General features: G+C 69.1%; 49 protein-coding genes and 2 tRNA genes (1 of these 51 cut by a window edge). 36 read left to right on the forward strand and 15 right to left on the reverse strand.

Annotated elements, in window-relative coordinates; genetic code table 11:
* The 7 genes from DDF67_RS24945 to DDF67_RS24975 all read right to left on the reverse strand — a co-directional run.
* Positions 1–13, reverse strand: the 5' portion of a protein-coding gene (locus DDF67_RS24945; RefSeq protein WP_109455423.1) for a TonB-dependent receptor. Its footprint begins 2171 nt before the window's first position; 13 of the gene's 2184 nt are visible here — the first part of the coding sequence; its start codon is at positions 11–13; the stop codon falls past the left edge of the window.
* Positions 14–145: 132 nt separating this feature from the next.
* Complete coding sequence (locus tag DDF67_RS24950) at positions 146–1171, reverse strand: ABC transporter substrate-binding protein (protein ID WP_109455424.1); 1026 nt, start codon at positions 1169–1171, stop codon at positions 146–148.
* A complete protein-coding gene (locus DDF67_RS24955; protein ID WP_109455425.1) occupies positions 1171–2013 on the reverse strand; it encodes a class II aldolase/adducin family protein in 843 nt (280 codons plus the stop codon). The genes DDF67_RS24950 and DDF67_RS24955 overlap by 1 nt, the downstream gene beginning before the upstream one ends.
* Positions 2014–2030: 17 nt before the next feature.
* On the reverse strand, positions 2031–2981 hold the full coding sequence (locus DDF67_RS24960; RefSeq protein ID WP_109455426.1) for a D-isomer specific 2-hydroxyacid dehydrogenase family protein: 951 nt from the start codon (positions 2979–2981) through the stop codon (positions 2031–2033).
* Complete coding sequence (locus DDF67_RS24965) at positions 2978–4153, reverse strand: acyl-CoA dehydrogenase family protein (RefSeq protein ID WP_109455427.1); 1176 nt, start codon at positions 4151–4153, stop codon at positions 2978–2980. The genes DDF67_RS24960 and DDF67_RS24965 overlap by 4 nt, the downstream gene beginning before the upstream one ends.
* On the reverse strand, positions 4150–4968 hold the full coding sequence (locus DDF67_RS24970; RefSeq protein ID WP_408608634.1) for an ABC transporter ATP-binding protein: 819 nt from the start codon (positions 4966–4968) through the stop codon (positions 4150–4152). Before DDF67_RS24970 ends, DDF67_RS24965 begins: the two co-directional genes overlap by 4 nt.
* Positions 4965–5690: an ABC transporter permease gene (locus DDF67_RS24975; protein ID WP_233247767.1), complete on the reverse strand. Its 726-nt coding sequence runs from the start codon at positions 5688–5690 to the stop codon at positions 4965–4967. The genes DDF67_RS24970 and DDF67_RS24975 overlap by 4 nt, the downstream gene beginning before the upstream one ends.
* Before the next feature lie 223 nt (positions 5691–5913).
* Between DDF67_RS24975 and DDF67_RS24980 the strand changes: the two genes are divergently transcribed.
* A complete protein-coding gene (locus DDF67_RS24980; RefSeq protein WP_109455430.1) occupies positions 5914–6750 on the forward strand; it encodes a LysR substrate-binding domain-containing protein in 837 nt (278 codons plus the stop codon).
* Here the strand turns inward: DDF67_RS24980 and DDF67_RS24985 are convergent.
* A complete protein-coding gene (locus tag DDF67_RS24985; RefSeq protein WP_109455431.1) occupies positions 6747–8108 on the reverse strand; it encodes an FAD/NAD(P)-binding protein in 1362 nt (453 codons plus the stop codon). The two genes, DDF67_RS24980 and DDF67_RS24985, sit on opposite strands and share 4 nt — an antisense overlap.
* A 253-nt stretch (positions 8109–8361) precedes the next feature.
* Between DDF67_RS24985 and DDF67_RS24990 the strand changes: the two genes are divergently transcribed.
* From DDF67_RS24990 to DDF67_RS25020, 7 genes are all read left to right on the forward strand, one after another.
* Positions 8362–9207 (forward strand): TauD/TfdA dioxygenase family protein, encoded by an 846-nt coding sequence (locus tag DDF67_RS24990; RefSeq protein ID WP_109455432.1) that lies wholly within the window; start codon positions 8362–8364, stop codon positions 9205–9207.
* Between the two features lie 98 nt (positions 9208–9305).
* On the forward strand, positions 9306–11921 hold the full coding sequence (locus DDF67_RS24995; protein ID WP_109455433.1) for a TonB-dependent receptor plug domain-containing protein: 2616 nt from the start codon (positions 9306–9308) through the stop codon (positions 11919–11921).
* A 13-nt stretch (positions 11922–11934) separates the two neighbouring features.
* Positions 11935–12873, forward strand: a complete 939-nt coding sequence (locus tag DDF67_RS25000; protein WP_109455434.1) for an ABC transporter substrate-binding protein — start codon at positions 11935–11937, stop codon at positions 12871–12873.
* On the forward strand, positions 12873–14465 hold the full coding sequence (locus DDF67_RS25005) for an FAD-dependent oxidoreductase (protein WP_109455435.1): 1593 nt from the start codon (positions 12873–12875) through the stop codon (positions 14463–14465). The genes DDF67_RS25000 and DDF67_RS25005 overlap by 1 nt, the downstream gene beginning before the upstream one ends.
* Positions 14462–14854: a 4Fe-4S dicluster domain-containing protein gene (locus tag DDF67_RS25010; RefSeq protein WP_109455436.1), complete on the forward strand. Its 393-nt coding sequence runs from the start codon at positions 14462–14464 to the stop codon at positions 14852–14854. The genes DDF67_RS25005 and DDF67_RS25010 overlap by 4 nt, the downstream gene beginning before the upstream one ends.
* Positions 14854–15531: a peroxiredoxin-like family protein gene (locus DDF67_RS25015; protein ID WP_109455437.1), complete on the forward strand. Its 678-nt coding sequence runs from the start codon at positions 14854–14856 to the stop codon at positions 15529–15531. Before DDF67_RS25010 ends, DDF67_RS25015 begins: the two co-directional genes overlap by 1 nt.
* 162 nt (positions 15532–15693) lie before the next feature.
* Positions 15694–16590: a TauD/TfdA dioxygenase family protein gene (locus DDF67_RS25020; RefSeq protein ID WP_109455438.1), complete on the forward strand. Its 897-nt coding sequence runs from the start codon at positions 15694–15696 to the stop codon at positions 16588–16590.
* Positions 16591–16699: 109 nt separating this feature from the next.
* On the opposite strand, the gene DDF67_RS25025 is transcribed toward DDF67_RS25020, so the two are convergent.
* Positions 16700–17266, reverse strand: coding sequence for a hypothetical protein (locus tag DDF67_RS25025; RefSeq protein WP_146198096.1), 567 nt, complete (start codon positions 17264–17266; stop codon positions 16700–16702).
* Between the two features lie 348 nt (positions 17267–17614).
* On the opposite strand from DDF67_RS25025, the gene DDF67_RS25030 reads away from it, so the two are divergent.
* The 14 genes from DDF67_RS25030 (at position 17615) to gspN (ending at position 32085) form a co-directional block, all read left to right on the forward strand.
* The gene (locus DDF67_RS25030; RefSeq protein ID WP_233247768.1) at positions 17615–19051 is read left to right on the forward strand and encodes a hypothetical protein; all 1437 of its coding nucleotides are present in this window, start codon (positions 17615–17617) and stop codon (positions 19049–19051) included.
* Positions 19006–21780 carry a TonB-dependent receptor domain-containing protein gene (locus DDF67_RS25035; protein WP_233247769.1) on the forward strand — a complete coding sequence of 925 codons (2775 nt, stop codon included), beginning with the start codon at positions 19006–19008 and terminating at the stop codon, positions 21778–21780. The genes DDF67_RS25030 and DDF67_RS25035 overlap by 46 nt, the downstream gene beginning before the upstream one ends.
* A 97-nt stretch (positions 21781–21877) precedes the next feature.
* Positions 21878–22327 carry a type II secretion system protein N gene (locus tag DDF67_RS25040; protein ID WP_109455441.1) on the forward strand — a complete coding sequence of 150 codons (450 nt, stop codon included), beginning with the start codon at positions 21878–21880 and terminating at the stop codon, positions 22325–22327.
* Positions 22324–24360, forward strand: coding sequence for a type II secretion system secretin GspD (gspD, locus tag DDF67_RS25045; RefSeq protein WP_109455442.1), 2037 nt, complete (start codon positions 22324–22326; stop codon positions 24358–24360). Before DDF67_RS25040 ends, gspD begins: the two co-directional genes overlap by 4 nt.
* Positions 24357–25817: a type II secretion system ATPase GspE gene (gene gspE, locus DDF67_RS25050; RefSeq protein WP_109455443.1), complete on the forward strand. Its 1461-nt coding sequence runs from the start codon at positions 24357–24359 to the stop codon at positions 25815–25817. Before gspD ends, gspE begins: the two co-directional genes overlap by 4 nt.
* On the forward strand, positions 25804–27015 hold the full coding sequence (gene gspF, locus DDF67_RS25055) for a type II secretion system inner membrane protein GspF (RefSeq protein ID WP_109455444.1): 1212 nt from the start codon (positions 25804–25806) through the stop codon (positions 27013–27015). The genes gspE and gspF overlap by 14 nt, the downstream gene beginning before the upstream one ends.
* A gap of 12 nt (positions 27016–27027) precedes the next feature.
* The gene (gene gspG / locus DDF67_RS25060; RefSeq protein ID WP_109455445.1) at positions 27028–27474 is read left to right on the forward strand and encodes a type II secretion system major pseudopilin GspG; all 447 of its coding nucleotides are present in this window, start codon (positions 27028–27030) and stop codon (positions 27472–27474) included.
* Positions 27389–27934 carry a GspH/FimT family pseudopilin gene (locus DDF67_RS25065; RefSeq protein ID WP_109455446.1) on the forward strand — a complete coding sequence of 182 codons (546 nt, stop codon included), beginning with the start codon at positions 27389–27391 and terminating at the stop codon, positions 27932–27934. The genes gspG and DDF67_RS25065 overlap by 86 nt, the downstream gene beginning before the upstream one ends.
* Positions 27915–28286: a type II secretion system minor pseudopilin GspI gene (gspI, locus tag DDF67_RS25070; protein ID WP_109455447.1), complete on the forward strand. Its 372-nt coding sequence runs from the start codon at positions 27915–27917 to the stop codon at positions 28284–28286. Before DDF67_RS25065 ends, gspI begins: the two co-directional genes overlap by 20 nt.
* On the forward strand, positions 28283–28873 hold the full coding sequence (gene gspJ / locus DDF67_RS25075; protein WP_109455448.1) for a type II secretion system minor pseudopilin GspJ: 591 nt from the start codon (positions 28283–28285) through the stop codon (positions 28871–28873). Before gspI ends, gspJ begins: the two co-directional genes overlap by 4 nt.
* Positions 28870–29844 carry a type II secretion system minor pseudopilin GspK gene (gspK, locus tag DDF67_RS25080; RefSeq protein WP_109455449.1) on the forward strand — a complete coding sequence of 325 codons (975 nt, stop codon included), beginning with the start codon at positions 28870–28872 and terminating at the stop codon, positions 29842–29844. The genes gspJ and gspK overlap by 4 nt, the downstream gene beginning before the upstream one ends.
* Positions 29841–30917, forward strand: coding sequence for a type II secretion system protein GspL (gspL, locus tag DDF67_RS25085; RefSeq protein WP_233247771.1), 1077 nt, complete (start codon positions 29841–29843; stop codon positions 30915–30917). Before gspK ends, gspL begins: the two co-directional genes overlap by 4 nt.
* Entirely contained in the window at positions 30914–31378 is a 465-nt protein-coding gene (locus DDF67_RS25090; RefSeq protein ID WP_233247772.1) for a type II secretion system protein M, read from the forward strand. The genes gspL and DDF67_RS25090 overlap by 4 nt, the downstream gene beginning before the upstream one ends.
* Positions 31375–32085, forward strand: coding sequence for a type II secretion system protein N (gene gspN / locus DDF67_RS25095; RefSeq protein ID WP_109455450.1), 711 nt, complete (start codon positions 31375–31377; stop codon positions 32083–32085). The genes DDF67_RS25090 and gspN overlap by 4 nt, the downstream gene beginning before the upstream one ends.
* Here gspN and DDF67_RS25100 read toward each other — a convergent pair.
* The 3 genes from DDF67_RS25100 to gph form a co-directional block, all read right to left on the reverse strand.
* A complete protein-coding gene (locus tag DDF67_RS25100; protein WP_109455451.1) occupies positions 32056–32820 on the reverse strand; it encodes a prepilin peptidase in 765 nt (254 codons plus the stop codon). The genes gspN and DDF67_RS25100 overlap by 30 nt on opposite strands.
* A 43-nt stretch (positions 32821–32863) precedes the next feature.
* Positions 32864–32938 (reverse strand) — tRNA-Val (locus tag DDF67_RS25105).
* Between the two features lie 50 nt (positions 32939–32988).
* Complete coding sequence (gene gph / locus DDF67_RS25110; protein WP_109455452.1) at positions 32989–33702, reverse strand: phosphoglycolate phosphatase; 714 nt, start codon at positions 33700–33702, stop codon at positions 32989–32991.
* 65 nt (positions 33703–33767) lie between these two features.
* Here gph and glmU point away from each other — a divergent pair, with 65 nt between their 5' ends.
* The 9 genes from glmU (at position 33768) to DDF67_RS25155 (ending at position 43763) form a co-directional block, all read left to right on the forward strand.
* Positions 33768–35150: a bifunctional UDP-N-acetylglucosamine diphosphorylase/glucosamine-1-phosphate N-acetyltransferase GlmU gene (glmU, locus tag DDF67_RS25115; protein ID WP_109455482.1), complete on the forward strand. Its 1383-nt coding sequence runs from the start codon at positions 33768–33770 to the stop codon at positions 35148–35150.
* The gene (rpiA, locus tag DDF67_RS25120; RefSeq protein WP_109455453.1) at positions 35147–35827 is read left to right on the forward strand and encodes a ribose-5-phosphate isomerase RpiA; all 681 of its coding nucleotides are present in this window, start codon (positions 35147–35149) and stop codon (positions 35825–35827) included. Before glmU ends, rpiA begins: the two co-directional genes overlap by 4 nt.
* A gap of 51 nt (positions 35828–35878) precedes the next feature.
* A complete protein-coding gene (gor, locus tag DDF67_RS25125) occupies positions 35879–37276 on the forward strand; it encodes a glutathione-disulfide reductase (RefSeq protein WP_109455483.1) in 1398 nt (465 codons plus the stop codon).
* Complete coding sequence (locus tag DDF67_RS25130; protein ID WP_109455454.1) at positions 37273–38520, forward strand: O-antigen ligase family protein; 1248 nt, start codon at positions 37273–37275, stop codon at positions 38518–38520. Before gor ends, DDF67_RS25130 begins: the two co-directional genes overlap by 4 nt.
* Before the next feature lie 83 nt (positions 38521–38603).
* On the forward strand, positions 38604–39983 hold the full coding sequence (locus tag DDF67_RS25135) for a class II 3-deoxy-7-phosphoheptulonate synthase (protein WP_109455455.1): 1380 nt from the start codon (positions 38604–38606) through the stop codon (positions 39981–39983).
* Positions 39984–40183: 200 nt separating this feature from the next.
* The gene (locus tag DDF67_RS25140; protein WP_109455456.1) at positions 40184–41974 is read left to right on the forward strand and encodes a long-chain-acyl-CoA synthetase; all 1791 of its coding nucleotides are present in this window, start codon (positions 40184–40186) and stop codon (positions 41972–41974) included.
* Positions 41975–42045: 71 nt separating this feature from the next.
* Positions 42046–42792 (forward strand): alpha/beta hydrolase, encoded by a 747-nt coding sequence (locus DDF67_RS25145; RefSeq protein WP_233247773.1) that lies wholly within the window; start codon positions 42046–42048, stop codon positions 42790–42792.
* Positions 42793–42939: 147 nt separating this feature from the next.
* Positions 42940–43296 (forward strand): aspartate 1-decarboxylase, encoded by a 357-nt coding sequence (panD, locus tag DDF67_RS25150; protein WP_058347267.1) that lies wholly within the window; start codon positions 42940–42942, stop codon positions 43294–43296.
* Positions 43296–43763, forward strand: coding sequence for a hypothetical protein (locus DDF67_RS25155; protein WP_109455458.1), 468 nt, complete (start codon positions 43296–43298; stop codon positions 43761–43763). Before panD ends, DDF67_RS25155 begins: the two co-directional genes overlap by 1 nt.
* Positions 43764–43824: 61 nt before the next feature.
* Here DDF67_RS25155 and DDF67_RS25160 read toward each other — a convergent pair whose 3' ends face one another.
* A complete protein-coding gene (locus DDF67_RS25160; RefSeq protein WP_109455459.1) occupies positions 43825–44565 on the reverse strand; it encodes an SIMPL domain-containing protein in 741 nt (246 codons plus the stop codon).
* Between the two features lie 160 nt (positions 44566–44725).
* Here DDF67_RS25160 and DDF67_RS25165 point away from each other — a divergent pair.
* Positions 44726–44801, forward strand: a tRNA-Ile gene (locus DDF67_RS25165).
* A gap of 7 nt (positions 44802–44808) precedes the next feature.
* Here the strand turns inward: DDF67_RS25165 and DDF67_RS25170 are convergent.
* Together DDF67_RS25170 and DDF67_RS26310 are read right to left on the reverse strand one after the other, a co-directional pair.
* A complete protein-coding gene (locus DDF67_RS25170) occupies positions 44809–45003 on the reverse strand; it encodes a DUF3606 domain-containing protein (protein ID WP_109455484.1) in 195 nt (64 codons plus the stop codon).
* Between the two features lie 533 nt (positions 45004–45536).
* Positions 45537–45662 (reverse strand): hypothetical protein, encoded by a 126-nt coding sequence (locus tag DDF67_RS26310; protein WP_269845479.1) that lies wholly within the window; start codon positions 45660–45662, stop codon positions 45537–45539.
* Positions 45663–45666: 4 nt separating this feature from the next.
* Between DDF67_RS26310 and DDF67_RS25175 the strand changes: the two genes are divergently transcribed.
* The 4 genes from DDF67_RS25175 to DDF67_RS25190 form a co-directional block, all read left to right on the forward strand.
* Entirely contained in the window at positions 45667–46113 is a 447-nt protein-coding gene (locus DDF67_RS25175; RefSeq protein WP_269845480.1) for a Csu type fimbrial protein, read from the forward strand.
* 1 nt (position 46114) lies between these two features.
* Positions 46115–46822, forward strand: a complete 708-nt coding sequence (locus tag DDF67_RS25180; RefSeq protein WP_109455461.1) for a fimbrial biogenesis chaperone — start codon at positions 46115–46117, stop codon at positions 46820–46822.
* A complete protein-coding gene (locus tag DDF67_RS25185; RefSeq protein WP_109455462.1) occupies positions 46800–47336 on the forward strand; it encodes a hypothetical protein in 537 nt (178 codons plus the stop codon). Before DDF67_RS25180 ends, DDF67_RS25185 begins: the two co-directional genes overlap by 23 nt.
* Before the next feature lie 45 nt (positions 47337–47381).
* A partial coding sequence (locus DDF67_RS25190; RefSeq protein ID WP_109455485.1) for a leucine zipper domain-containing protein occupies positions 47382–48002 on the forward strand: 621 nt, incomplete at its 3' end.

Below are 48002 nucleotides of genomic sequence, written 5' to 3' on the forward strand. Positions count from 1 at the left end.
TGAAGGTCTGCACGAATTTATCCCCGACTTGTTCGATGGGGATTTGTCTTCGTGAGACTACTTATCTCAACGAATATAAAATGATCGAGCGAATAGCTCTGCTCATATCGTCCGAAGTCATCGGATATATTTGCGATGCTCGACATTATTTGAGGAACGATGAGAGCCTGTCATCCCACAGCGGCCGCACGTCGACCTTGGCGGGAATGATCCTGGCGGCGGCGAAGGTGTCGGCCACGGCCTGCTGCGAGGCGATCGCCGTCTCGCTGATCGGCTCCAGATAGTTCAGCGACGACTTTTCCCGGAACTCCTGGGCGTAGTATTCGGCCTTGACCCCGGTGACCTTCGCCCGGGCCTCCGCCCAGCGCTCGCCGTCGGCGTTGATCCAGTCGAACACCCGCCTGTAGCGGCTGACATAGTCGCCCAGGGCCTGGAACCGCACCGGATCGTCCAGCGCCTCCTTGGCGGCGGTGATCAGGTAATTGCCCGACAATATGCCCAGCGCCGTGCGCAGCACCCGCGCCCCGGCCTCCCGTGCCTGGTAGACGATGACGCCATAGATCACCCAGGCGTCCAGCGCCCCGCTCTGGAAGGCCGCCAGGCCGTCCTGCGGGCTCAGGGCGACAGGCGTGATATCGCCCCAGCCAAGGCCGGCCTCCTGCAGCAGGCGCAGCAGGATGTAGTGCGAGGTCGTGGCCTTCACATAGCCGACGCGCTTGCCCTTCAGGTCCCTGAAGTCCCTGGCCGGCGAGCCCTTGGGCACGAGCACGACCTGGTTGTTCACGTCGCCGCGCAGCACGCCGACGACGCGGACCTGGTTGCCGGGCTGGGCGGCGACGAAGATCGGCGGGATCTCGCTCATGCCGCCGAAGTCCAGCGCCCGGGCGTTGATCGCCTCGGCGATCAGGTTGCCGCCGGCGAACTGGGTGCGGGCAAGCCTGTAGGGCGGCTCCTGGATGCCTGCGTCGGCGAAGAAGCTCTCGGGATTGCCGCGATAGGTGGCGACCCGCAGGGTCAGGTCGGCCAGCGAGCCGGCCTTGTCGTCGCCCTTGCCAGAGCCCGGAGGCGAGCAGGCCGCCAGGTTGACGGTGGTAAGGCCGGCTAGCGAAAGGCCCGCGACCGAAAGGCCGCCGGACATCAGGTCGCGGCGCGACAGGGAAAGGCCGGTCATCAGTCGAACAGGTCCGGCTCTTCTTCGGTGACGATATCCCAGTAAGGCTGGAAGGCGTAGATCCCGCCCAGTTCCGTGCCCACCTGGCTTGCGGTGTGTTTGGCCACCTCCGGCGGCATCGGCTTGGTCGGACCGGCGGCCTGCGCCAACAGCTGGGCCTGACAGGCGTTTTCGAAGGCGAGGTAACGCCATACGGCGGCCTCCACCGACTGGCCGACGGTCAGGATCCCGTGGTTCTGCAGGATCACCGCCTTCTTGGGCCCCAGGGCCTTGGCGATCTTCTGGCCCTCGCTGGTGTCGAGCACCACGCCGGAGAACTCCTCGAACAGGGCGTGGTCGTCGTAGAAGGCCGCCGAGTCCTGGGTCAGCGGATCCAGCAGCCGCCCCAGCGCCGACCAGGCCTTGCCGTACAGCGAATGCGAGTGGGCGGCGGCGACCACGTCGGGCCGGGCCTCGTGCAACTGGGAATGGATGGCGAAGGCCGCGCGGTTCAGGCGCGCTGGCGTCCTGGCCGGCGGCTGCACGATCTCGCCCTCGTGGCTGACCAGCATCAGGTCCGACACCTTGATCCGCGAGAAGTGCACGCCCAGCGGATTGACCCAGAAATGGTCGGTCAGCTCAGGATCACGGGCGGTGATGTGCCCCGCGCCGCCCATGTCGAAGCCGTAGCGGCCGAACAGGCGATAGCCGGCGGCCAGGCGCTGCTTGCGATAGAGACGCTCCAGCTCGAGCGTCGGCTGCTGGGGGATTTCGCGCGCCCCAAACGGCGGCAGCACGGTCTCAAGCTTGGCGGGGTGGGGGGCCGCGGCGGCGAAGCCGCGCGGGGCTGGGATCGCGGTCATCGCGAAGGTCCTTGTTCTCAGTAGCCGCGCGACAGGTCGACGACGTCGGCCAGGGGCGCGCCGGCGCGGAAGCGGGCGAGGTTTTCGGCGAACTGGGTCGCCAGGTTGATGCGGGTGTCGGGCGTGTGAACCGAGGTGTGGGGCGAGAGCCGCACCTTCGGATGGCCGTAGAACGGGTGGCCATCGGTCAGCGGCTCGGGGAAGGTCACGTCCAGGCTCGCGCGGCCGACCCGGCCGTCGTCCAGCGCCGCCAGCAGGGCGTCGTCGTCGATCAGCGCGCCGCGGGCGATGTTGATCAGGTGCAGGCCAGGCTTTGCGTGGGCCAGCACCTCGCGGCCGATCAGGCGCTCGGTCTGCGGCGTCGCCGGTGCGGCCAGCACCACGTGGTCGCTGCGCGAAAACAGGGTCTTGAGGTCCGCCACCCGCTCGACGCCGGCCACAGGGATCGGCTTGTCCGAGCGGCGGGTGGCGACGACGTTCAGGCCCAGCGCCTGGGCGCGCGGGGCCAGGGCCTCGCCGATGGCGCCGAAGCCCACCAGGCCAAGCGTCGTGCCGGAGATCAGCTTCAGCGGCTGCGGCGTCCAGCGCTCGGCCTTGTCGATCCAGATCTCCGGCAGGCGCTTGGCGTCGGCGAGGATCGCCGCGAGCGCGAACTCGGCCAGAGCCACCGCCGACGAACCGCGCGCCGAGGTCACCACCGGACCGTCGAACAGCCAGTCCGGATAGAAGTCGATGCCCACCGAGACGAGCTGCACCCAGCGCAGGTCGAAAGGCCAGCCCGGCGGCGGGGTCTTGGGCAGCACGCCGCCGGCCTTGCGGAACGGGGCAGCCACCAGCACCTTGGCCGAGGGCGGCAGGGGCGCGTTCAGGCCCGGCGGCACGGCGATGAACTCGGCGTCGGCCGCATGCTGGGCGAAGACGCTGTTGAACACGTCGGGCAATTGACTGGCGACGACGAGACGGCTCATGCCACGGCCTCGCGTTGCGCGAACCCGGTGCGGCCGGCGCCAATCAGCACCACGTCGGCCTGGGGCGTATGCACCCGGCCGCACAGCACGTCGCGGTGATGGCGCTCCAGCGGATTGTTGCGGGTCAGGCCCGGATTGCCGGTCAGCTTCAGGGCCTTCTCGACCGCGGTGATGGCGTTCTCGGTAACCAGATGCTTGACGAGGCCGCTCTCGCTGGCCTCCGTTTCGCCGCGTGCGGCGCTGTCCAGCAGTACGCGGTTGCTCAGCAGAAGGCCGTCGATCTCGCCCAGGGCTTCCTGGAAGCGGGGCAGGGTCGACAGGCTGGCGCCGAGGTTGGCCGGCTTGCGGCCGATCAGGAAGTCGGCCAGCCAGTCGCGGGCGGCGCGGGCTACGGCGTCATAGATCGCAGCGGTCAGCACCGACGACCAGGTTCCGAAGCTGGCCGGATAGGGCGGCGGGGCGCCAAGGGGCTGCGGGTCCAGGGCGTGGTCCAGCGGGACCAGCACGTCCTCGAAGATTACGTCGTGGCTGGCGCTGGCGCGCAAACCGAGGTGATCCCAGGTCTCCTCGATGACCACGCCAGGGCTGTCGGCGCGCACCAGCCAGCCGCCGACCAGGGGTTCCGCATCGTCGCTGCGGGCCCAGACCACGAACCAGGTCAGCGCGCTGGAGCCTGTGGAGTAGATCTTGCGGCCGCTGATCCGCCAGCCCTCGGCCGTGCGGCGGGCGATGGTGGCGGGCAGGCCGCCGCGGGCGGGGGTGCCGAGATCGGGCTCCACCCGCAGGGCGTTGATCAGGGCCCCGTGCTCGATGGCCTCGCCGATCACCCGCTGCTTGAGGTGCTCGGGCCAGCCGGAGCGGCCCTCGACCGAGGCGTGGAACAGGTACTGCATGACCAGAACGAGCGCCGTGGCGGGCTCGCCCCGGGCGACGGCCGAGACCACCTTCAAGGCCGTCGGCAGGTCGCTTTGCAGGCCGCCCAGGCGCGCCGGTGCTGTCAGGGCCAGCAAACCGGCCTCATGCAGGGCCTGGAAGTTGGCGAAGGGAAAGCTGGCCTCGCGGTCGTGACGACCGGCCGTGGCGGCGAAGGTTTCCGTCAGGCGCGGCAGCACCGCGTTCAGGTCGGGCAGGCGCGGCGCGGGCTCCAGCTTGCGGGCGGCGGCGCTGCTCACTGCACGGCCTCGCCGGAGGGGAAGGCGACGAGAGCGGCCTCGTGCGAGGCGGGCGCCTCGACGCCCAGGTGTCCAAGCAGTCGGCGGCGGACGGCCTGGAAGCGGGCGTCCGGCGCGCGCGGGCGCTCCAGGGCGATGCGCTCTTCAGCGGCGATCCTGCCCTTGTTCAGCACCAGTACGCGGTCGGCCAGGGCGATGGCCTCGTCGACGTCGTGGGTGACCAGCAGCACGGCGGGCCTGTGTTCGTTCCAGAGATTCAGCACGAGATCGTGCATCTTCAGCCGGGTCAGGGCGTCGAGGGCCGCGAACGGCTCGTCGAGCAGCAGCAGGCCCGGCTCGCGTACGAGGGCGCGGGCCAGGGCCGTGCGCTGGGCCTCGCCGCCCGACAGGGTGGAGGGCCAGGCGTCGAGGCGATGGCCAAGGCCGACCTCCTTCAGCGCCGCTTCCGCCCTGGCCCGGACCCCTTTGTCCTTCAGGCCCAGCGCAACGTTGCGCCAGACCTTCTTCCACGGCAGCAGGCGGGCGTCCTGAAACACAACGGCGCGCGTGTCCGGCGTCGTGACGTCCTGGTCGCCGACCGGATCGAGGCCCGCCAGGGTGCGCAGCAGGGTGGTCTTGCCCGAGCCGCTGGCGCCCAGCAGGGCGACGAACTCGCCCGGCGCGATCGACAGGTCCAGGCCGTCGATGACCCGGTTGGCGCCGAACTGGCGGACGAAGCCTGTCAGCTTGACGGCGGGGGCGACCGGCGCTGCGGCCGGAGCGGGCGTTACGGCGTCGAAGGCGCGGCGGCGGATACGCGGCTGGACCATGGTCATTGCTCCACGAGGCTGGGCCGCCAGGCCAGAGCGCGGCGCTCCAGCGTGCGGACGAAGGCGTCGGCTCCGAGGCCGAGCAGGGCGTAGACGAGCAGGCAGACGACGATGATGTCGGTGCGCATGAAGTCGCGGGCGTTGTTGATCAGGTGGCCAAGGCCCGCCTGGGCGTTGATCTGCTCGGCCACCACCAGCACCAGCACTGAGACGCCGAGGGCGTAGCGCAGGCCGACGAAGAACGAGGGCAAGGCGCCGGGCAGGATCACCTCACGCACCAGGCTCCAGTCCGAGAGGCCAAAGCTGCGGGCCGCCTCGACCAGTCGCACGTCGATGCCGCGCACCCCGGCGAACAGGTTGAGATAGATCGGGAAGGTCGTCGCCACCGCGATCAGGGCGATCTTCGGCGTCTCGCCAATGCCGAACCAGACGATGAACAGCGGCGTCAGGGCCAGGGACGGGATGGTCCGCTTGATCTGCATCAGCGGATCGATGGCGGTCTCGCCCAGCCGCGACAGGCCGGAGATCAGGCCCAGCGTGACGGCCACGATCAGGGCGATAGTCAGGCCGGCCAAGGCCCGGGCCAGTGACACCAGCAGGTTGGCTGGCAGCTCTCCGGAGATGGTCAGCGCCCAGAAGGTTTCGGCCACCGTCGAGGGGGCGGCCAGCACCCGCTCGGGGATCACCCCGAACCGCGAGCCCAGTTCCCACAAGGCCAGAAGCAGCACCGGAGAAAGCCAACGAGCGCGCGACAGGCGCGGCCATCGAAATGGCCTGGCTAGAGAAATTCTATCGGCGGTCGTCAAAGACATTGGGGCGCTTCCATCGCTGTGACCGTTGCGGCGGGGGCGCCGTTGCTTCACAGAGATGGACGCTGAATTCCTACTCAATCAATAGACTTATCCTCAGGGGTCTTATTAGAGTTCCTCAACGGGGTAGACGGGACGCCAGATGCCGACCAACCTTCCGACCGAACTGCTCCGCAGCTTCGTGGCCATCGTCGACAGCGGTTCGATGCTGCGCGCCACCGAGCGCGTCTTCGTCACCCAGTCGGCGCTCAGCTTGCAGATGAAACGCCTGGAAGAGACCGTGCTGACGCCGCTGTTTCACCGTGAAGGCCGGCGGCTGAGCCTGACTCCGGCCGGCCAGACCCTGCTGGGCCACGCCCGCGATATCCTGGCGCTCAACGACCGGGCCGTGGTGGCCCTGACTGGCGATGCTTTGGCCGGCCCGGCGCGGGTAGGCCTTGTGCAGGACTTCGCCGAGACACTGCTGTCGGGCGTGCTGGCCCGCTTCGCCCAGCTCAATCCCGACACCCAGCTGCAGGTGCGGGTGGCCGGCTCGCCGGAGTTGCTGGAACTGCTGCGCAGCGACCGCCTGGACGTGATCCTGTGCATGGGGGGCTATGACGATCCGGCCGCCGCGCGCACCGTGCCCATGGTCTGGCATGGAGACGCCGACCTGGCCCAGCAGGAGGTCCTGCCGCTGGCAATCCTGGAAGCGCCGTGCCGGTTCCGCGACGCGGCGCTGGCGGCGCTGGAGCGGGAGGGGCGACGCTACCGCGTGGCGCTGGAGACCCCCAGCCTGTCGGCCCTGCGCGCGGCCGTGCAGTCGGGCCTGGCCGTCACCTGCCGCACCAGCCTGTTCCGGCCCGACGCCCAGCCGATCGCCGACGGAGCGCTGCCCAGCTTGCCGAAGGTGGCCTATGTGCGCCGCACCGGCCCGGCCCCTCACCCGTCGATCGGCAAGCTGTCGGAGCTGATCCACGCGGCGGCGTTGGAACTCTAGCCGCGCCTCGTAGAGTTCAGCGCTGCTTGCGCCACCTGCGCGGCCTGACCGCGAATATCGGGCACGGCGTTGATCTCCCACCATGCCCCGCGCGTCACCGGTCCGACCGCGAACAGGGTGCGGGCGGCGACGCCTGACACGTCGAGCAGGCGGTTGTTGGCGTCGACATCCAGGCCGAGGCGCAACGGGTCGGGGCGGGCCAGGCCCCGGCGGATCAGGTCCAGCACCAGCGGATCGTCCGTCCGGGTCACGTCGCCGGTAGGGCCGGTGGCGTTGATCACCGCCGACACCGAGAACGGCTGCGAGGCGGTCTCGCCGCGCGGCCGCCACGCGCCCTCGACCCGGCCGTCCTCGGCCTCGGCGAGGCGCACGATCTTGCCGGCGGCGACTTTCAGGCGGCCCGAGCGACGCAAGGCAGCGACCCGCGCGGCCACCTCCGGCGACAGACGATGGCGATGCACGTCCCAGAAGGGGCGCGCGTGGCGCAGGAAGGCCTGCTTGTGGACCACGCTCCAGCCTCGCCAGAGGTCTTGGGCAGCCGGGCGCAGGGCGTCGATAGCGGTGCGCCAGCCATGCTCGGCCGCCGTGCGCCGCAGCCAGGCCGCCGCGTCCAGGGGCGGAATGTCCGACGCGGGCGGCGAGGGCGGCCGGGTCGGCGGCTCGCCTTCATGCTCCCGGGGGATGAGACCTCGCCGCGACAGGGCGATGATCGAGCGGCCGGGCGCTGTGTCCTCCAGGCTCATGGCCAGGTCCACCATCGTCAGGCCCGTTCCCAGCAGCAGCACCGGGCCGGGCGGCAGGCTGGCGGGATCCCAGCGCCAGGGATCGGCGACATAGGTGGGCGAGGCGGCCAGGGCCTCGTCCACGCCGGACGGGCGGCAGGGCGGCGGATTGCCGAGCGCCAGCACCACGACGTCGGCCAGGATCGGCCGGCCCATGGCGGTAGTCAGGCGCCAGCCGTCGCCGCCCGGCTCCAGCCCGACCACGGCGTCGGGGGCGATCACCAGCCGGCCCGCGCCTTCCGGCCCTTCGACGATCGTGCTTATCAGACTCTGGAGATAGCGGCCGTAGTCGCCGCGCGTGGCGAAATCGCCGGGGCCTACGTCGAGACCCAGGCCCCGCATCCAGGCCACGAAGTCCTCCGGCCGGTCGGGCCAGGCGCTCATGTTGCCGGCACGCACGTTTAGGCGGTGGCTGGGATTGTGGGTGGCGTAGGCCGCGCCCAGCCCAACCGGCGCGTTGCGCTCCAGGAGGATCACCCGCACCGCCGCGCCGTGCCGCAGCAGGTGCAGGGCGGTCATCACGCCGCTGAAACCGGCGCCGACCACGGCGATCACGGGCGTTGGGGTCGAGGCCATGGTCTGGAAACTCTATAGAAACGATAGGGGTTTCTTCGATGGTTGACGGGCATGGCGCAAGCCGCCTGTCGAGCATGGCCTATCCTGGCCATTCGCGCCGCTGAATTATGCGCCTCGCCAATGCCGAATATTGCGGTTCGCGATATATAAATCTCTGAATTCTTTCTGAGAAATACTCGTTCGCGTCGTTTGGGAGCGCTCGCCATGTTCGCCTCCGCCGGCCGCTTTCGCGTCGGCTGCAAGGAGGTTCCCCATGAGCTCCGTCCTCGACCAGGTCCGCCAGTCCGCCGGGCTGACCGTCACGCCCGTCAGCCCGACCATCGGCGCCGAAGTCGCCGGGATCGACCTGCGTCAGACTCTCTCGCGCGAGCAGCGCGACGCCCTCAAGGCCCTGCTGCTCGACCGCAAGGTCCTGTTCTTCCGCGACCAGGACATCACCCGCGACCAGCAGCTGGCCTTCGCCGCCAACTTCGGCGAGGTCTACGCCCATCCGACCGGCGGCGTCGAAACCCACCGCGCGGTGCAGCCGATCTCGGCCGAGGCCTTCAAGAAGTACGATATCCGCGAGAACCACTGGCACACCGACACCAGCTGGCGGGTCAATCCGTCGTTCGGCGCGGTGCTGAAGGCCGTGCATATCCCCGAGGTCGGCGGTGACACCATCTGGGCCGATGGCCACGCGATCTGGAAGGGCCTGCCCGACGACCTGAAGGCCGCCGTCGACGAGCTCTATGTCGTCCACGACTACCAGGACGCCCTGAACCGCTCGGGCGAGCGCTATCCGCTGACGGCGCATCCGGCGATCCGCACCCACCCGGAGACCGGCCAGGAGATCTTCTGGATCAACTACAGCCTCAAGCCGCGCTTCGTGGATCTGGCCCCGGACGAGAGCAAGGCCCTGCTGGCCCGCCTCTATGACGAGGTGAAGAAGCCCGAGCACCATGCCCGCTTCCGCTGGCGGCCCAACTCCGTGGCCCTCTGGGACAACCGCGCTGGCCTGCACTACGCCGTGCGCGACTACGGAGACTTCCCGCGCGTGATGGAGCGGGTGCTGATCGGCTCCGACGACGTGCCGTACCGCGAGCGCAAAAGCGCCTGATCTCAGCCGGCGCGGCCCGCGCAAGCCGCGCCCGTCTTCCGATTTCAAAGACCACACAACGACGCGAGGCCGATGCGCCGCGCGCGGGGGATAGACTTTTGACTCGTGTTTTTCCGAAGACGGCCCTGAAACGCTCCGCCTTTGCGGGCCTGCTGCTGGCTTGCGCCTCGGGCGCGGCCCTGGCGGCCGAGCCGATCCCCAGCGTAGACGCGCCCGACGTCTCCACCGACTCGGTGGATGGCGTGGTTGTCACCGGCGTGCGCGGCGTGCGCCGCACCGTCGCCGACAGCCCCGCACCCATCGACGTCATCTCGTCCGAGCAACTGACCGCCACCGGCAAGACCGGCCTCAAGGAGGTGCTCAACACCCTGATCCCGTCGTTCAACCTGCCCGGCGTGAACGGCGGCGGCACCTCGTGGACGGTGCGGGCCATAACGCTGCGCGGCCTCAACGGCGACCAGGCCCTGTTCCTGGTCAATGGCAAGCGCCGCCACACCACCTCGCTGATCAACAATCTGGCCCGCGTCGGCCGGGGCGGCGTGCCGGTGGATCTCGACCTGATCCCGGCCTCGGCGATCGAGCGCATCGAAGTGCTGCGCGACGGCGCCTCGGCCCAGTACGGCTCGGACGCCATCGCCGGTGTCGTCAACATCATCCTGAAGAAGGACACCCGGGGCGGAGCCTTCTCCTACACCGGTGGCCAGAACTACCTGGGCGACGGCGACACCCGCGCCGCCAGCCTGAACTGGGGCCGCGCTCTGGGCGAGGACGGCGGCTTCCTGCAACTGGCCATCAACTGGAAGAATAACGAGGCGGCCTCGCGCGCCGCGCCTTCCCGCGCCCAATACCTCTACCAGCCCACGGTCACCGCCGTGGGCGGCGTGACCACGGTGACGCCCGACCCGCGCGACGCCACGGCCGACCGCTACTTCTGGGGCGCCAGCTACGGTCCGGGCGAGGAGGACATCATCGCCACGGCCTACAACGCCGAGCTGCCCTGGCGCGACCTGACCCTCTATTCCAGCGGCACGGTTAGTCACCGCTCGTCCAAGAAGGTGACCGGCAGCTTCCTGCCCAACCTGGCGCCCGTCACTGGCGTCACGGCCGGCCGGCCGCTGAACCGCAATTCGCTGCCCGAGGTCTATCCCGACGGCTTCAACGCCTTGCGCCGGATCTTCGAGCTCGACTGGCAGACCAGCCTGGGCGCGCGCGGCGAGAAGGCCGGCTGGGCCTGGGACGCCTCGACCACCTTCGCCCAGGACCACGCGCAGCTCGACGGCCAGAACACCCTGAACGCCACGCTGGGCCCCGACAGCCCGACCTACTTCCACCTGTCGACCCACCAGTTCCAGCAGTGGACGAACAACCTCGACGCCACCCGCTCGTTCGAGGGCGTGCTGCACCGGCCGCTGCAGGTGTCGTGGGGACTGGAACACCGCTACGAGCGCTTCCTGATCGAGGCCGGGGACGAGGCCTCCTACATCGTCGGCGACTACGTGATCCCGGCCGGCCAGCCCTTCGCCGGCCTGCGGCCCAATCCGGGCCTGTCGTCCTATGCCGGCACCGCGCCGGAGGATGCTGGCTCGGCCACGCGTCATTCCTATGCGGCCTATCTCGACGTCGGGACCGATCTTACGGAAAACTGGTACGTCGGCGCGGCCGTCCGCCACGAGCGCTACACCGGCGACGTCGGCGACACGACCAGCGGCAAGCTGACCACACGGTGGGAGTTCCTGCCCGGCTACGCCCTGCGCGCCACGGTCAGCAATGGCTTCCGCGCCCCCTCGCTGGGCCAGACGGTGTTCGCCACCTCGACCATTTCCGGCAGCCTGTGCCCGGCCGCGCCCAACAACACCTTCCGCGGCGCGCCCTGCACGCCGGGCGAGTACCTGACCTTCCCGACCAAGGTGCTGCGCACCGACACCGCCGAGGCCACGGCCCTGGGCGCCAGCCCGCTCAAGCCTGAGACCTCGACCAACTACAGCTTCGGGATCACCGCCGAGCCGCTGCCGCGCCTGCGCCTGACGCTTGACGCCTACCAGATCGACATCGACGACCGCATCGTCGACACCAGCAACCTCGACCTGTCGGTGACCCAGCTTTCGTCGCAGCCGGCCCTGGTGGGCCTGCTGGCGCGCTTCCCGCAGGGGCTGACGGCGACCTACTACACCAACGCCGTCTCGACCCGGACGACGGGGATCGACTTCGTGGCCGAGTACGGCTTCGACCTGGGCGCCGCCGGCCGCCTCAACCTCAACGCGGCCTATGCCTTCAACAAGACCAAGGTCCGCGACGTCGCGCAGACGCCGGCGATCCTCAAGGCGGTCAATCCGAACCTCGTCTTGTTCGATCGCCAGAAGATTTCCGACCTGACCGTCGGCACGCCGCGCGAGAAGGTGGTGCTGGGCGCGGTCTGGAGCCGCCAGACAGTCTCGGCCAGCCTGCGGACCACGCGCTACGGTGAATATACCGAGGCCGGCACGTCGGTGAGCCTGGACCGCACCTATAGCCCCAAGTGGGTGGTCGATCTCGACATCGCCTGGGACGTGCGTCCGAACACCAACATCGCGATCGGGGCCAACAACCTGCTGGACCAGTATCCCGACAAGATCGGCATCGTGAACGCCGACCAGGGAACGCTGCAGTACGGCCTGTTTTCGCCCTTCGGCATCACCGGCGGCTATTACTACGCCCGCCTGACCCAACGCTTCTAAAGGAGAGGACGGCATGGACAGGCGCCAGCTCATCATCGGTTTCGGCGCGCTCGCCGGGCTCTCGGCCTGCGGCAAGGGCGAGGCCGCCGCGCCGCTCAAGGTCGGCAGCCAGCGCGGCGGCACCAAGGCGGTGCTGGTCGCCTCGGGCGCTCTCGAAGGCGTTCCTTACAGGATCGAATGGAGCGAGTTCCCCGCCGCCCAGCCGCTGCTCGAGGCCCTGGGCGCGGGGGCGGTCGACCTGGGCGAGGCGGGCGATGCGCCGTTCCTCTTCGCCTACGCCAGCGGCGCGAAGATCAAGGCCGTGCAGGCCGGCCGCAGCGGCGGCCGTTCCACCGCGATCCTGGTTCCCAAGGAATCGGCCATCCGTACCCCGGCCGACCTCAAGGGCAGGAAGATCGCCACCGGCCGCGGCTCCATCGGCCATTACCTGCTTCTGCGGGTGATCGAGAAGGCCGGGCTGAAGCCGGCTGATATCTCGGTGGTGTTCCTCAGCCCCGGCGACGCTAAGGCCGCCTTCACCGCCGGCTCGATCGACGCCTGGGTGACCTGGGGCTCCTACGTGGCGCTCGCCCGGCTGCATGACAGCGCCCGGGTGCTGGCCGACGGCGAGGGCTTCCTCAGCGGCGCCGGCTACGAGGCCGCCAGCATCAAGGCGATCGAGACCAAGCGGCCCCAGATCCAGGATTTCCTGCGCCGCCTGGCCAGGGCCCGCCGCTGGGCCGCCCAGAACCCCGACGCCTTCGCCGCCGTGCTGGCCAAGGAGACGGGCCTTTCGCTCGATATCGCCCGCTGGACGGTCAGTAACTACAAGGCGGTCCCGGCGCCCATCGACGAGACCTCGGTGGTCGAGGCGCGGTCGGTGCTCGACCATTTCCGGGCGGCCGGGGCGATCACCTCGAGCCTGGATCCGGCCGGCGCCTTCGATCCCTCGTTCAACGCGGCGATCGCCTGATGGCGCAGGACGACGATACGGCCCATCGTGAGACCGACGTCCTGGTGATCGGCGGCGGCCTGGCCGGAACCTGGGCCGCCATCGCCGCCGCCCGCGAAGGCGCGCGGGTCATCCTAGCCGACAAGGGATACTGCGGAACCAGCGGCGTCACCGCCACGGCCGGCCCCGGCCACTGGTGGGTTCCGCCAGAGCATCGCGAGGCCGCCGTCGCCGATCGCCTGAAGCGCTCTCTTGGGCTGGGCGATCCCGACTGGATGGCGCGGATCCTGGATTTGACCTGGACCAGCCTGCCGCAGCTGGCCCGTCACTACGCCTTCTCGACCGACGAGCAGGGGCGCACCCAGTACCGCGGCCTGCGCGGTCCCGAATACATGCGGGCCATGCGCGCCTTCGCCCTGGAGGCCGGCGCGACCATCCTCGACCACCATCCGGCCCTGGAACTGATGACCGACGCCGACGGCGTGGTTACCGGCGCTGCGGGCGTGGCCCTGCGCGGCGAGCGGCCGTGGACAATCCGGGCCGGAGCGGTGGTGCTGGCCACCGGCGGCTGCGCCTTCGCCTCGCGCCTGCTGGGCTCGGCGACCAACACCGGCGATGGCCTCCTGATGGGCGTCGAGGCCGGGGCTGATCTCTCGGGCATGGAGTTCACCAACTACTACACGCCGATGCAGGCGGGGACAAACATGGCCCGCTCAATGAGCTTCGCCTTCGCCCGCTGGTTCGACGAGGCCGACAACGAACTCGACATTCCCGCCGGTCCGGACGTCAGCCCGCACCTGGCCCGCGCCCTGCTGAAGGGCCGCCTCTACTGCCGGCTCGACCGCGTCCCGCAGGATGTGCGCGAGGTGATGCCGCAGGTTCAGCCCAACTTCGTGCGCCCGTTCGCGCGCATGGGGATCGACGCCTATGCCGAACGGTTCGAGGTCTCGCTCGTCTCCGAAGGCACGGTGCGCGGCATCGGCGGGCTGCGGGTAACCGATACGCTTTGCCAGACCGCCGCGCAGGGCCTGTTCGCCGCGGGCGACGCGGCCAGTCGCGAGCTGGTCACCGGCGCGATCTCGGGCGGCGGGGCGGTGAATTCCTCCTGGGCCCTGTCGTCGGGCCAGTGGGCCGGGCAGGGCGCGGCGGCCTTCGCCCGCGAGCGCCGAGGCTTCGCCGAGCGCCTGCATCACATCGGACAGGCCGGGCTGCGACCGACCAGCCGCCTGGCCAGCGTCGACCTGCCCGCCGCCGTCCAGACCGTCCGCGACGAGATGGGCGCCTACGATCGCAACATCTTCCGCACGGGCGAGGCCCTTGAAGTCTCGATCGAAGCGCTCGACGAGGCTTGGCGCGAGATCGCCGCCCGCGCTGGCGGCCGGGGCAGGGGGCTTCTGCGCGCTCGCGAGGCCGCCGCTTTGGTCGCCGCGGCCCGCTGGAGCAAGGCCAGCGCCCTGCAACGGCGTGAAAGTCGGGGCATGCACCGCCGCGAGGACGCCCCGGGCCTCGATCCGCGCCTGGCCTTGCGCCAGCGCGCCCATGGCCTGGACCGGGTCGTCACGCGGTTCGAAGCGGCCAAGCCTGAAAACACCAGTCTGGAGGCCGTGGCGTGATCGAGGTCGTTATCGACGACCGCTGCGGCGGCTGCGGCTCGTGCGTGGACGCCTGCCCCAGCGACGTGCTGGCGGGCGGGCCGAGCGGCAAGGCGGTGATCGTCCGCCAGGCCGACTGCCAGACCTGCTACCTCTGCGAACTCTACTGCCCGGAAGACGCCCTGTTCGTCTGGCCGGAGACCGAGCGGGTCGTCGGCCTCTCCACAGAACAGGCTCTCGCCACCGGCGACGTCGGCGGCTTCCGGCGCGACAGCGGCTGGGGCGAGCACGCGGCCACCCACACCAACCAGCACTGGCGCATGGGGGCGATCTTCGAGCGCGCCCGCCTGATGGCGATCGACGCCGCCGCCGCCAAGCCCGCTCGAGAGCAAGACGGGAGGACTTCTTGATGAGCCATCAGACCCTGCGCGAGCGCCTGGCCGCTCTGCATGCCGAACGCGTCCGAACCTGGGACCCGGCGGCGCTGAAGATCAACATCGATCAGCGCGCCCGCCTGGTCGAGGCGGCCGAGCCTGAGGACTGGGTCAAGGTCGGAGACAAGGTCGCGCCCTTCGTGCTGAAGGACGTCGAGGGCGGCGAACTGACCCTGGACAGCTTGACCGCCAAGGGGCCGGCGGTGCTGGTCTTCTTCCGCTTCGCCGGCTGCCCGGCCTGCAACATCGCCTTGCCCTACTATGAGGAGACCCTGGCGCCGGCCCTGGCGGCCATCGGCGCGACCCTGGTCGCCGTCAGCCCTCAGGTTCCAGAGCGCCTGGGCGAGATCCGCGATCGCCATGGCCTCAGCTACAGGGTCGCCTCCGATCCTGGCAACGAACTGGGCCGCCGGCTCGGCGTGCTCTACACCGCCGACGAGGCCAGCCAGGCGGCTGCTCGCGCCAAGGGCAGCTTTATCGGCGACGTCACCGGCACGGGGACCTGGGAGCTGCCCCAGCCGGCCGTGGTGGTCATCGACCGCAAAGGCGTCGTCCGCTTCGCCGACGTCAGCCCCGACTGGCTCGCCCGCACTGAAGCCGAGCCCATCATCGCCGCCGTGCGCGCGCTGACCCCGGCGCCGGCGGTAGTGTGATCTGGCAGATCCTCCCCCAGGAGGGGGAGGTGGCCCGCTGGGCCAGGGGGAGACGCGCTCACAAATTGAAGGACCAGCCCGGCACACTTGAGCGCCACCAATTCCCATGCCTACAGTAGGGTAACGCCGTTCTCGAAGCGTTGATGTCCCCGGGAGGACGCCATGAACGCCTTGACCCCGATCTCACCGGGCGAAGCCCCTGACTACGCCGGCCTGACCGTCACGCCTGCCGGGCCGGTGCTGGGCGCCGAGATTTCCGGTCTCGACCTCACCAGGCCCCTGGAGCCCGAGATCGTCGCGGCCATCCGTGCGGCCCTGCTGCGCCACAAGGTAGTGTTCTTTCGCGACCAGGATATCAGCCACGAGGACCACGTCCGCTTCGGCCGCTATTTCGGCGATCTGGAGGGTCATCCCGTCACCGCCCATGTGCCGGGCTTTCCCGAGATCCTGCACATCGAGGCGGCCGACGGCATGAAGCTGCGCGAGGCTATCGTCCCGATCGTTCGCGCCGCCAACAAGTGGCACACCGACGTCACCTTCCGTCCCGCGCCGTCGATGGGCGGGGTGCTGCGCGCCCGCACCCTGCCGCCTTCGGGCGGCGACACCCTGTTCGCCGACACCGCCTCCATCTACGCCGACCTGCCCCAGCCGCTGAAGGACAGGCTGGCCGGCCTGCAGGCCGAGCATGACATCCTGCAGAGCTATGGCTACCGCATCGACGAGGCCAGGCGGCAGGAACTGCGCGCCGCCTATCCGCCGCAGGCTCACCCCGTCGTGCGCACCCATCCCGAGACCGGCCAGCCGCATCTCTTCGTCAACAAGGTCTTCACGACAAGGATCCTGGGCCTGCCCGAGGACGAGGCCGCCAGCCTTCTGGCCGAACTGCTCGACCGGGTGAAGGCGCCCGAGTACCAGGTGCGTTTCCGCTGGAGCCAGAACGCCATCGTCTTCTGGGACAACCGCGCCACCCAGCATTACGCCGTGCTCGACTACTGGCCGGTGGAGCGTGTCGTCGAGCGGGTGACTATCAAGGGCGACCCGCCATATTTCCGAGCCTGATCAGGGCCTTGAGACCATGTTGTCGGATCGCGGGCAGGGCGCTTCGCAAGCGGGGCCCGATTTCCCGGTCAATCGCTACGCCGGCGTCTTGGCGGCGGCGGAGTAGATCTCAGAGCGACGCCTCCGCCGCCGACGCGGTGGAGGCGACCCGCCGCTCTTCGGGCGTGCGGACCTCCGGCGGCTTGCCGGCCCAATAGTGATCGTTTCCCCGGAAGGCGCCCTCGATGGCGCGCAGGCCGCGCTCGATCTGAGCCGACACGTGGCCGATCAGGCTCTGATGCCGCTCTACGACGGCCAGGTCGCGCGGTGCGCGCTGCATGGCGCTGGCGTAGCGGTGCAGGCTGGACTTCATCTCCCGCATCTCGCGTACGATACGCGCGATGCGGTCACGATCCACCTGGCCGAAGTGCCGGGTGCCGTGCAACCGGTTGCGGGCGCAGGCCGCCAGCCACTGGCCGCGCGTCATGCCCGTGACCCTGCATTCCTCGTCCAGCCTCAGGCGATCATCGCGTGTCAGCTGGATCGAGACGGAGCTGGCTCGCGCCTGGCTGTGCGGTTCGGGCGGCGGCTTTTGAGGCGCTCCGAGCTCGTCGGACAGACATTGCGACACCAGGGCCCGTAGAACGGCCGATCGACCGCCGCGCGTGGCCGCGTAGGCGTCGAATTGTTCGGCCATCTCATCTGGAATCTTAAAGCCGAAGTGAGTCATCGGTCTGGTTCTTCGAGGTCGATCGCGGGTGTGGTTTCACTGTCCCCAGATGTTTCAAGAAGAGCGCAAGGTTCGCTCTATTTTAGACGGTAGGTCACTTTCAATCGATTTGATCATTACGGCTTTGTATCAAATTATTGCTCAGAAAATGTGTCACAAAACTTTAGGGTAACTGTCTCCGCGGCTCTGTAGCTCGCCGACCCAGAGGGCGGGAAGCGCGGGGCTTTTCCATTGGTTGGGGACCGGGGGTCTTCGCCGCCCTGATTGCGGCTGCGCCAATGGAGAACCGTCATGAACCGCGCTGGAAACGTTAGCTTGATCGCGCTCGCCCTGAGCGCCTCCCTGGCGCTTGCGGGCTGCGGCGGCGCCGACGGCGTCGCCTCGCCGGGCGAGGGCGGCTTCGGCAACGGTGGCGGCTCGAACCCGACCAATCCCACCAATCCCCCGCCCGGCACGCCGGCCGCCGACTGCCCGACCGGCTTCGCCAATGTCGGCACCGTCGCCAACGGGACCCTGCGCAACTGCCAGCTGCCGCAGCTGATCACCGGCAATCTCGTCGTGCCGCTGCGCGCCGGCACCGTCTATTCGGTCAGCGGCCGCGTCGACGTCGGCCAGGACCAGGGCGGCGACCCGAACGCGCCGATCGCCGGCCGCGCCAAGGGCGTGATCACCGTCGAAGCCGGCGTGAAGGTCTTCGGCTCGGCCGGTCTCGACTACATCGTCGTCAACCGCGGCTCGCAGATCTTCGCTGAAGGCACGGCGACCAACCCGATCGTCTTCACCAGCAAGCAGAGCATCGAAGGTCAGACGGGCGTCGACTCGATCGGCCAGTGGGGCGGTCTCGTGATCCTCGGCCGCGCGCCGATCAGCAACTGCTCGGGCTCGGGCGCCACGCCGGGCACGGCCGGCTGCGAGGCCCAGGTCGAAGGCACCAACGCCTTCTACGGCGGCAGCGGCCTGCAGGATAACAGCGGCGTCATGCGCTACCTGCGCGTCCAGCATTCGGGCTTCGTCATCGTCGCCAACAACGAGCTGAACGGCATTACCCTGGCCGGCGTCGGTTCGGGCACGACCTTCGACCACATCCAGGTCCACAACAGCAGCGACGACGGCATCGAATTCTTCGGCGGCAACGTCAACGGCAAGTACCTGGTCCTGACCGGCAACGACGACGACAGCATCGACACCGACACCGGCTACAACGGCGCCCTGCAGTTCGGCATCATCGTCCAGCGCGCCAACGGCGGTAACCGCGCGTTCGAAACCAGCAGCGCCGGCACCGCGCCGCGCTCGAACCCCAAGTTCGCCAACTGGACCGTCATCGGTCGCGGCGGCTCGGGCAACGACCTGCTGGTGGCCAACACCTCGACCAACAACGTCTGGGTCAACTCGGTCGTGCAGATGACCGCCGCCACCGCCGGGTGCGTCGACATCGACGACGCCACCACCCAGGTCGCCTTCCACTCGGTGGCCCTGGCCTGCGCCACGCCGTTCACCAACGACACGAATGTCGACGCCACGGCGGTCGCGGCGCTGTTCAACGCCGGCACGAACAACACGTCGAGCCACACCTCGACGCTGACGGGCACTTTCATCAACGGCGCCAACGAGACGGCCCGCACGCCCTACGCCAACATCACCAGCCTCAGCAGCTTCCTCGTGAACCCCGGCTACATCGGGGCCGTCAAGGACGCCAACGACACCTGGTGGCAGGGCTGGACCTGCGGCCTGACCAGCAGCTCGACCTGCTGATCCGGTTGGGGGCGGCCGTGCGCCGCCCCCGCTTCCCGACGCCCGACAATTCCAAGGTTCCTTCGATGAACATGCTGTTCCGGCCCCTGAGCGGCCTCCTGCTCGCGACGTCGGCGCTGGTCGCGCCGCAGATCGCCATGGCGCAGACGACCCCCGCCGCCCAGCCGCAGCCGGGCGCAGCCGAAACCTCCGCGCCGCGCCAGTTCGCCGCGCTCGATCCCGACGAGACGCCCAACGTGGTCGAGGAAGTCCTCATCCTGGGCCGCAACATTCCCGAGCCGATGCGCACGACCTCGGAGGTCGCCAGCTTCCTGACCCAGGAAGACCTCAAGCGCGCCGGCGACGGCACCGCCGCCGAAGCCCTGACCCGGGTGAGCGGCCTCAGCCTGGTGTCGGGCCGCTTCGTCTATGTGCGCGGCCTTGGCGAGCGCTACTCGTCGGCCTTGCTCAACGGCTCGCCGCTGCCCAGCCCCGAGCCGCTGCAGCGCGTCGTGCCGCTCGACCTGTTCCCGTCGGCCATTCTGGCCGGCGCGACCGTGCAGAAGAGCTTCTCGCCGAACTATCCGGGCGAGTTCGGCGGCGGCGTCATCGACCTGCAGACCGTAGCCATCCCCGACGAGGCCTTCTTCGAGGTCGAGATCGGCGGCGGCGGCAACACCGAGACCACGCTGAACAAGGGCCTTACCTACTACGGCTCGGACACCGACTTCCTCGGCTATGACGACGGCACGCGCAAGAAGCCGCCGGAACTGCGCGAGGCGCTGGCCACCGGCAAGCGCATCAACTCCAGCAACTTCACGGCCGCCCAGCTCGTCCGCATCGGCTCCAGCCTGGTCAATGCGCCGCTGAACGTCATCCAGACCAAGAACAAGATTCCCGGCAATTTCTCGGCCGACGTCAGCGCCGGCCGCTCGTTCGAATTGCCCTCGGGCGCGCGCCTGGGCGTAGTCGCCATCGGCGGGTTCGAGAACAGCTGGCGCTCGCGTGAAGGCATTCAGCAGCAGGGCCTCGAGCAGAACGGTGTGCTGGAGCCGCGCACCAGCTACAACTTCAACAACACCAGCAACAACGTCACGGTGAACGGCCTGGTGGGCCTGGGCCTGGAGTGGGGCGACCACCAGGTGCGGTGGACCAATCTCTATGTCCACAACACCACCAAGTCGGCCCGCCAGCGCGCCGGCGAGGACTACGCCGCCGGCCAGGAAGTGCTGGACTCCTACACCGAGTGGTTCGAGCGGAACCTCTACGACACCCAGCTTTCGGGCAAGCACGAGTTCGGCGCCTGGAACTTCGACTGGCGCGGCTCCTACGCCAAGTCCGAGCGCGACGCGCCGTACGAGAAGTTCATCCGCTATCGCCTGGAGAACGGGGTCTACTATCACTCCGCCTCGCAGGAGCAGAACTCGACGAGCTTCAGCACGCTCGACGACACGATGGCCAGCGCCGGCTTCGACCTGGCCTACACCCTGCCGCTGAGCAGCGGCCGCGACGCCAAGTTCAGCGGCGGCTACGCCTATCTGGACAACGAGCGCGACGCCGAGCGCCGCGACTTCCGCTACCAGGGCGGCGCCATCCCGCTGGCCATCCAGCGCGAGCGCGTCGACTTCCTGCTGTCGGACTACAACCTGGCGCAAGGCTACCTGACCTTCACCGAAATCACCGGCGGCGACGGCGCGGCGGCCTATGAGGCGGGCCTGAAGGTTCATGCGGGCTACGTACAGGTCGATGCGGAGTTCCTGCCGCGCCTGCGCACCTCGTTCGGCCTGCGGGTCGAGGACGCCGAGCAGACCGTGCAGGTCGTCGACCTGTTCGGCGGGGCTGCGGCCACGCCGACCGCTCTGGAAGAGACCTACGTCCTGCCGGCCGCGACCCTGACCTACAACTTCGCCGAGGACATGCAACTGCGGTTGGGCGCGTCGAAGACCATCGCTCGCCCGCAGTTCCGCGAACTGGCGCCGCAACAGTACTTTGATCCCGACACCGACCGCCTGTTCATCGGCAACCCTTACCTGACCGACACCGAGCTCCTGAACCTGGACGCCCGCGTCGAGTGGTACTTCGCCGCCAACCAGTACCTGTCGGGCGGCCTGTTCTACAAAGACCTGGATCGTCCGGTGGAGTCTGTGGTCAGCGAGCAGGGCTCGACGATCGTCCAGACCTACGTCAATGCACCAAAGGCCTCGCTCTACGGTTTCGAGCTGGACTTCAAGAAGCTGTTCGACAGCCCGTTCGAAGGCGCCTTCTTCGGAACCAAGCGCTGGCTGGTCGGCGCCAACTACACCTTCTCGGACTCGCAGGTGAAGGTGGGCGAGGACGACGTCGTCTATCCGCTGGCCGGGGCCGGCGCCGCGCGCCGCGCGCTAGACTACGTCAAGGACGGCAGCCAGCTTCAAGGCCTCTCAAAGCACCTAGCCAACATCCAGTTCGGTTGGGAGGACGAGGAGAACCGCTCGCAGGCCACCATCCTGGCCACCTATGTCAGCAAGCGGATCTCGGCCCGCGGCCGTCCCGATCAGCCTGACCTGATCCAGGAGCCGGGCGTGACCGTGGACTTCACCTACCGCAAGGCCTTCGACGTGAGGGACCGCGAGCTGGAGTTCACCTTCAAGGCCCGCAACCTGCTCGGCGAGGATTTCGAGGAATACCAGGTTCTGGGCGGCGGCCGGGTGGACGCCAACACCTACGACCTGGGCCAGACCTTCTCGGTCTCGCTGTCTACGCGGTTCTAGGTCTCTCCACGGACCGAAGACCGCGACCGATCGACGGCGCTCCTCGCCCTTGCGGGCGGGGAGCGCTCGTCGCCGTTGAACTTCCTGACGATCGCCGATGCCCGCAAAGCTGACCGAAACATTCCGCACCCACGGGGGAAGAGCGTTCATCGCGCTCGAACTCATTGTGCTGCTCGCACTGGCGGTCCAGATCGCGCGGCTTGTCTGGATCGTCGCCGCGCCTCCGCCGCCCATCGCGACCAGGGCCGCGCCCGTCCAGAGAGCGGTCGATCCCAAGATCCTCGCAACCTTCGACGCCTTCGGTTCGGCCGGGGCGTCTTCGCGCGTCGGCGGGGCCGCCAGCGTCGAGGGCTTCCGACTGTTCGGCGTGCGCCAGACCGATGGCGGCGGCGCGGCGATCATCGCCGGCCCTGACGGGGTCCAGAAGTCCTACGCCGTGGGCGAGACGATCGCCGACGGCGTCACCCTCGCATCCGTCGCCGCCGACCATGTCGAACTCTCGCGGGCCGGCGCTCGCATGACCCTCTCGTTTCCGGAACGTCCATGACAAAGGCCCTCACGCTGCGCGCGCTCGCCGCGGCCGCCTCGATCGCGCTGGCCTTGCCGTCGGCCGCGCCGGCCCTGGCCCAGACCCAGGTGCTGAACGTCCAAGACGCCGACATCCGCGCCTTCATCCAGGACGTGGCCAAGACCACCAACAGCACCTTCGTCATCGACCCACGCGTCAAGGGCACGGTGTCGGTGACCAGCAATGGCCCGCTGGACCGCCGCGAGCTGTTCGAACTGTTCCTGGCCACCCTGCGGGCCAACAACCTGGTCGCCACCCCGGCCGGCGGCGGGGTCTATCGCATCGAACCCTCCGAGAACGCCGCGCGCCAGCCCAGTACGGCGGGCGGGCAGTTCGCCACCGAAGTGTTCCGTCTACGGACTCTCGATCCGGCTACGGCGGCCGACATGCTGAAACCCTTGGTCGGACCTCAGGGGCAGGTGGTGGCCAACGCGCGGGGCGGCACGGTGGTGGTGGCCGACTACGCCGACAATGTCCGCCGCATCCGGGCGCTGCTGGCCCAGGTCGACCAGGACCGCGCCGCCGTCCACACCGTCACCCTGACCAACAGCTCGGCGCGAGAGATCGCACAGGTCATCAACGACCTGATCGCCGGGCCGGGCGCCGACGGCAAGGCGGGCAGGGGAGCCGTCACCGTGGTGGCGGTCGAGAGCAGCAACTCGGTGCTGCTGCGTGGTGATCCCGACGCCGTCCAGAAGCTCCTGCCGCTGATCGCCGATCTCGATCGCCGCGCCGAGTCCAGCGACGACGTTCGTGTCGTCTTCCTGCGCCACGCCAATGCTGAGCAGATGCTACCGGTGCTGCAGCAACTCGTGGGCCAGGCGCCGTCCGCCGTCACGCCGAGCGCCGGTCGCACGGCCGGCGGCGGGACGGGATCGGTCAACGCCACACCCGCCACGACCTCAGCCGTGACGACGGCGCCGGGTAGCGCCCGCGCCAACGTCGCCCGCTATCCCGGCGCCAACGCCCTGATCATCAACGCCCCGCCGGAGCTGCAGCGCACGCTCTCCGAAGTGATCCGCCAGCTCGATGTTCGCCGCGAGCAGGTGCTGGTCGAGGCTATCGTGGTCGAGGTCTCCGACGACGCGGCCAAGCAGTTGGGCGTCCAGCTGCTGCTCGGCGGAACCAACGGGACGATCCCGTTCATGGCCACCAACTACACCAACGCCTCGACCAGCCTGCTGCCGCTGGCGGGCGCCATCGCGGCGGGCGATCCCAGGGACGGCGACTCCGAGGCCGTGACCTCGATGCGCCAGGCGGGGATCAACTCGCTGCTCAACGCCTCGGGCATAACAGGCGGCGTGGCCGGCCGCAGCGGCGACGTGCTGTTCGGCGCGATCATCAACGCGGTGAAGAAGGACAGCGGCTCCAACCTCCTGTCGACGCCGTCGATCATGACGCTCGACAACGAGGAGGCCCGCATCCTGGTCGGCCAGGAAGTGCCGATCACCACCGGCGAGGTGCTGGGCGACGCCAACTCCAACCCGTTCCGCACCATCCAGCGCCAGAACGTCGGCGTTCAGCTGGAGGTCAAGCCGCAGATCAACGCCGGCGGCGGCATCACCCTGTTCCTGCGCCAGGAAGTATCCGCCGTGGCCGGGCCGGTCAGCGTCGGTTCCAGCGAGCTGGTGATCAACAAGCGCGAGATCGAGACCACGGCCCTTGTGGACGACGGCGACATCGTCGTGCTGGGCGGCCTGCTGGACCAGACCGAGACGTCGTCGGTGCAGAAGGTGCCCGGTCTGGGCAATCTCCCGGGCATCGGCGGCCTGTTCCGCAGCACCGCCCGCGAGCGCGGCAAGACCAACCTGATGGTCTTCATCCGTCCTCGGATCATCAAGACGGTCGACGACGCCCGCGCCGTCACCGGCCCGCGTCTCGACCGCATGCGGCGTGAAAGCGCCCTGGTCACGCCCGAGGGCGACAGCTCGCTCGACGCTGTGATCCGCGATTTCCAGCGCACCTCGCCCGCGGTCCTGCCGCCGCCTCCGCCCCAGACGCAGCCGCAATGACCGCCCTCGACTACGCCTTCGCCAAGCGCCATGGCCTCGTCCTGCTGTCGCTGGACGGACAGGCGACGATCGGCCTGCGCGAGGGCTTCGATCCGCTGGCCCTGATCGAGGCGCGGCGCGCCCTGGGCGCGCCGCTGAAGCTGCAGATGCTCGCCACGGCCGCCTTCGATCGCAAGTTTTCCGAGGTCTATGCCGGGGCGGGCCTGGCTTCGGCTTCGGGCGACGACTTCGACGGTGCGCTGGGGCACCTCCTGGAAGACATGCCCACCGCCGCCGACCTGCTTGACCCGCAGGACGACGCCCCGGTGATCCGCCTGATCAATGGCCTGATCGCCGAGGCCGTGCGTTCGGGCGCGTCCGACATCCATATCGAGCCCTACGAGCAGGCCTTGGTCGTACGCCTGCGGGTCGACGGCGTGCTGCGCGAGATCCTCAGTCTGTCGCCGCGCATCGCCGCCATGCTGGTCTCGCGGGTCAAGGTGATGGCCAAGCTGGATATCGCCGAAAAGCGCATCCCCCAGGATGGCCGCATCTCGCTGGCCCTGGGCGGCAAGAGCCTGGACGTCCGCGTCTCGACCCTGCCGGCCCGCATGGGCGAGCGGGTGGTCATGCGCATCCTCGACAAGGAGCAGGCGGGGTTGGGCCTGGCCGACCTTGGCATGTCGCCCCGGATGCTCGCCGCCCTGGAGGCGGCCCTGCGCGAGCCCAACGGCATCGTTCTTGTCACCGGCCCCACCGGTTCGGGCAAGACCACGACGCTCTATGCGGGCCTTGGCCTGCTGAACGACAAGAGCCGCAATATCCTCACCATCGAGGATCCGGTCGAGTACGCCGTCCACGGCGTGGGCCAGACCCAGGTCAACACCAAGGTCGGCATGACCTTCGCCGCCGGCCTGCGCGCCATTCTGCGCCAGGATCCGGACGTCGTCATGGTCGGCGAGATCCGCGACGCCGAGACCGCCCAGATCGCCGTCCAGGCCAGCCTGACCGGCCACCTCGTGCTGTCGACAGTCCATACCAACGACGCCGCCGGGGCCGTGGTCCGCCTGCGCGACATGGGCGTCGAGCCGTTCCTGCTGGCGTCGACCATGCGCCTGATCATCGCCCAGCGCCTGGTGCGCCGCCTGTGCCGCTCGTGCGCCGTGGAGGAGCCGGCCGACGCCGCCGCCGCGGCTCTGGTCGACGTTCCGGCCGGCACGCCGCTGCGTCGTCCTGTCGGCTGCGCCGAGTGCGGCCATACCGGCTTCCAGGGGCGGATCGGCGTCTACGAAGCCTTGCGCGTCGACGATGGCGTACGCCGCCTGATCGGCCAGAACGCCGCCGAGGACGAGATCGCTGCCGCCGGCGTCGAAGTGGCGCTGAAGGACGAGGCCCGCCGCTACGTGCTCGAAGGGCTGACCACGGTCGAGGAGGTGCTGCGCATCACCGGGACGGGAGCGCGCGATGGCGAGCTTTGACTACGTCGCCCTCGACCTTTCCGGCGCTGCGCGCTCGGGCCGCATCAAGGCCGCCGACGAGGGCGACGCCCGCGTCCAGCTGGAGCGCCGCCGCCTCGCGCCGGTTAAGGTCTCGCCCCATGCTCCGGTAGCGGCGAAAAGCGGGCAGGGCATGTTCGGCGATCGCCTGGGCGGTCGCGATCGCTCGCTGTTCACCCGCCAGCTGGCCACGCTGGTCGCCGTCTCGACCCTGGAAGAGGCCCTGCGCACCATCGCCCTGCAGGCCGACCGGCCCAAGCTCAAACGGGTCGTCGAGCAGGTTCACGCCGCCGTGCTGGAAGGCTACCGCCTGTCTGACGCCCTGGCCAGGCCGGCCGGCGCCTTCCCCCCGCTCTACCGCGCCATGGTCGCGGCCGGCGAGGCCTCAGGCGCGCTGCCGACCATCCTGGAGCGCCTGGCCGATCTGCTGGACCAGCAGCAGAAGGTCGCCGCCAGGATCACCACGGCCCTGGTCTATCCGGCCGTGCTGGCCCTGGTGGCCTGTCTCGTCGTCACCGTGCTGATGGTCTTCGTCATTCCCAAGGTCGTCGAGCAGTTCGACAGCATGGGCCAGACCCTGCCGCTCTTGACCCGTATCGTCATCGGCCTGTCCGGCTTCCTTCAGCACTTCGGCTGGCTGATCGTGCTAGTGGCCGCGGGCCTGGCCTTCGCTTACTGGCGGGCCCTGCGAAACCCGGCGTTCAAGTTGCGCGCCGACGGCTTCTTTCTGCGCCTGCCTTTCGTCGGGCAGCTTATCCGCAACGTTCACGCCGCGCGCCTGGCTCGCACGCTCGCGACCATGATCGCCAGCGGCCTGCCGATGCTGGAGGGATTGATCCTGACCGCCGGCACCGTCCGCAACGCCGCCCTGCGCGGCGGCATGGACGAGATGATCGCCTGCATCCGCGAGGGCGGGGCGCTGTCGACCGCCATGCGCCGCACGGGCGTCTTCCCGCCGGTGCTTGTCTACATGACCGCCAGCGGCGAGAGCAGCGGTCGCGTCGACGCCATGCTGACCCGCGCCGCCGAATATCTCGAGCGTGAATTCGACACCTTCACCGCCACCCTGCTGAGCCTTCTGGAGCCGGCGATCATCGTCGTGCTCGGCGGCGTGGTGGCGACCATCGTCCTCTCGATCCTGCTGCCCATCCTGCAGATCAACACCCTGGCCATGAACTAGGAGGCCAAGACCATGCGCGCCCCTGACAAGACCCGCCGCCGCGCCCGCGAAGCCGGCTTCACCCTGGTGGAGATGATGGTCGTCATCGTCATCCTGGGCCTTCTGGCCACCGTCGTGGCCATCAACGTCCTGCCCAGCCAGGACAAGGCCATGAAGGAGAAGGCTCGCGCCGACGTGGCGGTGCTGGAGCAGGCATTGGAGGGCTACCGCCTCGACACCTTCGCCTTCCCGCGCACCGAGGACGGCCTCGCCGCCCTCGTGACGCCGCCGGCCAGCCTGGCCCAGCCTGACCGCTACCGCGAAGGCGGCTATGTGCGTCGCTTGCCCAAGGATCCTTGGGGCAACGATTACCAGTATCGTTCGCCGGGCCAGCATGGCGCGATCGACGTCTTCTCGTTCGGCGCCGACGGCCGAGAGGGCGGCGAGGGCAAGGACGCCGACATTGGCAACTGGGGCTGACATCCCGCGCAACGCCGGCAGGCGGGGGGGCTTCACCCTCGTCGAGCTCATGATCGTTCTGGTGATCATGGGCCTGCTGGCCAGCGCCGTCGTCCTGGCCTTGCCGGACGGCCGCCCTGGCTTGCCGCAGGAGGCCGAGCGCTTCGCCGCCACCCTGCTGCGCGCCCGCGACGAGGCCGTGTTCCGGGGAGGGCAGGTCCGCGTCGTGGCGGCCGATGGCGCGTACCGTTTCGAGCGCCGCGAGGGTCGCGACTGGCGCCGCCTGGATGAGCCGCCGTTCCGCGCCCGCGCCTTCGAGGAGGGCACGCAGGTAACGGCCTCGCCAGACGCCGTCGTGATCTTCGATCCTACCGGTCTGGCCAATCCCGCCGAGTTCACCTTCGCGCGCGGACAGGCGCGTCGCACCGTCGTCGTCGATCTGGCAGGGAACGTCTCGCTCGATGCCCCGCGCCCCTTCTGAAGCCGGCTTCACCCTGATCGAGCTGCTGGTCGCGCTGGCGATCTTCAGCCTGGCCGTGCTGGCCTTGCTCAACCTCGCCGGCGAGAACACCCGCGCGGGAGGCCGCCTGGCCGACCGGGTTCTGGCCGAGGTGGTGCTCGACAACCGCGCGGTCGAGGCCATGGCCAGCGCCACGCCGCCGGCCATCGGCCGCAGCAGTGGGATCGAAGCGGCGGGCGGGCGGGCGTGGGCCTGGACCCGCCAGGTCAGCCGCACCGCCGATCCCGCCATAGTCCGCGTCGACATCGCCGTCGCCGCGCCGCGCTCGAGCGCGCCGCTGGCCTGGGCCTCGCTGTTTCGGGGCGCGCGATGAAAGGCTTCACCCTGGTCGAAATGCTGGTGGCGGTTCTGATCTTCGCCCTGATCAGCGCGGCGGGCGTGGCCGTGATGGGCTCGACCCTGTCCAACCAGGGCGCCGTGAGGGTCACCGTCGACCGCCACGCCGAGCTGCAGCGGGCCCGCGCCATCCTGAAAGCCGACCTCTCGCAGGCCGCGGCTCGTCGTACGCGCGGCGAGGACGGCCGCCCAAGCCTGACCGCCTTCGCCGGCGGCGATCCCTGGGGCGGCGGTGGTCCGCTGCTGGCCTTCGTCCGGCGCGGCTGGGAGAACCCCGACGCCGACGCCCGCGCCTCGCTGCAATATGTGGAGTACGCGCTGGTCGAAGGCCGCCTGGAACGCCGATCTCGGCCGGCGCTGGACGGCGCGCGGCTAGGCCCGCCGCAGGTGCTGCTGCGCGACGTGCGCGGCGTGGAGCCCAGTTTCCTCTTCAACGGCGCCTGGACGCCGACCTGGAAGGGCAATCCGCAGACCGACATACCCACCGCCGTGCGCCTGGACATGACGCTGGCCGACCTCGGTCGCATCGACCAGCTGTTCCTGACCTCGGGGGAGGGGCGATGAGGCGCCGGCACGAGGAAGGCGCAGCCTTGCTGACGGTGCTGCTGATGGTCGCCGTCATCGGCATCATCGCCGTGGGCGTGCTGGAGGATATCCGTTTTGGCCTGCGCCGCTCGTTCAACGCCCAGGTTGGCGGCCAGGCCCGCTGGTACGCCCTGGGCGGCGAGCAGATGGCCCGCTCGCGCATCGACCAGTTGCTGGCCCGCGACACAGGCAAGACCACTCTGGAGGGCGACTGGAACGGTCGCGCCGTGGAGTTTCCGATCGAGGGCGGGGTGATTCAGGCCCGGCTAGCCGACGCCACCGGCTGCTTTAACCTCAACAGCGTCGTCGAGGCCAACCAGGGCGAGCCGTTTCGTCGCCGCGAACTGGGCGTGCGCCAGCTGGCCAGCCTGATTAGCCTTCTGGGCGCGCCCAACGGTCCGGATCTGGCTGAAAGCCTGGCCCAATGGATCGACAGCAACGATGTCGGCCCGGCTGGGCTGGAGGACGATGGCTACGCCTCGGCCGGCGTTCCGCATCGCACGGCCGGCGGTCCCCTGGCCGAGGTCAGCGAACTTCGCGCCGTGCGGGGCTTCGACACCGGGATCTACGCCACGCTGCGCCCATACGTCTGCGCGCTGCCCACCACCGACCTGTCGCCGATCAACGTCAACACCCTGCCGGAGAGCCGGGCGGTCCTGCTGTCGGCGATCACCCTGGGCGCGGCGCCGCCGGAAAACGCTCGCCGGGCGATCGCCGCGCGGCCGGCCGGCGGCTGGTCGGACCTGGAGGCCTTCTGGGGCCAGAAGGCCCTGGCCGGCGCCGCGCCGGTCGACGGCGTGCGCGACCAGATCCGGTTCCGCACCCGCTACTTCTCGCTCGAAAGCCGCGTCGGCCTGGCCGGCGGCGAAACCTTCATGACCTCGCTTTTCGAAGCCGGCCCGACGAACCGCGTCCATCTCGTCGCCCGGCGCTGGACCCTGGAAGAATGACCCGCCTGCTGTTTCTCCCCGACGGGCCCGACGAGGCCCCCGAGATCGTCGAGCCCGGCGTCGCCGGCCCAGTGCGACGCAAGCTGCTGCCCAGCGAGCAGGCGGGTGGTTCAGCCGTGCTGGTCCTGCCCGGCGCCGAGGCCGTGACCCGCTGGCTCGACCTGCCGGCCGGCAGCGCGGCCCAGGCGCGGGCGGCGGCCGCCTTCCAGGTCGGCGATGCGGTCGCAGGCAGTCCTGAGGGCCTTCACCTGGCCGTCGGCGAACGCGACGCCGAGGGCCGCGCCCTGGTGGTCTGGATTGACCGCGAAAAGCTGCGCTCGGGCCTTGAGGCGGCGCAGGCGCGCGGCGTGGCGGTGACGGGCGCCTTGCCCGACTATTTGCTGCTGCCCGACGACGCCGAAGGACGCACCGTGCTGGCCGCCTTCGGCGAGCGGCTGGGCGTGCGCGCGCAGGGACTGGCCTTCGGCGTCGAGCCAGAGCTGGCCTCGATCGTCGTCGGCGAGCGGCCTCACCGCTACATCCCGGCCTCCGAGCTCGACGCGTGGCTGCTGGCCAGCGCCGAGCGCCCGGTCGTCGACCTGTTGCAAGGCCAGTTCGCACCGCGTCACGATGGACCGGTGCTGCGCTGGAAGCGCTTGGCCATTCTCGCGGCCATCGTCGTTATCTCCCCGCTGGGGCTGCTGCTGGGCCAGATCACCAAGGATGGCCTGGAGGCCCGCGCCATCGAAGGCCGTAACAAGGCCGTGGCCGTACAGCTGGTCCCGCAGGCCGCTCGCTATGGCGACCCCGCGCGGTTCGCGATCGGCCGGTTGCAGGCCAGCCGGCGGCAGGGCTTCGGCGCATTGGCGGCGGGCTATCTCGACGCCGTGCGCTCGGTCTCGGGCATGCGGCTCGACACCCTTGTCTATGGCCAGGACGGCGCGATCCGTTCGTCGGTCTCCTACGCCAACTATTCCGACATGGATCAGCTTCGCGAGGCGCTCAAGGTTGGCGGCTTCGATGTCGTCGAGCAGGGCACGGTCACCGAAGGCCAGCGCGTCACCAGCGACCTCATAGTGCGGAGCAAGCCGTGAGCCGGATCCTCGAAAGCTGGAACGCCCGCACGCCGCGCGAGCGGGTGATGCTGGCCGTCATGACCGCCGCCATCCTCGGCGTCGGCGGGTTGTATGGCGTCGTCATGCCTCTGAAGCGCGCGAGCGTGGATGTTCGCGAGCGCCTTCAGGACGCCCGCGAGCAGTCCGCCGCGCTGAAGCTCGCGTCCATGGACGGCGCGCCCGCCAAGGCCGACGCCCGTCCTGTCGCTGCGATCGTCGAGACCAGCGCCGCGGGCCTTGGCATGCCCATCGCCCGCAAGCGCCAGGAGAGCGACGGCGCCTTCACGATCTGGATCAACGCGGTCGACGCCCGCGCCCTGCTGCCCTGGACGGCGTTGCTGGAGCGCGAGGCGGGGCTCGGCGTCGCCGGCTTCACCACCTCGCGTCTCGACAACGGCCTCGTCGAGGCCGAGGTCACCTTTGCAAGGGCCGCCCGATGAAAACCCGGATTCTTGTCGCCGTGCTGGCCGGGTTGTCCGCCGTGATGGTCGTGGCGCTGGCGCCGGTCACGTTGCTGACCAGCCGATTGACCGAAGGTGGGGGGCTGGCTGTCTCCGAGGCTTCCGGCACGGTCTGGCGGGGTCGTGTGAGCCTGGTCACGGTCCAGGGCAGACGCCTGGGGGGCTTCCAGGTCGGGCTTTCGCCGCTGGCCCTGCTGGGGGGAGACCTGCGCCTGCACGCGGCCGACAAGGCCGCCGGGCGGGCCTTCGTGCTGCGCGCGGGTCGCGACAAGGGCATGGAAGGCCTGAGCGGGCCGATCATGCTCGATACGGCCCAACTGGCCGGCCGGATTGAGGCCAAGGACGTGGATGCGCTGTTCCGCGATGCTCGCTGCCGTCGGGCAGGCGGTCAGGTCCGCTTTCGCGCGGCGCAGGGTCCGTTGCTGGGCGGGACGACCTTCGCCGGGACGCCGGCCTGCATCGGCGGCGACTGGGTCGCGCGCCTGACGCCGGCGAGCGGGGGCGGGGCTGCGATCACCTTGCGGGCCGACGGGGCGGGGCGGCTTCAGGCCGAGATCGCGGTGGCCACTGCTGATCCGGTGCTGGTCCAGGCCGCGCTGGACCAGGGCTTCGCCAAGGACGCCGCCGGCGTAAGGCGCGTGATCTCGACGCGGCTTTCAGCCGAAAAGGCCGTGAAGCGGCCCTAGCAGCCAGGTCAGCCAGGCGCCGATCGCCAGGAACACCCCGAACGGCAGCCGCTGGTCCATCGTCACGCGACGGCGAAGGACCAGTTGCGCCAGGGCGACGCTGATTCCCGCCAGACCCGCCCAGACGACGACCGAGGGCAGGGCGCTCCAGCCTGTCCAGGCCCCGATGGCGCCCAGCAGGCGCGGATCGCCGCCGCCCAGGCCCTCGCGGCCGCGCAGGCGCTTGTAGGCGAAGGCCAGCAGCCATAGCGACCCAAAGCCCACGGCCGCGCCCAGCACCGGCGTCCAGACCGGCTCGCGCAGCACCAGGATCGAGACCGCGAATCCGACCACGCCCAGCGGCAGGGTCAGCATGTCCGGCAGCCAGAAGTGTTCGGCGTCGATCGTCGCCAGGAGCAGCAGCCACCAGCCAAGGACGGCCGTGGCCAGCGCCATGGGGCCGATGAAGCTCGTCGCGCTCCAGGCGCCGATTCCCAGGCAGGCCAGCTCTAGCAGCAGGTAGCGCCGGGGAATCGCCGCGCCGCAGCTGCGGCAGCGCCCGCGCAGGGCGGCGAAACTCAAGATGGGAATTAGATCCAGCGGCGACAGCTTTCGGCCGCAGCCGTCGCAGGCCGAGCGTCCGGCCGCCCACGGCCGTTCGGCGGGCAGGCGCAGGGTCAGCAGGCCGATGAAGCTGCCCACGAACGGGCCCAGCACGATCGCCGCCAGCGTCCAGAAGATCTCGGAAACCTGCATGGCTGCCGACCTTCCGTACGAGATGTCCGAAGAAGGGAGGAAATGGTGGATGCTGCAGGGATTGAACCTGCGACCCCCTCGGTGTGAACGAGGTGCTCTCCCGCTGAGCTAAGCATCCGCCGTGTGGGCTAGGCCTTCCGAAGAAGTCCCCGCCGCGAGAGGAGGGGGCTATAGACCGCTCTTTTCCGCGCCGCAAGTGCCCAAAAGCGAGATTGCGGCCTGTGGGACCTCGGAAAAGCGATCTATCAACAGATCTCCGCCGAGCGTCTCCACCGGAGCCTCGGTGTAGCCGAACGAGACCAGCAGAGCAGGCACCTTGGCGGCCTTGGCGCTCAGGACGTCGTTGATGCTGTCGCCGACCATGACCGCGCGGGCCGGGTCGCCGCCGACCGCGGCGATGGCCGCCAGCACGTGGCGCGGGTCGGGCTTGGGGGCGGGGGCGTCGTCGGCGCCGACCACGGCGTCGAAGAATCGGGTCAGGTCGACGGCGTCCAGCAGGGCCACCGACAGGTGGGTCAGCTTATTGGTGCAGACCACCAGGCGCGCGCCGGCGGCCTTCAGCGTTTCCAGCGTCTCGACCACGCCCTCGAACGGCGCGCTCTCATGGGCGATGCGGCCCAGATAGATGGCGATGAAGCGCTCGACGAGCTTGGGCGCCTGCTCGGCGTCTAGCGGCGCCCCCGCGGCGGCGAAGCCGCGCTCCAGCAGGGCCTTCGCGCCGCGCCCGACCATCTTGCGCACATCGCCGAAAGGCAGGGCGGGCAGGCCCTCCTCGGCGAGGATGGTGTTCAGCGCCCCCACCAGGTCTGGCGCGGTGTCGACCAGGGTGCCGTCGAGGTCGAAGGCGATCGTCGTATCTTTGAGGGCGTGCGAAAGAGACATGCCCTGGCCTTTCGGCTAAAGGCGCGGCTAATGCAACTTTGGTTCGCTTCGGAGTCGCCTGGTTCATGACCACGACCGTTCCCTCCCGCCCGCGCGCGGCCGTGATCCTGGCCGCTGGCCAGGGCACGCGCATGAAGTCGCCGACCCCCAAGGTGCTGCACAAGGTCGGCGGACGGGCCATGCTCGATCACGCCATTGACGCCGCTCAGGCCCTGGGCTGCACGCGTATCGTCGTGGTGGTCGGCGCCCACAGTCCGCAGGTCGGCGAGCATGTCCGCGAGCGCCTGGGCCCCGACGCCGCCGTCGTACAGGATCCGCCGCTGGGCACTGGCCACGCGGTGCTGGTCGCCAAGGACGCCCTGGACGATTTCGACGGCGACGTGGTGGTCACCTTCGCCGATGGCCCGCTGCTGACCGCCCCGGTGATCGCCCCGCTGTTCGATCTGCGCGCCGCCGGCGCCGACGTGGCGGTGCTGGGCTTCGAGGCCGCCGATCCGGGCGCCTACGGCCGCCTGGTGCTGGCCCCCGGCCACGTGCTGCTGCGCATCGTCGAGGCCAAGGAAGCCGAGCCGGCCGTCCTGGCGCTGAAGCACTGCAATTCCGGCGTCCTGGCCGCCGACCGCGCCCAGTTGTTCGACCTTCTGGCCGCCGTCGGCAACGACAACGCCAAGGGCGAGTATTATCTGACCGACATCGTCGGCATCGCCCACGACCGCAAGCTGGCCACCCGCGCCACCTTCGCGCCGGAGGCCGCCGTGCAGGGCGTCAACTCCCAGGCCGAGCTGGCCGCCGCCGAGGCGGTCTGGCAGGCCGGCCGCCGCGCCGCCCTGATGACCGAGGGCGTGACCATGCCCGCGCCCGAGACCGTCCACCTGTCATGGGACACGACAATCGCCGCCGGCGTCACGGTCGAACAATTCGTGGTGTTTGGCGCCGGCGTCAGCGTCGCCTCGGGCGCGGTGATCAAGGCCTTCAGCCATCTGGAAGGCGCCTCGGTCGGGCAGGGCGCCCTGATCGGTCCCTACGCCCGCCTGCGTCCGGGGGCCGAGATCGGTCCCGAGGCCCACATCGGCAACTTCGTCGAGGTCAAGAAGGTCAAGGTCGGCGCGGGCGCCAAGGCCAACCACCTGAGCTATCTGGGCGACGGCAGCGTAGGCCCTAAGGCCAACATCGGCGCCGGCACGATCTTCTGCAACTACGACGGCTTCGAGAAGTTCGAGACCCATGTCGGCGCGGGCGCCTTCATCGGCTCCAACTCCGCCCTGGTCGCGCCCGTGCGCATCGGCGACGGGGCGATGACCGGCTCGGGCTCGGTGATAACGGGCGACGTGCCCGCCGGCGACCTGGCGCTCAGCCGTGCGCCACAGACCAACAAGACCGGGTGGGCGGCCAGGTTCCGCGCCCTCAAGCAGGCCCAGAAGCAGGCAAAGAAGGACAACAAGGCATGAGCGCCGACGCGCAGAAGAAGGCTTCGGGCGAAGCCGCCGCCCTGCTGGTGGAGCCGGGCATGGTGGTGGGCCTGGGGACCGGTTCGACCGCCGCCTGGTTCGTCAAGGCCCTGGCGGCCCGCAAGCTCGACGTCCGCGGCGTGCCGACCTCGGAGGCGACCGCCAGCCTGGCCCGTGAACTGGGCATCCCGCTGGCGACGCTGGACGACGTCATGTCGATCGATCTCACCGTCGACGGCGCCGACGAGATCGGCCCGGGCCTGTCCCTGATCAAGGGCGGCGGCGCGGCCCTGCTGCGCGAGAAGCTGGTCTGGGAGGCCTCCAAGCGCTGCGTCGTCATCGCCGACGCCGCCAAGCACGTGAAGGTGCTGGGCAAGTTTCCGCTGCCGATCGAGGTGGTGCGCTTCGGCCACCCCCACACCGGGCGTCGCCTGGCCGACATCGCCGCCGAGTTCGACCTGCCGCCGCCGCGGCTGCGCATGGCCGACCGCGGCATCGTCGTCACCGACGGCGGCAATGTGATCTATGACATGGCTTCGGGCGCGATCACCGAGCCTGCCGCCCTGGCTTCGGCGCTGAAGGCCGTTACCGGCGTGGTCGATCACGGCCTGTTCCTCGACCTTGCAGACGAGGCCCTGGTGGGGACCGACGAAGGGGTGGTCAAGCTTCTGCCTTGATCCCATATCCCGATCCCGACGCTTTAAGTTCGCTTTGATCCGGAGCCGATGATGGCTGAGTACGACTTCGACCTCTTCGTCATCGGCGCCGGCTCGGGCGGCGTGCGGGCCGCCCGTCTCGCGGCCCTCTCGGGCGCCAAGGTGGCCGTGGCCGAGGAATACCGCGTCGGCGGCACCTGCGTGGTGCGCGGCTGCGTGCCCAAGAAGTTCATGGTCTACGCCAGCGAGGTCTCCAGCCAGCTTAAGACCGCCAAGGGCTATGGCTGGACGATCGGCGACGCCAGCTTCGACTGGAAGACCTTCCTGCACGACAAGGACGTCGAGATCGCGCGTCTGTCGGGGATCTACGTCACCAACCTGCGCAAGGCCGGCGCCCACCTGCTGCACGGCAAGGCCCGCATCCTGGACCCGCACACCGTCGAGGTGCTGCCGAAGGAAGGCTCCGAAGGCGACGCCGGCCGCTACACAGCCAAACGGATCCTGGTGGCCACGGGCGGCCGTCCGGTGCGCCCTGACTTCGAGGGCGCCGAGCACGGCATCACCTCGGACCAGGCCTTCCACCTGCCGACCTTGCCCAAGCGCGTGCTGGTGGTCGGCGGCGGCTACATCGCCGTGGAGTTCGCCGGCATCTATGCCGGGCTCGGCGTCGAGACCACGCTCTGCTATCGCGGCTCCAACATCCTGCGCGGCTTCGACGACGACGTCCGCGCACACCTCGCTGACGAGATGGAGAAGCGCGGCGTCAAGGTGGTGCTGGGCTGCTCACACAAGTCGATCGAGAAGACCGAAGGCGGTCTCGTCAGCACTTTCAACAACGACCTCACCTTCGAGAGCGACGTCGTGCTCTTCGCCACCGGCCGCGAACCCTACGTCGAGGGGCTGGGCCTGGAGAACGCTGGGGTGAAGCTGAAGGACGACGGCGCGATCGCTGTAGACGCCTATTCCAAGACCAATGTCGACAGCATCTGGGCCGTTGGCGACGTGACCGACCGCATCAACCTGACGCCGGTGGCGATCCGCGAGGGCGCCGCCTTCGCCCAGACCGAATTCTACGGCAATCCGACCACCTTTGATCACGACCTCGTCGCCTCGGCGGTGTTCTCGCAGCCGCCGATCGGCGCGGTGGGCATGAGCGAGGCCGAGGCTCGCCATGCCTTTGGCAAGGTCGACGTCTATCGCGCCGTCTTCCGGCCGATGAAGCTTACCTTCTACGGCGGCCAGGAGCGCTGCCTGATGAAGCTGGTCGTCCGCCAGGACAACGAGCAAATCGTGGGCGTCCACGTGGTCGGCCCCGACTCGCCCGAGATCATCCAGATGGCGGCCATCGCCGTGAAGATGGGCGTGACCAAGCCGCAATGGGACAGCACCTGCGCGGTTCACCCGACCCTCGCCGAGGAGCTGGTGACCATGCGCGAGAAATACGTCCCGGCCGAGGTGGGCGGCGTATGACCACGGCCTCCGTCGTTCCGGAGAAGGGCACGCCCTGGCTTGGCGGGGTTATGGTCTTCGTCTTCGCGCTGACCCCGTTGCTGGGCTATGCTGCGCAGCTGGGTTTCGCGCCGTTGATGGCCCTGGCGGGGCTGCTGGTGTTGCCGGTGATGGGCAGGCCCCGGGCGCCGGCCGCGCCGGCCCTGATGCTGCTGCTGCTGGCTATCTGGGCGGCCTACAGCATGACCTGGAGCCCGGCCGCTCCGCCGCCGGGGTCGCTCAAGGACTACGGCGACGTCGAGAAGGTGACGGCCGTGAAGCTGTTCCTGCAGCTGGCGCTTTACGGCGCCGCCGTCGCCGCGGCGCTGCGCCTGTCGGCCCGCGCGGCCGACCGAGCGGCCACGGTGATGGGCTTTGGCCTGCTGGCTCTGGCCGTGGTCGTGGGCGTCGACGCGCTGACCGGCGCCTCGATCTTTCAGAAGCTGCGCGTGCTGACCGGCGATCCGGTCCGGCCCGACATCGCCAAGATCAAGATCTCCATCGGCTGCTACGTCATGTCGGTGTTGTTCTGGCCGGCCGCGGCCGTCCTGGCGCGCCGGGGCAGGAAGGCCGCCGTCGTGCTGCTGCTGGCCGGCGTGGTGACCACCTCGGTGCTGTCCAGCGCCGACTCCTGCCTGGTGGCCCTGGCGGCTGGCGGCGCGGTCTGGCTGCTGGTCAAGGGAACCGGCAAGCTCGGCGGGCGTCTGCTGACCCTGGCCGTGGCCGCCCCGTTCGTCGTGGCGCCGATCGCGGTGCTGTGGGCGATCCAGACCGGCTTCTGGGGCTGGCTCCATGGCCTGGTCCCGCCTTCCTGGGACGCGCGTCTCAATATCTGGGCCTTCGCCGCCGATCACATCCAGGATCATCCGTTCCGGGGCTGGGGGTTGGACGCCAGCCGCACATTCGGCGACGCAGTGCCGCTGCATACCCACAACGCCCAACTCCAGTTGTGGCTCGAACTCGGCGCCGTCGGCGCGGCCCTGGCCGGCGCCTTCTTCTGCTGGCTGGCCTATGGCGTAGCCCGTGCGGCCCACACCGATCGCGGGGCGGCCGCCATGAGCGGCGCGGCCCTGACAAGCTATCTGGTCATCGGCGCGCTGAGCTTCGGCGTCTGGCAGGAATGGTGGATAGCCGTCGGCGCCCTTGCCATCATCGCCTGCGTCGTGGTGCGTCGTTCGAGCGGCGAATACAGCGATGAATTGGTCGAACTTTCCTCGCTCGGCTGAAATATAGCCGTTCGCCGCACGATTTTTGCTTTTGCCCCTGGGGTGCGCTATGAGCGCATCCCTTTAGAACCTTCGAGAAGATCATGACCGCCCGGTGGACCCCCGCGACCTGGAGAGCCAAACCCGTCAAGCACGTGCCGACGGACTATCCGGACGCGGGTGCGGTCGAGCGGGTCGAGCAGACGCTCCGCCAGATGCCGCCTCTGGTCTTCGCTGGCGAGGCGCGCCGTCTGAAGAGCCTGCTGGGCGATGTCGCCGAAGGGCGCGCCTTCCTGCTGCAGGGCGGCGACTGCGCCGAGAGCTTCAAGGAATTCCACGCCGACAACATCCGCGACACCTTCCGCCTGATCCTGCAGATGGCGGTCGTGCTGACCTTCGCCGGCGGCAAGCCGGTGGTGAAGGTGGGCCGCATCGCCGGCCAGTTCGCCAAGCCGCGCTCCGAACCGATCGAGACCATCGGCGATGTGACCCTGCCGTCCTATCGCGGCGACATCATCAACGGCATGGACTTCAACCAGGCCGAGCGCGTTCCTGATCCGGACCGCCTGCTGAAGGCCTACGGCCAGTCGGCGGCGACGCTCAACCTGCTGCGCGCCTTCGCCAGCGGCGGCTATGCCGACCTCTACAACATCCATCGCTGGACCCTCGGCTTCGTCGGCGACAGCCCGCAGGGCGCGCGTTATCGCGAACTGTCGGAGAAAATCTCCGAGGCCCTGACCTTCATGTCGGCGGTCGGCGTCACGCCCGACACCCAGCCTGACCTCAAGCGCGTGGAGTTCTTCACCAGCCACGAGGCCCTGCTGCTGGGCTTCGAGGAAGCCATGACCCGCGTCGATAGCACCTCGGGCGACTGGTACGACACTAGCGCCCACCTGCTGTGGATCGGCGAGCGCACCCGCCAGCTGGACGGCGCCCACATCGAGTTCATGCGCGGCGTGAAGAACCCGATCGGCCTCAAGTGCGGCCCGACCATGGAGGGAGACGACCTCCTGCGCCTGATCGACGTGCTGAACCCCAACAACGAGCCGGGCCGCCTGACGCTGTACGGCCGCTTCGGCTCGGACAAGATCGCCGATCGCCTGCCGCGCCTGATGAAGGCCACCAAGGCCGACGGCCGCGCCGTCGTCTGGGCTACCGACCCGATGCACGGCAACACGCTGAAGGCCTCGACAGGCTACAAGACCCGCCCCTTCGACCGCATCCTCTCCGAAGTGAAGACCTTCGTGGAAGTGGCCCACTCGGAAGGCGTCCATCCCGGCGGCGTGCACCTGGAGATGACCGGCCAGAACGTCACCGAATGCCTGGGCGGCGCCCGCGCGGTGTCGGAGACCGATCTGGCCGACCGCTACCACACCCACTGCGACCCGCGCCTGAACGGCGAGCAGGCCCTGGAGCTTGCGTTCCTGGTGGCCGAGAAGCTGAAGGCGGCGCGCGACGACCAACGCAAGGTCGCCAACGGCTGACCTTAAGGTCAACCTCGGATTCGAGACGAAAGGGGCCCCGTGGATCAGTTCCACGGGGCCCTTTCAATAGTGCCCTTACGGCATGCGAAAAGATTTGTCGCAATTGCGAGGTTGCTTTTCGCAGATGCACACTCAAGACCTTCCAACGACTTGACCGCTAGCCCGGCGCTCTCCAATGGTTGTTTGAAGGGAGTGAATTTATGCGTCTGCAGGCCAAGTTGAAGCGCGAGTGGCGGTTCCTAAAGGGGCTGACCCGCACCCTAAAGCGTGTGAAGTCGATCGCGCCCGACAGCGACAACCTGATCTGCGACGATCTGGAAGCTGCGGTCGATAAGTGGCGCAACAATCCCGCCATCACGTTCGAAGGCAAGACGATCACCTATGCCGAGTTGGACGCGATCGCGAACCGCTACGCGCACTGGGCCAAGGGGCAGGGGATCACCCGCGGCCAGACCGTCGCCCTCTTCATGCCCAACCGGATCGAGTACCTCGCCATCTGGTACGGCCTTTCGAAGGTCGGTGTCGCCACGGCTCTCATCAATAACCAACTGACGGGCGCCGCGCTGGCGCATTGCCTCAACATCTCCCAGGCGCTGCACTGCATCATCGACACCGAGACTTCGCCCTGCTTCGAGGATGTGAAGGAGCAGCTCGGCCGTCATATCCAGCAGTGGGTGCTGGGCCCCGTCCACGGCGACCAGCGCGACCTTGTCAACGCCCTGAAGAGCTGCAGCCAGCTGCGCCCCGACCGTCTGACGGCCCGCGACGGCCTCAAGGCCAAGGACACCGCGCTCTACATCTTCACCAGCGGCACCACGGGTCTGCCCAAGGCCGCGCGCATCACCCACATGCGCGCTCAGCTCTACATGCGCGGCTTCGCCGGTTCGACCGACTCGCGCGCCACCGACCGCATCTACGTGACCCTCCCGCTCTATCACGCCACCGGAGGCCTCTGCGCCATGGGGGCGGGTCTTCTGAATGGCGGCAGCATCGTGCTGCGCAAGAAGTTCTCGGCCACCCACTTTTGGAGCGACGTGGTCACCGAGAACTGCACGATGTTCGTCTATATCGGCGAGTTGTGCCGCTACCTGGCCAACCAGCCCGAGAACGAGTTCGAGCGCGCCCACAAGCTGCGCCTGATCTTCGGCAACGGCCTTCGCCCGGACGTCTGGGAGGACATGCTCGACCGCTTCAAGGTGGGCGGCGTGCTCGAGTTCTACGGCGCCACCGAAGGCAACGTGTCCCTGTTCAACTTCGACGGCCGCCGCGGCGCCATCGGCCGGGTGCCGGGCTATCTGAAGAAGAAGTTCAACATCCGCATCGTCAAGTTCGACGTCGAGACCGAGACGCCCGTGCGCAGCGCCAATGGCTGCTGCATCGAGGTCAAGCCGGGCGAGATCGGCGAGTGCATCGGCCACATCGCCAGCGACGCGCGCTCCAACTTCACCGGCTACGCCGACAAGGCCGCCACCGAAAAGAAGGTGCTGCACGACGTCTTCGAGAAGGGCGACGCCTGGTTCCGCACCGGCGACCTGATGCGCCAGGACAGCGACGGCTACATCTATTTCGTCGACCGCATCGGCGACACCTTCCGCTGGAAGGGCGAGAACGTCGCCACCAGCGAGGTCTCCGAGCGCCTGGCCGGCTTCCCGGGAGTCAAGGAAATCAACGTCTACGGCGTGCCGGTGGGCGACCTCGACGGCAAGGCCGGCATGGCCTCGCTGGTGGTCGGCCCCGAGTTCGAGATCGACAACCTGGCCGAATATGTCGACCGCGAGATGCCCGCCTACGCCCGTCCGGTGTTCGTGCGCCTGCAGCCCGAGATCGAGACCACCGGCACCTTCAAGTACCGCAAGATCGACTTGGTGAAGGAGGGCTTCGACCCGGCCGTCATCAAGGATCCGCTGTATTTCCGTGAGCCCGGCAAGGGCTATGTGAAGGTCACCAAGGCGGCTTACACCAAGATCCTGGCCGGCGGGTTCAAGCTCTGAGCCTGGCGGAGGCCTGGTCGCCACTGGCGATCTTCGCCGCCGTGACGCCAAAGGACCCCGCGCGCCGCTTGGTGCGCGGGGCTTTCTATGGCGACCATCCTCGCCAGAGGCTTGACGTCTACGCACCGGCCCGTGGGGCAGGGGACTGGCCGGTGCTGGTGTTCTTCTACGGCGGGGCCTGGAACTCGGGCTGCCGGAGGGATTATGCCTGGGCCGCCCGCGCCCTGGCGGCCCAGGGCTTCGTCGTCGTCATGCCAGACTATCGGCTCCATCCCGAGGTGGTCTATCCGGCCTTCCTCGAAGATGCTGCGCTGGCCGTTCGTTGGGCGGTCAAGTATGCGCCGCGCCTAGGCGGAAACCCCGCGCGGCTGTCGCTGTCGGGTCATTCGGCCGGCGCCTACATCGCCGCCATGCTGGCCCTGGATCCTTCCTGGCTGAGGGGCGCCGATGTGGCGCCTGGCGCGGTGAAGGCCTTCGCCGGCCTCTCCGGCCCCTATGCCATCCTGCCGCTGGACGGGCCGATCACCACCCGCACCTTTGGCCATGTCGAGGACCTGCCGGCCACCCAACCGACCAGCTTCGCCCGCGCCGACGCGCCAGCCGCCTTTCTGGCTACGGGCGAGGACGATCACACCGTCCGCCCGCGCAACACCCGCAAGCTGGCCAAGGTTCTGCGCGCGGCCGGCGCGGTCGTCGAGGAGCAGGTCTATCCGGGTCTCGATCACGCGGCGCCGCTGCTGGCCCTTTCGCGGCCGTTCCGCCGCAAGGCGCCGGTGCTGGCCCAGATGACGGGGTTCCTGAGGGCCAAGGCGGGCTGATCCTCACGCGGCCATCCACCGCGCCTTGCTGCGCTGCGATTGAACCCGCGCCGCATCCTGTCTATATGGCCCTGACTGAACGCGGGTCATGTGTGTGGCGACCTCGCGAAATCCCAGTGTTTCAACGAAATAAGAAGGGGCGTCGCCATGCTTCTGACCATGATGAAGGCCAAGCTGCACCGCGCCACGGTGACCCAGGCCGACCTCGACTACGAAGGCTCGATCGCCATCGATCGTGATCTGCTGGACGCCTCGGGCATCCTGCCGAACGAACAGGTCGACGTGCTCAACATCACCACCGGCGCGCGCTTCACCACCTACGCCATCGAGGCCCCGCGCGGCTCCAAGGTGATCGGCGTCAACGGCGCCGCCGCCCGTCTGGTGCAGAAGAACGACACTGTTATCGTCGTCACCTACTGCCAGATGCCGGCTGAGGAGGCGCGCAACTACGCCCCGACCGTCGTGCTGCTCGACGAAGGCAACGTCATCAAGCAGGCCGCCTGATGCGGTCGGCCGCCGCCCTGGCGCTCGTCCTGGCCAGCGCCCTGGCTCTGGCCGGCTGCGGCGGCTCCAAGCTGCCCAAGGGCGTCGACGACGAAGCCCTGACCCAGGCCGTGGGCCGGGCCATCGGCTCGCCCTCTACCTGCGTGCTAATCGCCCAGGCCGACGGCAAGGTGCTCTGGACCGGCGGCGGCTATATCTCCTGCGCTCGCAACTTGCCGACCTGCGAGGGCAAGACCTCCACGGCCCAGGACGTGCTGAAGGCCAACCTGGCCGGCGAGGCCAGGTTCATCAGCTGCGACAGCTCGGCTACGAACCGCGTGGGCTGGGCCATGGGTCCAATGCCCGCCAGCGAGGGCCGCCAATCCTCCGGCCTGCGCTATCTCGCCGTCATGGAAGGCGAGCGCGCCCTGCCGGGCATCGAGATCCAGGACCGCGTCGAGCGTGCCTTCGTCAACGCCGGCTTCTAAAAAGAAAAGCCTCGCTCCCGGTGGGGAGCAAGGCTTCCAGCTTCAAAGTTGACGCCAGTCTTTACGGCTGGGCCTCGTAGGTGGCGCTGACCTCGACCCGCACCTTCAGCTCGCCGCCCGAGATCGACGTGGAGTCGGCCATTTCGCGCTTGGCGTAGCCGAACATCGCCACGGGCTGCGGCGAGGGCGTGTAGCCGCCGGCTTCGTTCAGGCTGACCAGGCGCACCACCTTGTAGCCGGTGGCGCGGGCGTAGAGATCGGACTTGGCCTTCAGGGCGGCCACGGCCTTGATGCGCGCCTCGTCCTCGGCCTTCTGCGGGTTCTGGAGGCCGAAGCTGATGCCGCTGACGGTGTTGGCGCCGGCCGAAGCGGCCGCGTCCACCGTCTGGCCCAGCTTGGAGAGATCGCGCGCCAGGATCGTCACCTGGTTGCTGGCCTGATATCCCGTCAGGCGCGGCGGCTTGTTCTCCTCGTAGACGTATTGCGGATTGACGTTGAGGTTCGAGGTCTGGATGTCGCGCTCGGCGACGCCGGCTTTCTTCAGCGCCGCGATCACCTTGTTCATCGCCGAACCGTTGGCCGACAGGGCTGCGGCGGCGCTGGCGCCTTCGGTCTGCACGCCCAGGGTGATGGTGGCCATGTCGGGGGCGATCACGGTCTCGCCAGTGGCCGACAGGTTGAAGGTCGTGGCCCGGAAGGCCGCATCGGCGCTGCCTTGGGCGGCTGCGGGGACGGCCGACAGGGCCAGGACGGCGACGCCGGCGGCGATCAGGGCCGGAACGGTCGAGCGGGTGCGGATCATGGTTCTTGTTCTCCTGCGCGCGGGAACCCAACAGTGCGTCGAGCCGCGATTGGATCCCCTGTCGCAAACTCAACCTGAACCGCACCTTTAAGCCGCGTGCAGCCCATGCTAATCGACCGGTCCTCGCCCGCGCCGACTCTCGTCGGCCCACGCGGCATGGGGGCCTGTAGCTCAATGGTTAGAGCCGACCGCTCATAACGGTCTGGTTGGGGGTTCGAGTCCCTCCAGGCCTACCAAGTCCTCTCAGCTGTTGCTGCCGAGATACCTGCGCACTTCCTCCACCGACGCGCCGGCGTGTTCGCAGGCGGTGTGGAGCTGTTCCTCGCTGACGCCCAGGGTCTCGGTCCAGTAGCGGACGGAGCGAGGTTCCTGCAGGTCGATCGACGCGTCGGCGCCTTCAGCGGGCAGGGCGGGCGGAACGGATCTGACGTGGGGCATGGCGGCCTCCTTTACGGAAGGAAGCCGCGAAGCGCCGCCGCGTTCCATGCGAGCGGCGGGTGCGGCCGCCGTCCCGCCTTGTCGGGGTAAGGCGAGACGGCGGTCGGGCGGCCTCGGGGCTGGGGGAGGAGGGCCGCGCCGTTCGAGGGCGGTGCGGTGGAGCGCCCCTCGAACGATGCCGATCCTGCCTCTCTGAACGTCGTTTGACTTGGAGGATGGCGGCCGGATTTGTCGAAACCCGGCCCATAGCCCTCTGTAGACGGCGCCGATTCAGCGATTGAACCGCCGTGACAGCCTGCGACAAAACGTCCTGCGACCGTCTCCCGATAACAAGAAGTCGGCTACTTTCAGCAATGTCAGTCGCGCGCGACATAACAATGTTCAAAAATCGACGTTTCCCTTGGTGCTCAACCAAAGCAGGTCCCGAAAATTGACATTTCTCCACTTCCGGAGGAGGTGGATTCTCGGACGCTCCACCTGAGGGAGCGCAACTTCCGCGACCGGCTGTCGCAGTCAGTCCTAATGCTCGTTAATCACTCGGCAATGGCGAGGGTCGCAAGTCTTACGCGAGTGAGATCCTGTTCGAATTTCCAGAAGGGGCGGCCGGACATGAGGAAAATAGCGACTTCAGTTTTCGTCGTTGGCACGATGGCGTTCATGGCTATGTCTGGTTCGGCGTCTGCTGCGACGGCGTCGAGTTCTTTTCAAGTCAACTTGACCATTCAAGGCGAATGCAAGGTGCAGTCGGCCTCGAACGTGAGTTTCGGCTCGCACGGCGTCATCGACGCCAACATCGACACCACCAGCACCATCGGCGTCCAGTGCACCAACTCCACCCCCTATACGGTCGCTCTGAGCGCCGGGGCGGGCACCGGCGCCACGGTGGCCGCGCGCAAGATGACCAGCGCGGCCAATGACACGGTCGGCTACGCCCTCTACCGCGACGCGAGCCGCACCCAGGTCTGGGGCGTGACGCAGAACGTCGACACCCAGGCCGGCACCGGCAACGGCGCCGTGCAGTCCTACACCGCCTACGGCCGTGTCTCGGCCCAGACGACGCCGGCCCAGGGCGCCTACAGCGACCTCGTGGCGGTGACGATCACCTACTGACATGCGCGCGGTCGTCCTCCTGGCCGCTCTGGCCCTGGGCGCGCTCGGCGGCGCGCAAGCGACCGCCGCGTCGCTGCGCGTCAGCCCCGTAAGCCTGGACCTGCCTGCGGGCCAGAACGCGACGACCCTGACGCTGCAGAACGACGACGCCGCGGCGCTGAACGTCCAGATCCGGGTGTTCCGCTGGACCCAGGCCAATGGCCGCGACGTGCTCACCCCGGCGACGGGCGTGGTCGCCAGCCCGCCGATCGCCAAGGTCGAGCCCGGCGCCAGCCGCACGGTGCGCGTCGTGCGGCTCGACGGTCGGCCGCCGGAGAGCGAGGAATCCTACCGACTGATCGTCGACGAGCTGCCGCCGCCGCTTAGCGAGTCCGGCCGGCAGGTCACCCTTCTGATGCGTCACTCGATCCCCCTGTTCTTTGGCTCCGGCCGCGAGCGCCCCAGGATCGAATGGCGCCTGCAGGCGTCCGAGGACGGCGGGGCGGCGCTGGTGGGCCGCAACACCGGAGCCCGCCGCCTGCGTCTGGCCAATCTACGGATCGGCGACGCTTCTGGCGCGGTCCTTGCCGAACGCAAGGGCCTGGTTGGTTATGTTCTGCCTGGAGCGGAAGTCTCCTGGCCCGCGGGGGCCTTCCAGCCCGCCGCCGGAGTTCGGTTGATCGCCGACACCGATACCGGGCCGATCGATGCGCCGCTCAAGAGCGACTGAGGCGGCTTTCCTGAGCGCCGTCTTCACCGCCTTCGGGGCCTGCGCCCTGGCCCAGGACCTGCCGCTCCCGGATCTGAAGGCGGTCGAGACCCTGCGCGAGGACCTGCAGCTCGAAGTCTGGATCAATGGCCGCAACACCGGCCTGGTGGCCGCCGTCGTCCGCGAGGCTGACGGACGCCTGCGGATGCGCGCCGACGAGATGCGCGCGGTCGGCCTGGCCGCTCCGGGCATGGAACTGGTCGAACTGGCGACGATCCGGGGGCTGTCGGCGACCTATGACGATCTTGGCCAGCGCCTGATGGTTACTGCCGACATCGATCAGCTGGCCATCCAGCGCTTCGACCTGTCGGTGCGCCGCGAGGCGGCTGGCGCCCCCCGCCAGGACCTGGGCGCGGTGCTCAACTACATCTTCTCGGCCGACGGCGGCCAGACCGACGCCGACGACCGCCTGGGCGTCGACGCCCTGGGGCTAGCTGTCGAAGCTATGAAGGTTGTTCACCCGGGGCGGTGCTGAGAGGCTGGGGTTGCGAAGCGCCAAACTCTAGCCCGGAGGCCCCGGATGAACGTGCATGAGAATGCGCGGCTGACCCCAGTTGGTCGAGCCCTGATGGTTGATCGGATCGAGCAAGGCTGGTCAGTGGCCAGGGCGGCGGAGGCCTTCGGGGTTTCCCGGCGCACGGCCGGCAAGTGGCTGCAACGGCATCGGCGGGGCGGCGAGCGAAGGCTTCACGACCGCAGCTCGGCGCCGCGCCGATGTCCGCGCAGGATCCCTGCCGGCGTGGTCGACCAGATCCAAGCGCTGCGTCGCCAGCGGATGACCGGTCCGGCCATCGCCCAGACCTTGGGCTTGGCCCGCTCGACGGTCGGACTGGTCCTTCGCCGCCTGGGGCTGGGCAAGCTGTCGGCGCTGGACCCCAAGGTTCCGATCATCCGCTACGAGCGCTCAGCCCCCGGCGAAATGATCCACCTGGATATCAAGAAGCTGGGCAAGTTCAACGTCCAGGGCCACCGCGTCACCGGCGACCGCCAGGCGGGCCGCTCGCGCAAGGCCGGCTGGGACTTCCTGCACGTCTGCGTCGATGACGCCTCGCGCCTGGCCTACACCGAGGTCCTGCCCTCCGAAGGCCAGCACGACACGACCGCCTTCCTCGAGCGCGCCCTGGCCTGGCTCGCCCGCCAC

The sequence above is a fragment of the Caulobacter endophyticus genome, from assembly GCF_003116815.1.
GTDB lineage: Bacteria > Pseudomonadota > Alphaproteobacteria > Caulobacterales > Caulobacteraceae > Caulobacter > Caulobacter endophyticus.

Excerpts from the sequence above, each read along its gene's own strand:
- DDF67_RS24950 (WP_109455424.1), bottom strand. The coding sequence starts at position 1,171 with ATGACCGGCCTTTCCCTGTCGCGCCGCGACCTGATGTCCGGCGGCCTT.
- DDF67_RS24955 (WP_109455425.1), bottom strand. The coding sequence starts at position 2,013 with ATGACCGCGATCCCAGCCCCGCGCGGCTTCGCCGCCGCGGCCCCCCAC.
- DDF67_RS24960 (WP_109455426.1), bottom strand. The coding sequence starts at position 2,981 with ATGAGCCGTCTCGTCGTCGCCAGTCAATTGCCCGACGTGTTCAACAGC.
- DDF67_RS24970 (WP_408608634.1), bottom strand. The coding sequence starts at position 4,968 with ATGACCATGGTCCAGCCGCGTATCCGCCGCCGCGCCTTCGACGCCGTA.
- DDF67_RS24980 (WP_109455430.1), top strand. The coding sequence starts at position 5,914 with ATGCCGACCAACCTTCCGACCGAACTGCTCCGCAGCTTCGTGGCCATC.
- DDF67_RS24985 (WP_109455431.1), bottom strand. The coding sequence starts at position 8,108 with ATGGCCTCGACCCCAACGCCCGTGATCGCCGTGGTCGGCGCCGGTTTC.
- DDF67_RS24990 (WP_109455432.1), top strand. The coding sequence starts at position 8,362 with ATGAGCTCCGTCCTCGACCAGGTCCGCCAGTCCGCCGGGCTGACCGTC.
- DDF67_RS25000 (WP_109455434.1), top strand. The coding sequence starts at position 11,935 with ATGGACAGGCGCCAGCTCATCATCGGTTTCGGCGCGCTCGCCGGGCTC.
- DDF67_RS25005 (WP_109455435.1), top strand. The coding sequence starts at position 12,873 with ATGGCGCAGGACGACGATACGGCCCATCGTGAGACCGACGTCCTGGTG.
- DDF67_RS25015 (WP_109455437.1), top strand. The coding sequence starts at position 14,854 with ATGAGCCATCAGACCCTGCGCGAGCGCCTGGCCGCTCTGCATGCCGAA.
- DDF67_RS25020 (WP_109455438.1), top strand. The coding sequence starts at position 15,694 with ATGAACGCCTTGACCCCGATCTCACCGGGCGAAGCCCCTGACTACGCC.
- DDF67_RS25025 (WP_146198096.1), bottom strand. The coding sequence starts at position 17,266 with ATGGCCGAACAATTCGACGCCTACGCGGCCACGCGCGGCGGTCGATCG.
- DDF67_RS25040 (WP_109455441.1), top strand. The coding sequence starts at position 21,878 with ATGCCCGCAAAGCTGACCGAAACATTCCGCACCCACGGGGGAAGAGCG.
- gspD (WP_109455442.1), top strand. The coding sequence starts at position 22,324 with ATGACAAAGGCCCTCACGCTGCGCGCGCTCGCCGCGGCCGCCTCGATC.
- gspE (WP_109455443.1), top strand. The coding sequence starts at position 24,357 with ATGACCGCCCTCGACTACGCCTTCGCCAAGCGCCATGGCCTCGTCCTG.
- gspF (WP_109455444.1), top strand. The coding sequence starts at position 25,804 with ATGGCGAGCTTTGACTACGTCGCCCTCGACCTTTCCGGCGCTGCGCGC.
- gspG (WP_109455445.1), top strand. The coding sequence starts at position 27,028 with ATGCGCGCCCCTGACAAGACCCGCCGCCGCGCCCGCGAAGCCGGCTTC.
- DDF67_RS25065 (WP_109455446.1), top strand. The coding sequence starts at position 27,389 with ATGGCGCGATCGACGTCTTCTCGTTCGGCGCCGACGGCCGAGAGGGCG.
- gspI (WP_109455447.1), top strand. The coding sequence starts at position 27,915 with ATGCCCCGCGCCCCTTCTGAAGCCGGCTTCACCCTGATCGAGCTGCTG.
- gspJ (WP_109455448.1), top strand. The coding sequence starts at position 28,283 with ATGAAAGGCTTCACCCTGGTCGAAATGCTGGTGGCGGTTCTGATCTTC.
- gspK (WP_109455449.1), top strand. The coding sequence starts at position 28,870 with ATGAGGCGCCGGCACGAGGAAGGCGCAGCCTTGCTGACGGTGCTGCTG.
- gspL (WP_233247771.1), top strand. The coding sequence starts at position 29,841 with ATGACCCGCCTGCTGTTTCTCCCCGACGGGCCCGACGAGGCCCCCGAG.
- gspN (WP_109455450.1), top strand. The coding sequence starts at position 31,375 with ATGAAAACCCGGATTCTTGTCGCCGTGCTGGCCGGGTTGTCCGCCGTG.
- DDF67_RS25100 (WP_109455451.1), bottom strand. The coding sequence starts at position 32,820 with ATGCAGGTTTCCGAGATCTTCTGGACGCTGGCGGCGATCGTGCTGGGC.
- gph (WP_109455452.1), bottom strand. The coding sequence starts at position 33,702 with ATGTCTCTTTCGCACGCCCTCAAAGATACGACGATCGCCTTCGACCTC.
- glmU (WP_109455482.1), top strand. The coding sequence starts at position 33,768 with ATGACCACGACCGTTCCCTCCCGCCCGCGCGCGGCCGTGATCCTGGCC.
- rpiA (WP_109455453.1), top strand. The coding sequence starts at position 35,147 with ATGAGCGCCGACGCGCAGAAGAAGGCTTCGGGCGAAGCCGCCGCCCTG.
- gor (WP_109455483.1), top strand. The coding sequence starts at position 35,879 with ATGGCTGAGTACGACTTCGACCTCTTCGTCATCGGCGCCGGCTCGGGC.
- DDF67_RS25130 (WP_109455454.1), top strand. The coding sequence starts at position 37,273 with ATGACCACGGCCTCCGTCGTTCCGGAGAAGGGCACGCCCTGGCTTGGC.
- DDF67_RS25135 (WP_109455455.1), top strand. The coding sequence starts at position 38,604 with ATGACCGCCCGGTGGACCCCCGCGACCTGGAGAGCCAAACCCGTCAAG.
- DDF67_RS25140 (WP_109455456.1), top strand. The coding sequence starts at position 40,184 with ATGCGTCTGCAGGCCAAGTTGAAGCGCGAGTGGCGGTTCCTAAAGGGG.
- panD (WP_058347267.1), top strand. The coding sequence starts at position 42,940 with ATGCTTCTGACCATGATGAAGGCCAAGCTGCACCGCGCCACGGTGACC.
- DDF67_RS25155 (WP_109455458.1), top strand. The coding sequence starts at position 43,296 with ATGCGGTCGGCCGCCGCCCTGGCGCTCGTCCTGGCCAGCGCCCTGGCT.
- DDF67_RS25160 (WP_109455459.1), bottom strand. The coding sequence starts at position 44,565 with ATGATCCGCACCCGCTCGACCGTTCCGGCCCTGATCGCCGCCGGCGTC.
- DDF67_RS25170 (WP_109455484.1), bottom strand. The coding sequence starts at position 45,003 with ATGCCCCACGTCAGATCCGTTCCGCCCGCCCTGCCCGCTGAAGGCGCC.
- DDF67_RS26310 (WP_269845479.1), bottom strand. The coding sequence starts at position 45,662 with ATGAACGCCATCGTGCCAACGACGAAAACTGAAGTCGCTATTTTCCTC.
- DDF67_RS25175 (WP_269845480.1), top strand. The coding sequence starts at position 45,667 with ATGTCTGGTTCGGCGTCTGCTGCGACGGCGTCGAGTTCTTTTCAAGTC.
- DDF67_RS25180 (WP_109455461.1), top strand. The coding sequence starts at position 46,115 with ATGCGCGCGGTCGTCCTCCTGGCCGCTCTGGCCCTGGGCGCGCTCGGC.
- DDF67_RS25185 (WP_109455462.1), top strand. The coding sequence starts at position 46,800 with ATGCGCCGCTCAAGAGCGACTGAGGCGGCTTTCCTGAGCGCCGTCTTC.